The sequence below is a fragment of the Pseudoalteromonas sp. SR41-8 genome (genome assembly GCF_014163915.1).
Lineage (GTDB): Bacteria > Pseudomonadota > Gammaproteobacteria > Enterobacterales > Alteromonadaceae > Pseudoalteromonas > Pseudoalteromonas rhizosphaerae.
The window spans coordinates 111453-162933 of sequence record NZ_JACJEE010000008.1; the positions used below are offsets into that span (position 1 = coordinate 111453).

Here is a 51481-nt window from a genome sequence, read left to right on the forward strand (position 1 = left end):
ACATGTAATAAGCTTTTACGGGCACGATAACCATGGGCTTCGTAAGGTAACATCACTAAACGCGCTTCTTTACCTAAACCTTTTAGCGCAGCGTACATACGCTCGCTTTGCATTGGGAAGGTGCCAGAATTCGGGTCTTCTTGGCCGTGGATCATTAACATCGGCTCGTTAATTTTTTCAGCATGAAAAAACGGTGACATATTGGCGTATACATCCTGTGCTTGCCAAAAATCACGTTCTTCTCCTTGAAACCCAAACGGTGTCAAGGTCCTGTTATAGGCGCCACTGCGGGCAATACCGGTTTTGAATAAATCACTGTGAGCTAATAAGTTTGCTACCATAAAGGCGCCATATGAGTGGCCTGCAATGGCGATTTTATCTTTATCTGCAATGCCTTTTTCGACCAGCACATCTACCGCAGCTTTGGCACTTGCAACTAACTGCTTTCTAAATAAATCATTTGGCTCTTTACCATCAACACCGACGATTGGCATCTTCGGATCATCAAATACAGCAATACCTTTTGCGAGGTAAGGCATTGGCCCCCAATAACCTATGTAGGTAAATTCGTACGGCGATTCACGTACTTGCGATGCAACTGCTTTATCTTTATATTCCAGTGGGTATGCCCACATTAATACAGGTAATGGACCTTGCGTTTTATCGTAACCTGGAGGTAAATATAGCGTACCAGAGAGTTCAACACCGTCATCACGTTGGTAACGCACAAGTTCTTTAGTCACCCCTTTAAACGCCGGGTATGGATGCTCAAAGGTAGTGAGCTGAGTCAGAGTGTCGGCATCTAAATCGCGAATAAAGAAGTTAGGTTGTTCGGTCTTAGATTCACGAATAGTAATTAATCGCTCACCTTCATCATCAAGCATGGCACGAACTCGCTCGTAATATGGCGCTTTTGATTGCCATAAACGTTTGGTTGTATTGGTCTTAATGTCGTACTGATCTAAAAATGGCACATTCCCTTGCTCTGACGCACCATCACCGCGCAAAAATATATAACGTCCACCAACCACTTTAATAACGTTTACACCGAGATCATTTCGCTCATAAATAGCGTCGCCCGGATCTTTATAAGCATCGTTATAGCTGCGCTGTGAAAACAATACGCGGTTATTATCCGCATCGCGTGGTTGGATCACATAGGTACGTAACTGGCGATCACTAAAACGCCACTCGGTTAAAAACGCAACGTTTTCATTCGCCCACTCAATACCTGAAAAACGTCGTTCTAGTTTAGCAAATAGTTTTGGTTCACGTTTAAAAGGTGAGCGTAAACTATATAGATGATCATGATACGGCACATCGGTTTTCATATCGCCGCCATCTTGCGCCTGCGCCCAAATGAGTTCGGCACCTTGGTCATCACGCCACTGAAAATCACGACGACCCGTTCGCACACTGTCATAACCTTGTGGAATGTTGTCGGCCAGTGGCTGTTTAGACAATTGCGCTAACGTATAACCACGCATGCCAAGCACCTGCCACGTTGTCGCAAAGCGGCTATAGGGTACTTGATACGAAAATGGTTCGTCGATAGTGGCTACTAAAATATTGGTTGAATCAGGCGAGATCGAAAATGATTTAAATAATGCTGGTTTGCCAATCGATAACGCAACACCGCTCAGAGGAATATAAGTTAATTGACCTTGGCCGTAAAACTTAAACTGCAACTCATCAAACGGGCTGGTTAATAAATTTTGGTAAGTCCGTGCTGGCGCTTTTTGACCGCTACTTTGTTGAATAACCGGCACAACGCTATTTGCATCACTAACTAATTTCGGCTTGCCAAGGTTAACCGCTTGGTTAGCAACAATTGCCGTGCTATCTGGTAACCATTGATAAGGGGTAGCTGTTAGCACTGAATTAAGAGCCACAGTTGACAACTGACGTGCTTGTTTAGTTTCGGCGTTATACACCCACAATTGCGCCTGAGTTGGTTGCTCAACAATAAACGCTAAATATTCGCTATTACTTGACCATTTAGGTGAGCGGATCACCCCTTGAGGTAAATTATTAACGGTAATCACAGCGCCAGTCGCAATATGTTTAACTTGTAACGCACTAAATTTAGTGCGAGGACGTGAGCGTGAAAAGTTTGCCGGGTTTAACTTTATACCCGCCAATTTCAATTCTTCTTTTGCTAAATCATCTAATGTTTCAATACGTTTTCGCTCAAACAGCGCTAACCATTGACCATCAGCAGATAGGTAGCTACTCGGTGCTAATTTAGCATCAACCAGCGCGGCTAAATCACTTGATGGGGTTTGATACCCCTGCGCGCCATGGCTAAAATGACTAAAGCCAACACTCAATAAGAGGGCGAATAAAAGCAGCATGCTTTTCATAGTGTATCCTTGGTATTTTTTATTAATTCCTGTATATAAACATGTTTTGCAACATTCATAAAGTTTTTACGATTCTACCTTCAATAACGCCGATAGATGACTTATTAGCTCAAACTGCGTTAAACTGGATCCTTCGTTCAAGCAATTGCTGACGCATACATTAAAATGAAAAAAAAAACCGATAAAATAACTATTTTTGACGTTGCCAGAGAAGCACAAGTTTCTAAGTCAACGGTGTCGTTAGTGCTTACACACAGTGACAAAGTCAGTGATAAAAGCAAAGAAAAAGTATTGCATGCCATTGATAAGCTTGGCTATGTATATAATAGAGATGCGGCAGCACTAAGAAGTCGCCGCTCTAATTTAGTGGCGTTGGTTATTAATGACTTAACTAACCCTTACTCTGCGCAAATAGCGGTAGGACTTGAAAACCATATTCATACCCTTGGCATGCTGCCGATGTTAGTGAACACCGCCGAAAGTGTGGAGCGCCAAACACAAGTTGTTAAAACACTCAAAGAATATAATGTTGCCGCATTTATCATGTGCCCTGCCCCGGGAACTACCCAGCAGTGGGTTGATGAACTGATCAATAGTGGTTTCCCGGTCATTCACATTATGCGCGAAGTGCCTTTTTGTGCCGCCCCGACAATATTACCGGACAATAAAAAAGGCACTCATCTAGCCACTAGCCATATTTTACAACAAGGTATTGAGGATATTGCTTTTATAGGTGGAACTAATGATATTTCTGATCATCATGAACGTTTAAGTGGTTTTCACAGTGCCCTAAAGCAATTTAATATCCATCAAGACAAACCAACGATCACCGCCGCCACGAACCGTCAAGGCGGGCGCGATGCCTTTGCTACGTTGTATGCGCAATACCCTGCGACTAAAGCGATTATTTGTTTTAATGATGTTATTGCATACGGTGTCGTCGAAGCCATTCGCCAACATGGTTTGATCCCCGGTAAAGATATAAAAGTAGTCGGTTTTGATGATTTAGCTGATTCATGTTTAATGTCTCCATCATTAAGCAGCGTCACCATAAATGCAGACGATATTGGTAAACATACTTGCCAAGTACTGCAAGAATTACTTAATCAAGGCACCCCTGCGGTGCGCACTTTAGTCGATGTTCATCTGCAAGTAAGAGCTTCAAGTCAATGAAAAAAGTCTTAGTAATTGGCTATGTATGGCCAGAACCAAATTCATCAGCGGCCGGCACTCATATGATGTCGCTATTAAAAGCGTTTAAAAATGAAAATTGGGCGGTTGAATTTGCCAGTCCCGCACAAAAAACCGAGCATATGGTTAATCTGGATGACTACGGGATCAGCAGCGCAACTATTGCCCTTAATTGTGCAAGTTTTGATGAATATGTTATCAACTACGCCCCTGATATCGTCATGTTTGACCGTTTTATGATGGAAGAACAATTTGGCTGGCGAGTAGATAAACATTGCCCTAACGCAGTAAAAATCCTTGATACTGAAGATTTACAATGCTTACGCAATGCCCGCCATGAAGCGCATAAAGGCAACCGAGCATTTAATCATAGTGATTTACATTCTGACATCGCCAAACGAGAAATAGCCGCTATTTTACGCTGTGATTTAAGTTTGATTATCTCAAGTTTTGAAATGCAATTACTTGCTGATGTATTTAAAGTCGACAGTAACTTATTGCATCATCTGCCTTTTATGGTCGATTTAAGCTCACTCCCTGAACAAACTAAATCGTTTGAGCAACGCCAACACTTTATGACCATAGGTAATTTTCGCCACGCCCCAAACTGGGATGCAGTGTTGTACTTACAGCAAATTTGGCCGCTGATCCGTAAACAATTACCGCAGGCTGAGTTACATATTTATGGCTCTTACCCACCACCAAAAGCCACGGCACTCAATAACCCTAAAACTGGCTTTTTAATTAAAGGTTGGGCCACTGATGCTTATCAAGTAATGGAAAGTGCGCGTGTGTGTATCTCACCGCTGCGTTTTGGTGCTGGCATTAAAGGAAAGCTGTTAGAGGCGATGATCATGCAAACACCCAGTGTTACAACGACAATTGGTAGTGAGGGCATGCACCATGATTTACCTTGGAGTGGTGTGGTTGAAAATGAGCCACAGCAATTTGCCGATGCCGCTGTGGCACTGTATCAAAATAAAAGTTTATTTACGCAGGCACAAACAGCCGGTAATACGATATTAAAAACGCACTACGACAAACAGCTTTTATCTAATAATTTAATCATTAAAATTCAATCAATTAAAGAGCAATTGCAAGCTCACCGCGAAGCAAATTTCACAGGCCAAATGCTCAAACATCACACAATGCGCAGCACTCAATATATGGCACAGTGGATTGAAGCTAAAAACAAATAAAAAAAACTAGACAGGCGGTGATTAGTGTTTAAAATTCCCGCCAAACTAGGTAGGCAAATTTAGATGTATTGTCTATATTTTTTAACTGAATAATTTAAATTTTGGCTCAATACAAATTTGAAAACCGCAACGTTTACAGAAAAGCGCAAATTTATCGTTAAACTGGGTAAGATGCTTCATAAGTATGGTACCCCAGCTTATCGACTCGAAGCTCACTTAATGGAAGTGGCTACTTACCTTGATCTTAAATCTTCATTTGTAATGTCACCCACTTCCGTAACTTTTGTGATTTGGACAGATGGCCATGAAGATGAATATACTCACGTTGCCCGTGTTGATCCTGGTGATCACGATTTAGGGTCGTTAGCCGATACCGATGATCTGGTTAATAAAATGCTCAATGGCGAACTCACGCTACAAGAAGTTGACGTTCAACTCGACGCCATTTTTATTATGCCAAATCCGTATAATCGCTTTACCACAGGGGTTGCCTTTGCTACCTCTGGCGGCGCATTTGCAATGCTGATGGGCACCAGCTGGAATGACGTATTTTGGTCAGCGCTACTTACCTCTGTCGTTTACTTATTTGTACTGTGGTCAGCGCGTTCAAAACGCGTAGGCCATATGTTAGAGCCATTAGTGGCGATAGTCTCGGCTATTTTGGCCTGCGCTGTAAGCGTGCATTTAGACGTCGGGATTAATATTCGTTTAGTGGTATTGTCTGCGATTATTGTGTTTATACCCGGGCTTGCATTAGCACTGGGCCTAGCAGAACTTGCAGCGCGGCATTTAGTTTCTGGTACAGCGCGTGTGATGGATGCTTTTATGCTGTTGTTTAAACTGTATTTTGGTGCCTTCATCGGCATTGCGATTGGTTTTGCACTATTCGGCCAAGCCGATTTCGTACAACCTGACCCTTTACCTAAATGGACGGCTTGGTTGGCAATCTTTTTACTCTGTAGCAGCTTAATCGTTATTTTTAGAACCAAACTAAAACATGCTACATGGTCTATCGCCTCTGGCTTTATCGCTTATGGCAGCAGTATTGGCTCTGCGATGTATTTAGATTACACCTTAGGAACATTTGTAGGTGCATTTGCGGTGGGTGTATTTAGTAACCTATTTAACCGCGTAGCAAACGCTCCTGCCTCAATTGTTGCCATGCAAGGCTTGATTGTATTAGTTCCAGGTAGCAAAACTTACATAGGTCTAAACTCATTAATTGAAGGGCAAGACTTTGTGTATGCTGAGCACATCGGCCAACAAACCTTCCTAATATTTATGTCATTGGTGGCTGGATTAATCTTTGCCAACGTTGCACTCCCACCGAAAAAGAGTTTATAAAGCAATTAAGTGTCTAGCCTGCTAGGCGCTTAATTTAAAAGTAAACGTGAACCTATTGCTCTTAGTTACTTCCCTATCGTGAAATCTTAACTCGCCGTTAATGAGTTGCTAAAAAACTCTGCGATCAACTCTTCTTAAGTATCAAACCTTAAAGGGTTATAATACCAATCGACTTAAATATTTAACCATTCTAGCGAGCTAAATGGTCAGTAACTTAACACGATTGGTATAAGCACTTTCAATAAATCTAAGATAATCAGATCCGTCCTGCATCAATCTTTATAATTTTCCCACTCATTTTTAGCCACAAAAATACGCTCGTAATTAAACGTTCTAAATAAACGTCGGGTGTACTAATGCCAATAATCTTGTTCAATTACCTTTTTCCTTTCATTTTTTAATCCACTAGTTGTGAATTGTAAAAATTAAAATCAAAAAATAGATTGAGTAAACTTAATTTATTAAAAAACAAAAATAAATAATAAATTTAAACTATTGATATAAATAAATTAAAAAGCAAACTGCATCATTTTATTTTCAATTTTGTTACTTTCACAACTATTCATCCAAATTCAAGACTCTATTTTTAAAAAGGCGTTTAATAGAGGCACAAACAAAGCTGGTACAGGTTACTTTTACAAATAAAGGTAGCCATAAACTAATCTCCCTTAGTTGCCAGCTTAAGTTTGTAGACAGCGTCTTAAATGCAATTCGGATCTTAAAAGTGAATACATAGGTACGAATAACATATACACAATCTGATACAACAAAATAAAGTTTTGATTCAAGGGGAATCGAGGATGTTAAAAGTAAAAATAAATAAGCTATATTTAGCAGTTAGCGCATCACTTATTACATCGGCATTGAGCTTACCTATGGTAGCCCACGGCGCCGAGCTTAAAAGCACAGATGAAGTTGAAGTAATCCAAGTTCGTGGTATTCGTGGCAGCGTTGTTAAATCGCTAAATACTAAACGCTATTCAAATGCCATAGTCGATGCAGTAACTGCGGAAGATATCGGTAAATTCCCCGATCAAAATGTTGCAGAATCACTGCAACGCATAACTGGCGTATCAATTAGCCGTAACTTTGGTGAAGGAGAACGTGTTAGTATTCGTGGTACGAGCGAGAGCCAAAACCGCACATTATTGAATGGCCAAGCTGTTGGCTCTGCCGATTGGTGGACAAACTCTGCCGCAAGCCGTGGTTTTAACTACACGATGCTGCCCTCTGAAGTTGTATCTGGATTAGAAGTTTATAAATCACCTGAAGCCGACATCGATGAAGGTTCTATAGGTGGAACTGTTATAGTACGAACTCGTAAGCCGCTTGATTTAGAAGCGAATAAATTTGCCGGCTCAGTACTTGCTCAATACAGTGAAATTTCAGGCGAAACCGACCCACAACTCTCTGCAATGTACAACTTTAAAACTGAAGACGAAACCTTCGGTGCACTTATTTCATTGGTTCGCCAACAGCGTAATTTGCGCCGTGATGGTATTGAATCATGGAGCTGGGCAAAACGTGATATCACCTTAGAAGATGGTACTGAGTACAAAGACGTATACAGCCCAGGCGGTGGTGGTTCTGCCATGTTTTTACAAGAGCGTATCCGTACCGGTATCAATTTAGCTGTGCAGTATCGACCTACTGAGCAATTAGATTTAACCTTCAATGCCCTTGATTCGACCCTTGAAGCAAATAATGAAAATCAAAACTTTCTTTGGCTGCCTGGTTACGGTGGCTCACAATACACTGATGTCACATTAATAGAAAATGATCAAGTTGGTACTATGCTCGTTGGCGGGACTTTAGGGTTATCACCGACGGCTAATAATATTCTTGATGAGACCAAAGTACGTAACTCTGAAATCAACACTAAGTCATACGATTTAAAAGCGGATTACCAAGGTGATTTATGGTTGACCAGTGTACATGTTGGATATACCGAAGGCAGCGGCGGCTCGCAAGCTGATCGCAGTGTTGGTTGGGAAGGTAACTATATACATAGTTTCGACACCTCAAATGTAGAAGATGTGCGTACTAGCTATGGTGCAGATCCAGCTGATGGTAAAAACTGGGATCTAGGTTTTTTACGTTACGATAATAATAATGCCAAGGATGATGAAACTTACCTACAAGTTGATTTTACGCGCCCAATTGACATCGCTGTCTTTAGTAAAGTTAAGTTTGGCTTAAAGTACCGAGACCATTCACGTTTTAATACTAAACACACCACTGATAACCGCACCGATTTGGGCTGGAACTTAGCAGACTATTCGCTATCAATGCCATCAGATTATTTATCAGGCCTAGGCTCTGACGGTACACTGAGTAATTACGCAATCACCGACTCAGATAAAGTTCGCCGTGAAGGTGATGCTCTTGATTGGAACTACCGTGTACTCAAAGCGAGTACCTTTGAAGTTGAAGAAAAAATTACCGCAGGTTATATCAAAGCAGATATAGATGTTGAAGGTATGCGCGGTAACTTAGGTGTTCGTTTGGTGCAAACTCAGCAATCAACGGCAGCCTATGTAGGTGAAAGTGGCTCGGAAGTATGGACCAATGATGACCGTGACTATTTTGATATTTTACCGAGCATCAATTTAGCAATTGATTTAGATGACGATGTACTACTGCGCTTCAGTGCAGCACGTGTTATGTCGCGTCCAGATTATGCATCAATGACTCCTTCAACCTCTTATAACCTCGAAACACAGACAGGCAGCGGTGGTAACCCTGATATAGACCCATATCGTGCAACCCAGTTTGATACTGGGGTTGAATGGTATTTCAGTGACGCAGGTTTATTCTCAGCTGTTGTATTTTACAAAGATATTCAATCTTTCTTAGATGTTTCACCAAATCTTGAAATACATGAAGGTGTTGAGATCTTAGTAAACCGCCCGACTAACGGTCGATCGGGTCGTATCCAAGGTCTTGAACTTGGTTATCAACAAGAAATCCTTGATGGTTTTGGCTTAAATGCTAACTACACATTTGTCGATGGTGAAGCAAAAGATGCAGATGGCAATGATACGATTATTCCAGGTAACTCTGAACACACAGTCAATTTAAGTACTTACTATGAAACAGAAACCTTTAGTACCCGTATTTCATATAACTTCCGTACTGGTTACAACTCAGGCCAAGGCCATGGTTATGTTGATGATTATGGTCAGGTGGATGCGAACTTTACCTATAACGTAAACGATAATCTAGCGCTTGTGTTAGAGGCAATTAATTTAACAGACGAGCATACCTTTAGCTATCAAGAAAAAGGTGTGCAACAAGCACTGACCGGTGTTTACGCGGATGGTCGTCGTTTTGTAGCCGGAGTACGTTTTAACTTTTAATATCCATTTTTGTCGAACTCCAAGCTAACACAGGTATTCGACTCTCGCCAAGGACGGCATCGCCCCTATGCCCAGGGGTTTAAAGCAGGTAGTCATTTGACTGCCTGCTTTTTTTCATGCTTAGGAAATTACCATTATTAGTAGCACAAAGGCGCTAGTAATAATAAACAAAACAAGTACAATCAATAGGTAAAAAAGTTACTCGATCAACATCGGCGAAGCATAATACGTGTCAGAAAGCACAGTTAGTCATTACAATAAACAAACAACAAGATTTTGTCGTTACAAATTCTTAATTGTATTGCTTTGCCTATTTTTTGTGTTCCAGACTAAAGCTGACTTACTGAGTGCAACTCTCGATTACCATCAGGGAAACTTCAACGATGCGAAGCGCGAATTCCAACAATTAGCCTATTTGGGTAATGCCGATGCAATTTACAATATTGCTGTTATGCATTTACATGGCCAAGGGGTTGAAAAAAATAAAGCCCAAGCCTATGCCTGGTTTAGTTTAGCGGCAGATTTTGGCTTACTTGATGCACGCGATACTGCAATGCTGATAGCCAGACAGAGTAACAATCAACAACCTCTTGATGATGCCTATAATGCACTGCTAAAACAACTCAGCTTTCAGTGGTATGACCGACAATTACGGCCAGAATTAAACGCCAGTCCAGCCCCTCATGCGAGTCCACAACGTAGCTATACTGTAGAGCCAAAATACCCAGAACATGCCTATAAAAATGGTATCGAAGGCTGGGTCTGGTTAGAGTTTGATATTGATAAAAGCGGCGCAGTAACAGATGTTTCCTTAATTGATTCATACCCTGAAAAAACCTTTGATAAAGCCATTATCAACGCAGTTAAACGTTGGAAATATCAAGGTGATAGCCAAACATTGCCCTATTACAACCGTTCTCTACTGTATCACTTTACGACCTATAAAGGTAAACAGTATGAACAAAGCTTCAAAAGCCAACAACGTGAATACAATGAAAAAATTTCAGACTTAATTGATGCCGCCGAACAAGGTAACGCCTTAGTGCAATATTATATTGCCAATTGGCTAAGTTCTGACGACTACAACGCAACTAGATTATTGAAATATCACTGGCAACAAGCAAATGCTAACAGTGAATTACTACTGCGTTCAGCTGTCAATGGCTATGCTAATTCGCAGTATCGTATTGGCGCAAATATGCTTCGCGGCGAGTACGGTAAAGTTGATCGTGAAAAAGGATTGAATTGGATTGTGCTCGCAGCACAAAGTGGCTTTGCTAATGCGCAATACCGTTTAGGCCGAGAGTTACTCAATAGCCAATATGTGGATTATGCGCCTAATAAGGCCTTAAAATGGTTAAAAGCTGCAGCAGAGCAAGGCTTGTTTAGTGCCAAACGCGATCTCGCCTTATTGCTTTTTGAGTTAAAAAAGCCCGCCCAACAAGTAACTGCCGCATTAAATTCAGCACTGATAGATGATAGTGAACACCCACAATTATTATTACTAAAAGCGCGAATTCAAGCTGCTAGTAATAAACCGCAACACGCTAAAAAACTGGCTAATAGTGCTCTAAAAGAAGCGAATGCTCGTAACTGGGATCAAAGCCGAATCAAACAATTTATGGCGACACTACCTTAACTGCTTTGTGTAATAGAATATCAGTTTCAATGCCATCCACTTGACTAAATACCACTTGACGCCCGTCTGTTGAACTACTGATATTTAAATTAATATCAATGTCGTAACCATAAACACCAAGCTCTTTTATAAACACATTACGCTTTTGCTCTGTTAAATAACAATACAGCAATAATTGATGCCCTTGACGGAGTACATAATAAATACCATGTTTAAATACCGCAGGCTTAAATAACTCAAGTGATGGCAATAATTGCGCTAATGGTAATTGCTGCTCTAACACCGCTGATAGATAAGTTCGCACGTGTAAATCATGTTCTAAATACGAGCTATTAAGTTGCCACAATGGATGTTCTTCGTCTAAGGTTTCAAACTTAACGCTATCAGCAACCAATGAGTTACTCATCTGCTGAATATCATAACGCCAATCTTGCCATTGTGCCTGTTCATTCGTGCTTTGCTGCTTTTTAACTTGATAATAAATACTGTGACTATCTGGCGACCAATGCACTGCATTAAGCTGCTCAAAACCCGAAATTATTGGTACTAAGCGCCGCGAAAAAGTATTGATCAAATACACATTTTGTTGCTCGTCAGCCAATAATACGTTGTCACCATTAGGAGAAAAAAGCAGGTATTTTGGCGTAATATCACTGGGCAGAGTAGCGATCAAGTTCGCTGTTTTACGTTGTTTATGCTTAAGCCATACTTCTATATGAGTAAAGCCCGTGATCCCTCTGCGCTGTAATGAAATAAACGCGCTTTGCTGCCCGTCGGGGGATACCGCAGGTAAAATATCCATTCGTGCCGACGATGACAGTTGTACAGCATTACGGATCTGAGGCAAATCCTGAGTAAAATCGAGTTCAATTTGATACAAATTAACGCGCGCTTGTCCTTCAGCATGGGCAATATCGCCTGTTTGCGGGTTAACCGCTAAATCGGCAACAAAGCCTAGCGGTTGGTGAACTAGTTGTTCATTACCTTGATAGTCATAACGGCGTAATGCATCATCCCCGAGCCAATAATAATTGTCTTCACTGTCAAATAATAACGGCGCATGACTATGACGACTGCGCTTTATTTCAGTACGCTTAAGTGATTGTGTTAAATCAACTTCACTAACGCTAAACCAGCCTTGATCTTTTTCCAGTAACAGCATTTTATTATGCTTGTTAATATCAAAAGTGATTGGTTTAAAATCCCCTACGATTTGCTGCTCTAATAAAGTTGGCGTAGGTGTAAATGCTAAGGTATATTTTACTAGCCGTGGCTGCTCATCCTGCCAATGAGTGGTATAAATCGTATTCTCATCAACCCAATGTAGTTTGGTTGGGCCGTGGCGTTGTTGGCAGCGGGTCAATTTAAACTCGGGGCTCAAACGCCACGTTTCAATTGCGTTAGATACAGGGATCACCCGAATATCGCAGCTCAGTGGATCATATCTAAAATATGCCAGCCATTTACCATCCGGAGACCATACTGGCGCTTCTTCAGAATAACCTGAGTTTTTAATACTGTGGACAGTTTTACTTTGTTGATCATAAACCGCCAAATCAAACTGACTTTGCTGCTCGTTTGACTGGCTAAACGCTAAATATCTACCATTTGGGGAATAACGTAAAAATACTTCTGCACCAGGAGCTGAGGTGATCCGTGATTGATACTCATAATTTAAACTCGGCGCTTTAGGTGCAAGTAAATACTGACTAACAAGTGTAATGATGGTGCCAAAAATTAATCCAAGCGTAATAAATAAAACGGATGTACGTGGCGTTGCTGGTGTGACTTTGTCTAATAATGTCGGGGCATCGCTTACTTGTGCTATTAATTGATAGCCAACTCGCGGGACAGTTCGAATAAAGAGCGCGGTGTTTTTATCATCCTTTAAACTTTTACGCAGTTGGGTAACCAGCTGGCTCACCGAGTTATCACTGACCACCACTTCTGGCCAAATCTTATCCATAATTATATCACGAGGAACCGCTTGGCCTTGATGCTCAAGTAATAATTTTAGCAACATCAATTGCTTTGCTTCAACCGCGCACCAACGCCCTGCCACTTTCACTTTTAAGGCAGTAAAGTCAACGAGTACATCATTAAGTAATAACTGTTTTAGCTCGGGTGTTGGCATCGTTCGTTTTTTACACACGTTAATCTATGGTTAAATAAGCCAAGAAGGCGTATTATAAGCAAGTACAGTAAATCATAACATAGCCCGCAGCTAAGCACTTATCTTATAAGTACTTAGCTGCAGCATAATTTTTAATGTCGCTTCAACTGGGTCGAATATGCCGATAAAAGCAGTCAATTTTGTTAACATGACGATTCTCTTCACACTCTGCTCATTTATGAGTATGGCAAATCCCCCTGTTACCAGCGACGAAAAAAAATTAGAAACAATTCAAATTAGGGGCTTTCATGACAGCGCTATCAAAACACTGCAAGATAAACGTGATAGCCAATCAATCATAGAAGCAATTAGTGCACAAGATATTGGTAAGTTCCCAGATAAAAATGTTGCCGAAGCATTGCAACGTATTACCGGAATTTCACTATCGCGTGCACAAGGTGAAGGTGAGCGTGTCGGTGTCAGGGGCACAACACCTGAGCAAAATCGTACTTTTTTGAATGGCCAAGCCATTGCCTCGGCCGATTGGTGGATCTCAACTCAGCCAAACCGAGGTTTTAACTACACATTATTACCTGCTGATTTAGTATCTTCGCTTGAAGTTTATAAAACCCCGCAAGCAGACCATAACGAGGGGTCACTCGGTGGCTCTGTCAATATAAAAACTCAGCGTCCATTGCATACCGAACGTAATCATTTTGTTGCCAACGCACAAATACAATACAATGATTTATCTGGCGAGTTTGACCCACAACTGGCTGCATTTTATAACTGGACTAATCCAGATAAAAATTTTGGTGCTCTGATAACTTTCACGCGTAATCAACGTTCATTGCGTCGTGATGGTCTTGAATCTTGGGGTTGGCATGAGCAAAACTTCCAACAAAATACAGATGGTACGCTCACAGCAAGTGACGATAACACCGCAGATATAAAAAATATTTGGACACCTGGCGGAGGTGGCTCAGCTATTTTCCAGCAACAACGTATTTTGACTAGTGCAACTGCGAATTTTGAATATCAACCAAACTTAGATTGGAATATTCAACTTAATACCTTGTATTCAGTACTTAATGCCGATAACAGTAACCAAAACTTTTTATGGCAACCCAGTAGCGTGTTTGCCAGAGGTGGCCATATCAGTGATGCTCGTATAAGTGATAACACATTAACTTACGCCCGCTATTCACAAGTGCCTGAGCAAAATGCACAAAACCTGCCTTTTAGTACTGCAATGGAAGCTATTTGGCGAGAATCTGAAATAAATACCAGCAGTGTGCATTTAATTGTCAGTCAACAAGCACACCTTTGGCAGAACCAATACCAAATTGGTTTTACCAAAGGCGGTGGTGGCTCTAAGCAAGATCACACATCGCAATTTTCCGCCAATACTGCTTTTAGCGTAAACACCACTGAGCGTAAAAATATTATTGCCAATTATGATGTTTCTCCCCTTGATGCACAGGCTTGGCAACTGACAGAAGCACGTAACGACAGCCAAGATTCCAATGATCAAGAGCTCTATTTACAAGGTGATTTTGAACGCGCAGTTGATCATTCTATCATCAGCGCGATTAAAGTAGGTGCAAAATACCGCGACCATCAACGCGATTTTATTCGTTACCGTTCATTCAATGGCGCATTTGATGGTATAGCTCAACAGCTTGATTGGACGTTAGCGGATTACCCTGCTAGTTTTCCCCATGGCTTTTTGTCCGATATTGGTGATCAATATACCCTCAGAAATTATAGCTTCGCCAATATTAGTGCGTTATCAAAAGACTTCCAAACTATCGACTTTATAAAACAACAAGAAAAAGCTAGCAGATTTGATATTCAAGAACGCACCACCGCAGGTTATGTTAAATTGATGCTAGATGGTGATGACTACCGTGCTAACCTTGGCGTAAGGCTTGTAAATACTAGGCAAGACGCTGGTGCTTATAAACGTATTGGTTCACCAGTTGAACAACAAGAAAGTTTTGCATGGCAGCAACATAATAAAAATTATGTCGATATATTACCCAGCGCCAATATCAGTATTGATTTGAATGAGAACCTGATCGCCCGTATCAGCGCCGCACGCGTAATGTCACGTCCTCAGTATAATCATTTAATGCCTTCAACTAATTACAATGTCACTCAAGCACAGGGTCAAGGAGGCAATCCTGACTTAGACCCCTATCGAGCCAATCAATTTGATTTAAGCGTTGAGTGGTATTTTAATGATGCAGCCCTCCTTTCTGTGGCGTTATTTAATAAAGATGTCGAATCATTTGTTGAATTTAAACGTACCATTGAACAACATGAAGGCATTGAAATGACCATTGACAGACCAATCAATGGCAGTGGTGGTACTATTCGCGGTGTTGAGATTGGCTATCAACAAGAGCTTATCTATGGTTTTGGCTTGATCACCAACTATACGTTTGTTGATGGCGACCGAACAGATAGCACATCAGCGCGCGACGATTATGTACCCGGCACCTCAAAACACACTATTAATCTAACCAGTTATTATGAAAATGATTGGCTAAGCTCACGCTTGGCGTATAACTATCGCACACATTTTGCCACGGGTGTGGGAGAGACTATGATGGATGATTTTGGCCAACTTGATGGTAGCGTCACTTTTAAAATATCTGATAGCCTTGATTTTGTTATTGAAGCGATAAACCTCACCGATGAGATCACTTACCTTTATGAGCGTAATGAATATGCGCCAACGGGCATTTATCAAAATGGCCGTCGCTTTTATGTTGGTGTGCGCTACAGCCATTAGCCGACAATGTTTGCCTATTAATCGCATATTTTAGCATTTAAGGTACACCTTGTTATAATCCTTCGATAATTAAAACATGCGAAGGAAAATTCATGATAAAAACTAGCCTAGCACTGGCTCTTGGACTCTCAAGCTCACTGGCATTTGCAGCCACATCGCTTACTGTAGAAGATATCCCTAAAATTCAGTCAGTTATTCAAACCAGCATTAGTCCAGATGGTGACAATGTTGCATTTACCCGCTCAGTGCCACGTGAATTATACGTCGACGAGAATGGCGCCAATTACAGCGAACTCTATGTCGTCGATGATGAAGGTGTCGAGCGTCCTTTCATTACCGGCTCTGTAAGTATCAAGAGTATTCAATGGTCAAACGATAGCAAAACGATCTACTTTTTAGCAAAACTTAAAGACGACAAGTTTACCGCGTTATATCAAATTCCAGTGGATGGTGGTCAAGCGCAAAAAGTACTATCGCTTAAAGACACATCAATTTCTAGCTATCAGTTAAGCCCGAATAACAAACAACTCGCTATTTTAGCTATGCCAGCGGCTGATAAATCTGAAAAAGAGCTAAAAAAATTAGGCTTTATGGCTGAGGTGTATGAGCTAGGCTTAAAAGATAAACAACTATTTATTGTCGATTTAGCCAAAACAGATAAACCTCTGACACCAACAGCGCTTAACGTTGCGAACTATGTAAGTGATGTAAACTGGGCCGCAAAAGGCGATAAGTTATTAGTAAAAACCCAGCCTACAGCGCTAATTGACGACAAATACACTAAATCACAATGGCACTTATTTGATATTGCGACTAATCAAGTGACGATGTCGTTTGCTACTGAAGGTAAATTAGACAGTGCTGAACTGTCTCATGATGGTCGTTACATCGCAATTCTAGGTGCCGAAGATAAGCATGATCCAGCAGCTGGTCGTTTATTTTTAGCTGACACAAAAACAGGTGAAGTAAGTGATTGGTTACCTAATTTCATGGGTCATATCGTTGATTTTGAATGGTCACATAAACGCAACACGCTTAATTTTATTGCCAATGTAGGTACGCAAAGTTTTGTCGCAAGCATTAAAACCGGCTCTAATAAATACAAAAAAATTATTAATGAAGGCCAATTTATTGCATCAAATCTGAGTATTTCTGATTCAGATAAAACCTTAGCGCTACGTGCAAACACTGCAAAGCACCCAAATGAAGTATTCATTATTCGTGGCTCTAAAGCACAACGTTTAACGGATTCAAACAACTGGTTGAATGACAAACGTTTTGCTAAGCAAGAAACTATTTCACTTAAGGCCCGCGACGGTGTTGAGATTGATGGCATATTAGTCTACCCATTAGATTATGAAAAAGGCACGCGCTATCCATTGATCATGTCAGTGCACGGTGGCCCTGAAAGCCATGACAAAGACGGTTGGGTAACAAACTACTCGCGCCCAGGTCAAATGGGGGCTGCACGTGGTTATGCAGTCTTTTACCCAAATTACCGTGGCTCTACAGGTAAAGGCGTTGATTATTCAAAGCTTGGTCAAAACGACTATGCAGGTAAAGAGTTTGACGATTTAATTGACTTTAAACAGCATCTTGTTGAAATGGGCTTAGTTGATACTAAACGTGTTGGTATTACGGGTGGCTCTTATGGTGGTTATGCATCAGCATGGGCCGCAACAAAATTAACTGAACACTTTGCTGCGAGCGTAATGTTTGTAGGTGTTACCAACCAACTATCTAAATTTGGAACTACTGATATTTCCAACGAAATGAATCTTGTGCATGCACGTTCATACCCATGGGATAAATGGCAGTGGTATTTAGAGCGCAGCCCTATTTACTGGGCTGGCCAGTCTAAAACACCATTACTGATCATGCATGGTAAAGATGATCCTCGCGTACACCCTGCACAATCAATGGAACTATACCGTTATATGAAAGTACAAGGCAAAGATGTACGCCTTGTATACTATCCAGGCGAAGGTCATGGTAACCGTAAAGTAGCCGCGCAATATGATTACAGTTTACGTTTAATGCGTTGGATGGATAACTATTTAATTGACGGCAAAAAAGACATGCCAGCATTCGAGATTGACCATGCAGGCAAGTTAAAAGCGGTAAAAGACGCCAATAAATAACTCTCTTATTTTGTGTAAATATGCTTTTAGGCCAACATTCATGTTGGCCTTTTTGCTTTTGAATAACAATGTATATGGATGTAATATAAAGACCTAACTCGGTAATTTTTACAAGAAAACATCCTAACAAGCTAAAATATAAAAATTAAATCAATATATTACAACAACTTAAAAGTTGGCTTCTGTCTTGCAATATTCATTGTAATTAATGAGTAAAGCAAGGAAAACCCATGAATATTTTTGAAGCACTTCGTAATGATCACGATAAACAACGTTCGCTTGTCGATGCGCTGATAAAAACCCAGGGGGAGTCACCGAATAGACAGTCTCTTATGGATAATTTAAAACATGAGTTAGTAGAACATGCTAAATTTGAAGAGCGTTATTTCTACAATCCTTTGATGTTTGATGATTTAACCCATGAAAAAGCCCGTCATAGTATTGCAGAGCATCATGAACTTGATGAATTGATTGAGCAACTTGAAGAAACTGATATGAGCTCACCAGCGTGGCTTGTGACCGCTAAAAAATTACATCATCTTGTACATCATCATCTCGCTGAAGAAGAGCATGAAGTATTTCAACTAGCCGGTAAAGCGCTAACCGAAAGTCAAAAAGAAAGTCTAGCCGAAAAGTATAATGATGCGATGAGTTAACTGCTATATGTGCCCGCTTTAATTTATAAAGCTCTCTAAATAGCAACAACTCTATACCATTTGCATTTATTAGGCACCTCTAACACGGTCAATACTTGGCTAAGCAAATACTCTTAAATTAACTAAGCCCGGCATCAAACGCTGGGTTTTTTAATGCTCATGCTCCATCCCCCACCTTTATTTAATATGAAAATCATTCATTGAATGTAAATATTTCGCAATTGAATATACAACTGATAATTGTTATCATACCCACCTTGGTTACTTATTAGATTAATAATCTTTATTCTTGTCATGAAGGAAGTACAATGAAATCCCGCCCGCTTTATCTGGCCTCACTGATCAGTGCATTATTAACATCAACAACACTTATTGCTGATGATGACACAGCTGAAAATATGGAAGTGATGGTTGTCACCGCTTCTGGTTATGAGCAAAAATTAATAGATGCACCTGCAAGTGTCTCAGTTGTCTCTCGCGAAGATCTACAAAATAAGCCATTTACTAGCCTTGCTGATGCGCTTCGTGATATCGAAGGTATCGATGTTGGTGCCGGACAAGATAAAAACGGTAATATTAGTATTACCATGCGTGGTTTACCCGCAAGCTATACTCTAGTGCTTATTGATGGCCGCCGTCAAAGTGACGTAGGTAATATAGGCCCAAACAACTTTGGTAACAGCCAATTTATGTATATGCCGCCACTTGAGGCTATCGAGCGAATTGAAGTCGTTCGTGGCCCAATGTCCACTTTATATGGCGCTGATGCAATCGGTGGTGTAATCAATATTATCACTCGTAAAAATCTTGATAGCACCCATGGTAGCGTCACGGTAAGCAGTAATATCCAACAAGACGATCAATACGGTAACGATAATAAAGTCGATATATATTTGACCGGACCAAGCGGCGTTGAGGGATTAACTTACGGGATCCGTGGTAGTTTTTATGACCGTCAAGAAAGTGAGCCAACTTACAGCGAAAGTTTACCACTTCCAGATGGCAGCATGTGGGTTGATGATGGTAGCTTTGGCGATAAAAAAATCGTTGCAGCACGTAACTGGAATGCCGGCGCAACAATAAACTACCTGATCAATAATCAGAATGAAATCACCTTTGAGTACGACATAGCCAAACAGCGTTACGATAACACCGAAGGTCAAACAGGTACGTTAGATAGCCCAGTCAGTTTATGGCGTGTTAGCAAAGGCATTGTACAGCCACGCGTTGGTTATACTCCATATCAACGTGTTGAACGTGAGCAATTTGTATTTGCACATGTTGGTCGATACGATGTTGGTACGCTGACCAGCAGCATTACCCAAAGCAGCAGTGAAAACTTTGGTCGCTCATTACCTCTTAATGTACAAGAGCGTTTAGGTGTGCAGGCCATTTGGGACCAAGCAGTACAAGATCAAGGCATCGACAAGCCAGAACTAACGGATGCAATTTACGCTCAACTTGATGAGACTTTTTTACCACGCCCAATGCGTACACTAAAACTTGATAACTTAATTATTGATACTAAGTTTGAATCAAATATAGATAACCACTATTTTGTAGTAGGCGCACAATATTTTGATGCCGAAATGGAAGATGGTGTATTTGGTATGTACGGGGATGGCTTCCGTGAAGGTACGACTCAAGATCATCGTCAAACAGCTGTATTTGCTGAAGATAACTGGGAAATTACCACAAATCTAACTGCAACTTTCGGCGCTCGTTATGATCATCATAATATCTTTGGCTCACAAGTTAGTCCTCGCGCTTATTTAGCCTACTCTCCTGCTGATGAATGGACTTTCAAAGGTGGTATCAGCACAGGTTACAAAACCCCAGAGCCAAACCAACTATTCTCTGGTATTACAGGTTTTGGTGGCCAAGGTACTAAACCTTTTGTTGGCACGCCAGACTTACAACCAGAAACCAGTGTAAACTACGAAATGGCTGCTTACTTTAATGGCAGTGATAGTTTTAGTGGTAACGTAACGGTGTTTTACAATGATTTTAAAGACAAAATCATTAACCAAGATAACTTACCAAACTGTGAAGTGGCCATAGCTGATGAACCTTGTGTTGAAATTGGCGCAGGTTGGGCTGGCATCGGTAGCACCACCTTTACGCAAGCTGCTAACGTAGATAAATCAGCTACTCGTGGTGTTGAAATTGCTGCTAATTGGCAGATTATTGAACAGTTGTCACTACGTGGGAACTTTACTTACACCGATAGTGAAGTGAAAAGTGGCCGTGATGAAGGACTACCTTTAGTTAATACACCTAAAAATATGTATAACTTAACGCTTGCATGGCAACCATTGGATGATTTGAGTATTTCACTTATTTCTGAAATCCGCAGCGATCGTTACCGTGGTACGGCAAATGTGTCTGGTCCACAGGGCCCTGAAACACAAAAGCTCTACTACAAAGCCTATGATCTATATCATTTAGCAGCAAGTTATAAAATTAATGATAGCCTAGCATTAAATGCCCGTATTAATAATCTGTTAGATGACGACTTATCAAGCCGTACTTGCTTATTAGCAACCTCAGAGGAAGAGTACGAATGTACATCTGATTACAATACCACCCAAAAAGCACGCAGCTTGTGGGTATCAATGAGTTACAGTTTCTAGAATAAGAAGCTATAAAAATAAAGCCCAGCAACAATGCTGGGCTTTTTATTATTACGATTTAACCGTGCCTTTTATACTTCATCACCCAACACAGATTCGTGGCCTACGCAGATTAAAGCGTATACTCAATAAGGGTTACCGATGAATAAGCAAAGGAAGCCTTAACTTATAGTATTAAATTTTAGAGTTTATTCGCTTAGTATGTGAAGATATGTTTTGACAGATTTAATTTAAATCATTGAGGGATCTTATGTATAGAATATGGCTATTAAGTTTATGTTTTGTCTTCGGTATTGCAAATGCACAAGCGCCGCAACCACTGAGTTATGACGCATTATTAAGCAACTATAATTACGATTTCGACGTTGACTATTTTAACCTTGACTCACAAGGGCTGTCGTTAAAAATGGCGTATATTTACTTACCTGCAAAGGCTGGTAAACCCGTTATGACTTTAATGCATGGTAAAAACTTTAACGCTCATTACTGGACTGAAACTGCACTATTGCTACAAAAACTCGGTTATGGCGTGCTGATACCTGACCAAATTGGTTTTGGAAAATCATCTAAACCACGAGATTATCAGTTCTCTTTTGCAGCCTTAGCTAGTCACACCCATGCTTTAATGAGCCAACTTAATATAAATAAATCAATTGTATTGGGTCATTCTATGGGCGGTATGCTAGCAAGTCGCTTTGCGCTTATGTATCCACAAACAACCCAACAATTAATTTTACTCAACCCTATTGGCCTTGAAAATTACCTGCAATATGTTGATTACAAAGACACTAACTTTTTTTATAAAAATGAGTTAGCGAAAACACCTGCTGGGGTAAAAGCATACCAGCAAAAAAATTACTATGACGGAAAATGGAATAACCAATTTGCTGCTCTGACGAATTTTATCACCGGACAAATTCAAGGCCCAGATAAAGAGCTAGTAGCGTGGGTTAACGCAAAAACATACGACATGATTTTTACTCAACCCGTTATCACCGAGTTTAAAAACTTCACCATGCCTGTTTCACTAATTATAGGTACAAGAGACAGAACAGGACCTGGCCGTAACTGGAAGAAACAAGGAGTAGATTATGAACTTGGCCGCTACGATCAATTAGGTAAATCAGCCGCGGCATTAATTCCTCACAGCCAACTATTTGAACTGACTGATTTAGGTCATTTACCCCATATTGAAGATTTTAAGCGCTTTAAAGCTGTATTGTTAAAAGTCTTAGAAGCAGGCTCAAAGCCACTAGAGTAATATTTAGGCAGTTCAGCTGTTAAAGTTATTAACTGCTGGTTTGATTACTCAACGCTGACCTTTGAAAACCAATTAATAAACATAAATGCCTACTATTAGATACCTTTGAGCGATAACAGAAAAATATTGTTAATTAGCATGTGGATTCACTTTTAATATTTTGATGGCACTAAAAAATAACAACTCACTGATATTATTAGACTAAAACTCTATCTCCATTAATATATTGCTATTCTGAAGTTATTTAAAAATTAAATAACTTTTCAGTTTAAAACTAAAAAAGCAGGTAATGTAAACTTAAAGTTAAAAAAATAAGCAGTCTGTTGTTGACCAAATTACAACCTTAGCATACTCTATGTAAGCGCTTACAACACACACATTGATAAATGTAAGCGCTTACAACTTCGCTTGTAGACACAATAACAACCACAACGAAGTACTTTTAACTCTTTGTCGATACTGGGGTTCAACTAATGAACATGACAACAACCAAAGTAAGCCGCCTTGTTGCGGCAATATCCATGACCATGCTATTTGGCTGTGGTGGAAGTGCCGAGACAAAATCTGACTTCACAAAAGTCGATCCACAAGAGCCTGTTTCTGATTGGCAAATGGTTTGGAGTGACGAATTTGATGGCACTAGTATTGATACTAACAAGTGGAACTTTGAATTAAATTGTGCCGGTGGTGGTAACAACGAGAAACAATGTTACACCGACAGTGAACAAAATGCCTTCATTAAAGACGGTGTACTAAACATAGTCGCCTTACCTGCAGATGAAGGTGCAGAAAAACCATACACATCAGCCCGTTTAAACACCCGTTACAATGCAGATTTTACTTATGGTCGTTTTGAAATGCGTGCAAAATTACCTTCTGGACAAGGTAGCTGGCCTGCATTTTGGATGATGCCAACCGATGAAGAATATGGTACTTGGCCGCGCTCTGGTGAGATTGATATTTTAGAAGCGGTAAATTTAAAAACAGTTGCTGAAGATGGCACCGTTGAAGCTAATATTCATGGCACACTTCACTATGGTCGTGAATGGCCTAACAACTCGAACTCTGGTAAAGCGTATACATTCCCTGAAGGGATGAATCCTGCAGACGATTTTCATACTTACGCGATTGAATGGCAAGAAGGTGAGATTCGCTGGTACGTAGATGGCTATTTATACGCCACTCAACGTCGCTCTGAAGTTCGTTACAATTCAAAAGATGAAGCTGTTGGCTTAAAGCATAAAGGCTGGTTTGCTGAATACTTTGAACAAGGTAGCGGCGAGCTAACAACTCATTGGGATACAGCACCATTTGATAAAGATTTTTATCTTATTTTAAACAATGCTGTTGGTGGTGATTGGCCGGAAAACGTAAATAACTTAGGCGTTGACGCTGCAGCATTTGCAGAAGGTCAGAGCTTTGAGATTGATTACGTTCGTGTTTATGAATGTGCCTCTAACCCAGCCACAGGTAAGGGTTGTGAAACAGTACGCCCAGGTTACGATAACTTAGAAGATGCACTTGTTGAAGGTAAAGCCCCTGTACCTACTCCACCAAGTGATGGCGTTGCAAAAAACCTTGATATTTTCAATGGTAGCTTAAACGCAAACTGGATCGCTTGGGATTGCTGTGGCGGAACCACACCAGAAACCATTACCGACGCTGATAAAGGCGACGTTATTAAATTTAATATCAACGATAATAACGGTACCGTATTAGGTTTCTCTACCCGTGGTGGTCACTTTCCTGACGATTTTACAGGGACATCATCTCCGTTTGATGCTTCACCATTACTTGAATTTAATGGTCGTTTAACTTTTGATATGAAAGTAGTTACTCCTCCAACATCTTCAACTACTTGGTTATTAAAAGCCGAAGCGGGTGATGGTGGTCCTAATACAGGCGATGTAGCCCTTAGCGATAGTAATGAAGGCGTAACACCGGTTACAGGCCAATGGCAAACCTATACATTCCCACTTTCTTTACTACAAGAAAGAGGCTTAGATTTAAGTGCCATTGATGTATTAATGGTATTTCCAACATGGCAAACAGGTGAAGGCGCTGAGTACTTAATTACCAATGTTGCTATTGAAGGCGATGTCGGTGAATCACCATCTGTAGACCTATTCACAGACGGACAAAACTTAGATTGGCCAATGTGGGATTGTTGTGGCGGCTCTACGCCAATTGAAGCAATGGACGATGAAGAACACGGTTTAACCGCAGAGTTCAGCATTGGCGAAGCCCCTACTGTAATGGGTTTCAACACTCGCACCTCAGCCGGTGGTAGTGGTAAACCATTTGATGCAACAAGTATTTTAGAAAATGGTGTACTGCAGTTTGATGTAAAAGTGATGTCAAATCCAAATGATCCAGCGGCTGTTTGGACAATGAAAATAGAATCTAATGAAGGTGATACCGCAGTAGAAGTTCCACTGACAGATGCAGGCGATGCACCTGTTGCAGGTGAGTGGAAAACATACACCTTCACATTTGAAGAATTAGCCGGTGCGGGTTTAGATGTAAGTGCCATTGACGTTGTGATGATCTTCCCAGCATGGGGTACAGGCGAAGGTGCAGTTTACCGTGTAGATAACGCTAAAATGTATGATCCGAGCGCAGCATCAGCAGCAGGCAACGAAATTACCATCTTCCAAGTTACTGCCGCAGATATGTGGAGTATTTGGGACTGTTGTGGTGGCTCTACACCGACTGAAGAAACTGACGATGCTGATCATGGCACAGTGGCTGAGTTTGTCATTGGTGCTACACCAACAGTAATGGGCTTTTTAGCTGACGAAGGTGTTTCTTTTGATGCATCAGCAATATTAGCAAATGGTGTTGTGCAATTTGAAATGAAAATGGTGACACCACCAAATGATCCTGACTCAGTATGGACATTTAAAATCGAGTCAACAGGTGCAGCAACGGCGGTAGAACTTCAACTTGCACAAAGCGTTGAAGGTGAAGTACCGGTTATTGGGCAATGGCAAACATACACGTTTACAGTGCAATCATTATTTGATGCAGGTTTGGACATTAGCGATATCAATGTACTGATGGTTTTCCCAGCATGGGGAACAGGTGAAGGTGCAGTTTATCGTATCGACAATGTCGTTATCGCTAACCCATAAACCCTAATTCAGTGGTAGGTGCTAAATTATAAGCGCCTACTTACCGTAATAAATTAAGTAAAAGCAGAGCAATTATGAACACAAATAAGTTTAAAAAAAGCCAATTAGCGGCTTCTGTATCACTTATCATCGCTGCAAGCACATTTAACTTCGCTTATGCTGCGCAAGAAAATACTGCCGAACCTGAACTAGAAGTTATTGAAGTAAAAGGTATTCGCGGTTCATTAATCCGTTCAATGGATGTAAAACGTGACGCATCTGGCGTGGTCGATGCCATTTCTGCTGAAGAAATGGGTAAATTTCCAGATACTAACTTAGCTGAATCGCTACAGCGTATTACGGGTGTATCAGTAAGTCGTTCAAATGGTGAAGGTAGCCAAATTACAGTGCGTGGTTTTGGCCCATCATTTAACCTTGTAACACTTAACGGCCGTCAAATGGCGGGCACCGGTTTTACACGTTCATTTAACTTTGAGAACTTATCATCTGAAGGTGTTAGTTCACTTGAAGTTATGAAAACAGCGCGTGCAGATACACCAACAGGTGGCCTTGGTGCAACTGTAAATATTGTTACCGCTAAACCTCTACAAAAGCCGGGTCAGCGTTTTTCATTAATGGCTAAAGGCATTCACGATACATCGGTAGCAGAAGGTGATGAGGTAACACCTGAAATTGCAGGTATTTACAGCAATACTTTCGCTGACGAAATGTTTGGTTTTTCAGCTAACTTTTCATACCACCGCCGTGACTTTCAACGCCAGTCTGCGAATGTACGCTCTTGGTTAGTTAACCCTAACCTATCGGTTGATGCAGAAAATATTATTGATAATCGTCCAATGGATGCGGATGGCAACCCAGCGAAACAATTTTTCGAACCTATTTCAGGCGAATACATATCAGCAGCCTTCTTCCCACAAGAAGTAAGTTTTGCAAAAGATGATATTAAGCGTGAGCGTTTAAATGCCCAAGCAACATTCCAATTTGCGCCTACTGATAATTTAACCTTCACACTTGACCATACAATTTCGCAAGCCACAACGGGTAATAATTCGTTATCGTGGGGTATTTGGAACGGCTCATTTGGCGGTAATGCAAATGCATACGAGCTTGATGAAAATGGCACAGCCATTTACTACAACTCAGCTGGTGATGATGCCTCATTCACGGCATTTCGTGAAACTGCTGAAGTAGACTCAAAAGCAACTGGTATTAATGTTGAGTGGTTAGCAACAGAAAACCTAAGTTTTAATTTTGATGCGCATACTTCAAAAACCACCACTGATAACGGTAAAGATCCTGGCTTAAACTCTAATGCCCGTATTATTTTAGGCTCAGCAGATCTCTCTACTAAAGAATACTCTTTCCGCGAAGGGGATGTACCGGGTTTTAATATTAATTGGAACAACGGCACACAAGAAGTAAGCCCAAATCAAATTGGTTCTAACTTCAGTATTTTCACTAGAACGCCGGGGGAGTCAGAAGTTTCTCAAGTACAATTAGATGGTAAGTTATTCACCTATACCGATATTGGTCTTGAAACCGTTAAATTTGGCGCAGCCTATACCAAGCAAACACTCAGCGGTTGGGGCGGTTCTAATAACGCGAATTCACCCGGTTTTGGTAATGGTACTTTCGCTGAAATTTTCCCAGATGCGATGTTCGAAAGGGTTGATTTAAGCGGATTCCTTGACGAATTTTCATTTGGTCCTAATGGCGTAGCCCCAGGTTATGCTTATACCTATGATCTTGATGAAGCGTTTGCTCGTCAAAGTGCTTATTTAACTGAAGACGTAGTTGGCAGTGATGTATATCAAATTGGTAACTTTGATAACTTCCCTGTTAATGAGGTAGAAGAAGAAACCATTAGCGTTTATCTTTCTAGCAACTGGGCGTTTAACGTTAGCGACTACGACGTGTTTGTAAACTTAGGCCTTCGCTATGAAGAAACTGATATTGTAAGCCCAGCTAAAAGCCGAGTGGCTGAGCAAGTGTATTGGGCTGGCGGTGCAGAATGGATAACCCAGTTCGCAAGCGGTGGGGACTTTGTTGAAGTTGACTATGAAGGCCAATACGACTTACTACTCCCTATGATTGATATTAAAGTTGATCTTACTGATGACTTAGTGACTCGCGCCTCATGGGGTCAAACAATCACCAGACCAACACTCGGTGATATGCTTGGAAATTTAAGCTTAACCCCATCACCTAAATTAAACTCAAGAAGCGGTAGCCGTGGTAATCCGAATTTAAAGCCATTTAAATCAACTAATCTAGATTTAAGCCTTGAGTATTACTACAGCGAAGGCAGCTATGCTGCAATTGGCTTATTCTGGAAAGATGTGGATGACTGGATCGATAAAACTAATATAAAAACCACCTTTGAAGGCTTACACGATGTCTATTTAGGTCAGCGTTGGAACAACGCCGTAGCCGCCATTGAAGCTCGTGGAGATCAAGCAACTGATACTGCAATTCGTGATGAAATTGTAGCTAATGGTGTGGGCATTGGTGAAAACGACCGCATATTACCAGACCCAGCAACCGATCCATTGATTGAATGGACTATCGAGTCACCTGAAAACGTCGGAAAACGTAAAGTAAACGGTTTTGAATTTGCTGTTCAGCACTTGTTTGGCGACTCAGGCTTTGGTGCAGGCTTTAATGCCACCGTTGTTGATGGTGATGTAGAGTACGATAACTACTACCTTGCCTCTCAAGCAGTATTGGCTGGCCTAAGTGACTCTGCAAACCTACAAGGTTTTTATGAGAAAGATGGCCTATCAGTGAAAATAACTGGTGCATGGCGTGATGAGTACTTAATTGCGCAAGGTTTACCTGATTCAGGTGCTACGGCTCCTCCACAATACGCGGAAGAGTACTTGCAGTGGGATATTAGTGTGAACTACGAAGTTAACGAAAGCACAACGGTATTCTTTGAAGGTGTGAACTTAACCAACGAAACCGAGCGTTCATTCAGTCGTTTCGAAAGCCAGTTCTTGAGTGCGGCTCAATACGGCCCTCGTTATGCCTTTGGCGTTAGATACTCTATGGGCAATTAATACATTGACCAAACACAGTTTTTGATTACCCCTTATAGTTGAAAAGTCAAAGCCGCTCATTGAGCGGCTTTTTTATAACTGTTTAATTTTTTCTAATAGCTTATCGGTTGTCCAATCAATATCGTTGTAGGCAATATCGGGTTTATAGTAATCGCCCTTTCCTCTTGCTCTATCAACATACACTTTATTAGGGATAATCACTTTACCTAACCCTGAGGGTAACTCGGCTAGTCGAACATCCATATACAATGAGTCAGCACTGCTTGGCGCGCCAAATAACTGAGTGTTTGAAAACTGTTTAAATACATCAATGGCGTCAAGACAGGCACTTGCACACTGTGGCGGCACAATAACAAAAACCTGTGTTTTAAAGTCACTCACTGGCACTGTATTTTCGATTTGGTTTGATTTATTTTGCAGCTCTTCGATATAAAATAGCTTATTATTTTCAAATGACTGCGCCATACCTGCAGCTATTTCTTTAAACTCTTTTTGTGCTTTAGGTTGATCTTTCAACACTTCAATTAATGATTCAACATGGTTAGTATTATCTTTTGACGCTCTCCACCAAACCCGGCTATTTTGTGAGTAGTTATCCATTTTTTGTTCAACAATTTGCTCACCCCACAACGCTTTTGCAAGCTTTAAGCTCCAATACGACGAGCCACCTTGGTTATGACGAAGATCTAAAACCACCGTTTTTGCACTGAGTAACTTAGTACGTTGTTCAGTCACTTTTTTATACAGGTTGTTGTAATCATGAGTTTGCTTATCGTTATTTGCAAAACTGGGCATAGCAATCCACGCTATGTTTTGCGAAGGCCAAGTTAAATCGGTTGTAAGCTCATCCCCATTATAGGCATGTGTTAAATGCTTACTTACACTCTTTGGCCGAACAGACCAATCAAGGGTTTTACTGTAAGCTTGCCCATTAGCTTTAATAAATTGACATTCTTTTAGAGGTGTTAAAAATGGGTTGCCCTCATCAATTAGTAACCGCCAACCTTGCTGCCACCAATGCCCAGGTTGTGTAACCTGTCCATGAAATTTAAACACTCTTTGTCGCATTAACGTCTCGGTACTTTGCCCATCGCAACCACTTATCACATCACCTTTATTTATATTATCTGTTTCACTGTAATACACTTTTAATGCATCACCCCGCCAAACTGCACTAAAACCAGGCCAACGACGAGCAGGTCGTTCAACGCTTGAAAACACACCTGCATGACCATCTTGTAGCACAGTACTAAAACGCGCAATTGCCGCAACATGAACCTGCGGCCCGCTCGCTTTGGCAGAAAGTGCAAGTGCTTCTACTTTTGCTTGCTTTAATAGTTCAGGAAAGGCTGGGTTGTTAACATCAAACATGCCAGGGTGGTTTTTTGCCGATATGCTGTATGCAGCTTCAATATCACGCTCAGTAACACTGCGCCATTGCTCTGAGGTTTGAGGAGAAACTAGTAACTCGGCCATGCTCAAGGTAGGCGTAATTAATAAAGCGCTCAATAAAGTACGATTAACTATTGTTGTTTTTATTTTCATGAAAATCCTTTTTAATGCGATCAATTACTTTAGATCCACCAAGGGTGATCAACCCCCCGATCTCAAGCAAGTAAAAAACTACCAGTTTATTTTAAAGCAATAACTTATCAGAACACCTTAACCCGAAGCCAGTCGAAGTTCAACTAACTGCAGCCTAGGTCACTATTTCTTATCAATATTTACTAGTAAAGCAAACTAGCTTTGCTAGTATGAGGTAATTATTATTTTTATGTCTCACTTATGCGCAATACTACCGTGAAAATAAGGAATAGCTTCCTCTTCCCAAGCTCCCGCTTCCTCAGGTTCAACGGTATCATATTGGCTTTTATTACTCTGCTATTGAGCGGCGCAGCTTTCGCTGAAGATAACTGTTATTTAACAGCTATTGCAAACAATGTATCAACCCCCTTGTTGCAAGCTGTTGCATCAGACATAAGACTAGAAAAAGGGGTTAACAAATTTGAATTAGTATGTACCCTAAGCCAAAGTGGTGTATTCACTTTTACTCGTCCTGCACTTAAGAGTTTTTCGTGGCAACAAGATGGCGTATCAAAGACCCCCTTAAAAACGAATCAGATAGCCGTTTTAATGGAGCAAGGCAGCTTTAACGCGCAGCTCATTGTAACAGTAACAAATAACTACACTCCTCGTTTTACATGGCTAAATACACAACAGTTTATTGGCAGAGTTCAGTTATATAATTTAATTTTCGGAGTGTTTTATGGCTTGTGTGCCACACTTATTTTTTATGTACTAATAATAGGTTATGGTATTAAAGATGCTATTTTCAAACAGTATGGTGCATACCTTTTTTGTATTGCTAGCTTTATCTTTTTACAAGAAGGTCAACCCTATTTATTTGCTCAAAATCAGTTTTCTGAGTTTATCAGAAATCTTTATTCATTAAGCATTGGTTTAACCGTATTAAGTGCGACTTGGTTTATGTGCGCAATATTAGAATTGCCGCAATATTGGCCAAAAGTGAGTAAATTTTTAAAAATTGCCGCTTTATGTGTACTTACCTTGTGCTTACAAAAAGTAGCCTTAGATTTACCCGCTATTGCTGATATCACCTCAGCGATTACAGGCTACTTATCATTATTGATTGTAATGAGTATTTTTATACTCTCAGCCGTGCAAGCTAAGCAAGGTGTGAATGAGGCAGGCTTAGTTTTTATAGCCTTAAGCTGTGTATTTATTAGTATGACTTTTAGAATATTACTCACCGAATACAGCCCTTTTATTCAACGTTATGGGTTTGTGATTGCTTTTACTCTTGAGTCATTACTACTGGCCATCGCCGTCGCCAAGCGAATACAAAGACTCAGTTATGCAAAAAAACAGGCTGAACGACACGCTAATTACGACCCCCTTTGTCATATACATAATCGTCGCGGTTGGAGCTTAAAAGCAAACGACTTATTAACTCAACATGCTCAACAAGGCGGTATCCTGTGTTTTTTATATATAGACTTAGACCGCTTTAAAGTAATAAATGATAGTTATGGCCATGATGTTGGCGATAAAGTGTTAAGCAAAGTAGCGCAATTGATTAATAACCATATGCGCAGTGAAGATGCGGTTGGACGCTTAGGCGGGGATGAGTTTGTGGCTATGGCATTATTTACCAGCAAAGATAAAATTAACCAACGAGTTGCGACTCTTGAACAAAAGTTAAATGCGCTTAGCTTAGAGCACCAAGGTAACACCATCGCTATTTACGCAAGCGTAGGGCAAATCAACTATAGCGAAGCGCCTAAAAATTTAGATGAGGTTTTAAAAGCCGGTGATGAAGCAATGTATCAAAAAAAGTCATTACGAAAAGCGCAGGCTAAGCAAACCTACACAAGAGAAAACGCCTAAAGTAATCGTTTAGGCGCATAATCATTACTCGTCTTTTTTGAATAAGACTTCTGGGTTTACCATAGTTTTCATTTCTAAAACATTGCCGTTTGGATCTTCAATAAAAAACGTCTCTTGTTCAAATTCATTGCCAACAAAACGACGGTATGGTTTATCTAAATATTCGAGACCAGCAGCCGCAATGCGCGTTTTTAAAGCTTGAAATTGATCTTCTGATAGATGAATGCCAAAGTGAGGGACTGCCACCGCGCCCATATCAACATCATGACGTACCGTTGGTAAGCGCTCTTCGCTTTGGTGAAGCGTTAACTCGTTACCCCAAAAATCAATGTCTACCCATCGCCCTGCTTCACTATTGCCCGTTTTACAGCCAAGTACGTCACAATAAAATGTTTTCGCTTTTTCGAGATCACCTGCCGGTATTGCCAAGTGCAAACAGTTGGACATAAATTACCTTCATTAATAACTTTTAACATATGAAATATGCTGCATTATACATAAATTGCAATTTATATAACATTAACAACATCTGTTTTGTGCTATTAAATGCGAGGGCTATGGTTTGTGATGTGCGCGCTAAAAGTAAATTTTTATTATTAAAATTCGTCAATCCAAAATTATTAATTCCTATCATGGTATCAGCAGCTTTGATAGGCCTTATTGTCTAGTTTATGTCATTCCCGAAGAGTCATAGTAGCAATACTTATTTATCAATATACGCCTAGCCGACAGCTTTGCCATTGGCTTTCTTGCAAGCTCTGTCATCATATTTTATGGTTATTACATCGAGCACAGTGTTGATGACTTTACTGGCGCTTTAGGAATGTGTGTATTCTTCATCCGTGTATATCTGCAGCGTATTTATTTTTATTAGGGGCGCCAAATCCTTAGTAACCTGAATTTTTTCTAAATAGTCTAATAAAATCTTAACGATATCCCAAAACAAAAAATAACAGGCCTTTTTTTGATCAGTTATAGCTTCCCTTACGTAATGTTCACACAGCTATAACACTGTAACATTCAATTAAAGGAAAAATTATGAATAAAGTATTTAAGCTATGCGCAGTCATACTTCCCTTGTTACTGATCCAAGGCTGTAATGACGATGATAACGTACCTGTAAGTACTGACCCACAACCAATTACTACCATTTTTGATGCTGCACAAAGTTCTGATGATTTCACTACACTCGTTGCAGCTTTAGAAGCAACAGGTCTTGACGAGACTCTTGATGATGCAACGAATAGTTACACAGTATTTGCTCCCACCGATGCGGCTTTTGCATTACTAGGTGAAGACAAAATCAACGCTTTATTAGCTGATACTGACAAGCTTAGTTCAATATTAACCTATCATGTTTTATCAGGTAGTGTTGATGCACAAACAGCAATTAGCCTCGCAGGCACAACGGTTGCAACTGTCAATGGTCAAAATATTGCTCTATCTTTAAATGGCGATACGCTGTTAGTAAACACAAGCACCGTTACCATGACTGATATTGAAACTGATAACGGTATTATCCACGTCATTGATGCTGTTTTAATGCCTAAAGAAGTTTCTGAAACTGCGCCAACGAAAAATATTGTTGAAACAGCGCAACAAGCTGGTAATTTTAGTACGTTACTCACAGCGCTTGATGTTGCGGGTTTAACAGCTGCATTGTCTGATAATTCAAAGGAGTATACTGTATTTGCCCCAACAGACGCTGCATTTGAAGCTGTTGGTAGCAAAATGATAAACACCCTATTAGCTAATCCAGATGTACTCGGCAATATTCTAAAACAACATGTGTTAACTGGCTCTATTGATTCAGTAACCGCAATGTCTCTAAACGGTCAATCAGCTGAAACACTGCTTGGTAATACTTTACCTATTTCAATTAACGCAGACACCAACATCTTGATGTTTGGCGGCGCTAATGTGGTAATAACTGATATAAAAACAACTAATGGCATTGTTCACGTAATTGACTCTGTGATTGTTGCTGACGTTGCCCTACCAGAGAGTTTTGGCACAATTGCGGATGTTGCAAGTGAAAATGGCAGCTTTACTACATTACTCGCCGCACTCTCAGCAACAGGTTTAGACGCATTGGTTAGCGATCCAACCAGCACATTCACGGTATTTGCACCTACTGACGCAGCATTTGCTGCCCTTGGTCAAGACACTATTGACGCTTTATTGGCAGATACCGACACGCTTCGTGATATTTTACTTTACCATGTAGTAGCAGATGCAAATGTACTATCTGATGCAGCAGCCACCATTGCAAACAGCGAGAACAACAAAGTTGAAATGGCAAATGGTGATATGGCTGCTTTATCGTATGTAGACAGCTCACTGTTTATTAATGATGCGGCGGTAACTACAGCGAATGTAACTGCTGACAACGGCGTTATTCATGTATTAAACAAAGTGATTATGCCACCCGCTGAAGTAGGCACACCGACCAAAACTATTGCAACAGTTGCCACAGAAACATCTGCATTATCTACACTAGTAACTGCACTGCAAGCAGCAGGGTTAGTGGATACGTTTAACGATACCACTAAATCGTTTACGGTATTCGCACCAACAAATGCGGCATTTAGTAAAATTCCTACCGCTGATTTAAATGCTTTATTAGCTGACACTACTGCACTTACTGGCGTACTTACTCAACATGTATTAGCTGCCCAAGTAGGTAGTACTGATGCGTTTGCTGCTAACGGTAAAATGGTCACTACACTTGCTGAGAATATGCTAAGCGTAAACGTGGTAGATTTTACCAGTACCGAAAATACAGCAACAGACAGCGTAGCTTATGAAGTAACTAATAATCGTTTAGTAACGGGTATGGCCGATGCAATGCCAGGTAAAACGTTGTATGTATTTGATAACGACTTAGGTGAAGCAATGAGCGTATGTGAAGCAACTTGTGCAACAACGTGGCCACCCGTGTTAGGCACTGCGGCGTCTATCGAAAATATTCCGGGTTTATCCTTGATTGCTCGCTCAGATGACAGTATGCAAGTCGCTTACCTTGGCCGCCCTTTATATACCTTCTCAGGTGATACGGCAGCCGGTGAAAGTAATGGTCAAGCTGTGAACGATATTTGGTGGCAAGTAAGCTTACCGGCTACATCACTACAAGTAGCTGGCAGCAATGTAACAACCACTGATATTTACACTAGCAATGGCGTTGTACACTTAATTGATACAGTGATCACAACGGCCAAATAATTAAATTTTACTGTGAGATAAGCCAGGAGTGATACTATTTGCTCCTGGCTTTTTTATATAAAAAATAGGCTTACTCATTGCTACTTTTAGAACTTGTTGGGTAACCAAACAGCACGTTTAACTTGGCTTTCAACCCTTTAGCTTGGTAGGTACTTTTAAATAAATACTGCCACTGATGAAAGGTAATTTTGATTGGGTTATTACTGTTTAGTTGGCCAATAATGCCGTATTTACAAGGCTTGTTTTCATCTTCTTCGACGTAAGTGCCAAATAATTTATCCCAAATAATTAAAACGCCAGCGAAGTTTTTATCTAAGTAGCCATTATTTATAGCGTGGTGCACCCGATGATGCGATGGGGTATTAAATAATACTTCAAACCAACCGAGCTTTTTTACCACTTGCGTGTGTACAAAAAATTGATAAGCCAAATTAAGTGCCACCACAGCAAAAACAATCACAGGCTCAAAGCCTATTAATATCATCGGCAACCAAAATAGCCACATTCCCGCCAGCGGATACATTAAACTTTGCCTAAATGCCGTGGTAAAGTTCATTTTAGTAGAACTATGATGCACTACATGAGCGGCCCATAACCAATGAATATGGTGTGATGCACGATGAAACCAATAGTATAAAAAGTCTTGCAGTAAAAAAGCGCCTAATACAGTAAATACTGTCAATTCAATATCAAATAGTCGAAACTGATACAGCCAATAAAAAAACGGCATTAATAATAATAACGCAATGGCATCGGCTCCTTGATGTAATAAAGCAAGTAACGCGTTGGCTAAGCTGTCTTTTATATCGTAGTAACGTCTAAATTTTATAAACTCAAACCCTACAAACAGCAAAAAAATAGGGCTCAGTGCCAATAAAATAATTTCAATGCTCATGGCGTTTGCTCCTGAAAATAGCTGGCTATTTTTTTAAGTGCTTGGCTAACATCTTTTTTTATAAAAAAAGCCAGTATAAAATTGGGTAACCACAAAGGCGCAATGCAACGAATATGGTAGCTGATCTCGGTGAGTGATGGCTGAGCATTATTGGCTTTTAAGTAAATATCACCACGGTGCTGTGCAACGGGTTTATCTCCTAAAATACGGTAACTAATGTGGCTATTATCGGCCGTTATTATTTGCTCTTTAAATGTTGTACCTTGCATTTTTATTTGTCTAATGGTGCCTTTTCCGCCACTTATTTCACCCGAGTCTTGCGGTGTTAACACTTTAAACTGCGCATTAAAAAAGCGCCCCAAATCAGCATGCGCTAATAATAAGGTGCGTAATTGTTCAGGCGTTGCTGCCACACTATGTTTAACATTTATCTCAATCATTGTGTGCCCCCTATTATTTTTATAGATCTCTAGCATATAAAAATATTGCATGGCAAACTTGCGATTAGATGACTATTTTTTAGCTTTAGGCGACAAATGAAAACCTTAGCCGATCATTACTTTTCTAGCTGTTTGGATTATCTTCAAAGCAAAAAATTAGATAGCCAAGAGATACTAACTACCATTGAATTTGATGAATATACAAATAAGCAAACACAACAATTAGCACCACGTATTAGCTTAAAAAGCTACAATGCGCTGCTTAGTTATGCACAGCAAACGCTAAACGACTCCTTATTTGGGTTTGAGTTAGGAAAACAAATACGTACCGCTGATTTTGGTGTACTTGGGTATTTAATTGAATCGAGTACTAATCTAGCCAGTGCCATTACTGCATTACTGAGTTACGACAGTTTAGTGGCCAACATAGGGCGTGCTGAGTTTGAACAGCAACGAACACTTTGCAAGGTAACCTGGTTAGCAGACCCACAGTGCAGCCCACAGGCCGTATTACGAAATATGACCGCGTGGGTAAGTGTTATACGCCAACTACTTAATCCTCAGCTTTCGCCTAGTTGCGTTTATTTTACAGCACGTTTTTCAGATAGTGAGTTGCAACAATTAGCGCAATGGTTTAATTGCCCAGTAAAAGCTGGCGCTAACTTTAATCAAGTAGAGTTTCCAAGTAGTTACTTAACCCTGCCTTTTAAAACCGATAACTCCCAGATTAACGCTGTGCTTAAGCAAATGTCAGAGCAACAGCTATCCCAGTTTAAAAGTCAGCAATTATTAACAGAAAAAATTAATCATATTTTAATGGCTAAATACGATTTGCAGGACTGCTCACTGATCAGAACGGCTAGTGCTTTAAATATGACCCCGCGCACAGTGCAACGACACCTAAAGCAAGAAAACACCAATTTTGGTGATCTTCTTGAGCAAGAGCAAAAACGCCGTTTGTTAACTTATATTCCTCATTATTCGCTCAGCAGTATTGCAACTATGTTGGGGTTTAATGATCAAAGCTCTTTTAATCGTGCCTTTAGGCGCTGGTATCATTGCTCACCTCGCCAATTCATAAAAAACAATAATTAAACACTTTGCTTACTCAAAAAATACATTTGTCGTATACCTTCTTACTAACTTTCTTTACACTAACCTTATGGTGTTGCTTTAAAGACAATTATTTATGCGTTTGGTGTTAGCTGTTTTTGTATTGGTTTTTTATAGTGCGGTCTGTCACGCAAACCCGGTTACCTTCATCGCTGAAGATTTACCGCCTTATCATTTTATAAACCCTCAAGGTGAAACGCAGGGCGCCTTAGTAGATATCGCTAAAGCAGTATTAAAAGGTACGGCTTTAACTGCAAAATTTGAAATAATGCCGATGGCGCGTATGTTTCCACAACAACAAGCCAATCCTAATGCAATCATGCTGTCACTGTTAAAAACTCCAAACAGAAATAGCCAGTTTAAGTGGCTGGGGAAAGTGTATTTTGCAGATGCATACCTAGTAAGTTTACGTAGTCATAACGATGAAGTGATTCACTTAAACTTTGCCAAAAAATACAAAGTAGCCACTATTCGCGGTTATTCTGCACAGGCTTATCTAGAAGCTCAAGGCTTTACTGAAAATGAGAATCTAGTCTTAGTGAGTTACTACCAGCAGCTATGGAAAATGCTGTATAAAAATCGTATCGATTTTGTGGTGACTAACACCCTCACACTTGAAAACGAGTTAAAGCGAACAGGGCTCGACCCAAGCTTAATTACTAAGCGTATACATTTAGATGAGCTACCTTCTTCTCTTCACTTTGCAGCAAGTAAGCAGCTTAACCCGCAAACAGCGAAAATTATTACTGATAGATTAAACGCGATAAAAGAAAGCGGTGAATACCAACAAATTTTAAATAAATGGCAACTCCCTATTCCAACGCGCCTTTAGTATCGAGTAGGTAAAACACCCTGTGTTAAGTAATTTTTTAATGAAGTAAATAAAGGTGAAGGTAAGTTATTAATATCGCACCAACGCCACTGTAAACATTTGTTAGGCTCTTTATTTACAGGCTCGCCACCTTCATACTTTGCCTGTACATATAAGGTAATATAGTGCTTGTTCTCAGCGCTAAAAATATCGTTGGTAAAATCGAGTTTACGAATATTAGTAACAGTAAGCCCAGTCTCTTCAGCGACTTCACGCACTGCACATTGCTCTACCGTTTCACCAAATTCTAAATGCCCCCCAAGGGTTGCCCAGGTATTTGCACCATGTGCGCCTAACCGTTCACCGAGTAAAATTTTATTATCATGCATTACTATCACTGCAACGCCTACTCTGACAACTTGACTCATTATTACCACATTAAATAGTTCATCATTTTTATATGTTACCTCATTTAAATCATCAAACTAGTCGTTAGTTCGTTATAAACCATAGCGTTAGCTAAAAACCACACAATCCGTTTATTATTTAACCGACCATAGTCGAATATCACTCCTGATAAAAAGCGCTTAGTTTTAAGGTCTGTTGATCTTTCAAGCTTTAATTTGCAAAGGTCAACAGACCCTAAATAAAGTTATATTAAATTTTGCTCAGGAGCCTTTATGTCAGGTGAATACAAACAACATTACAACGAGTTTAAACAAAACCCGGCAGCGTTTTGGTTATCGCAAAGTAAACGCCTCCCTTGGTACCAGGCTCCCGAAACAGCTTACACACAAGATGAAAACGGTTTATATCACTGGTATGCCGATGGCCAACTTAATAGCTGCTTTTTAGCCGTAGATCAGCATGTTATTGCCGGCCATGGCGATGAAACAGCGTTAATTTATGACTCACCCGTAACCAATACCGCGCGCAGCTACAGCTACTTTGAACTGCAACAAGAAGTCGCTAAATTCGCAGGATTAATGCAGTCTTTAGGCGTAACAAAAGGCGACCGCGTGGTTATTTATATGCCCATGATCCCCGAGGCCGTAATTGGCATGTTAGCCTGCGCTCGCATCGGCGCTATTCATTCGGTCGTTTTTGGCGGGTTTGCAGCACATGAGCTTGCCGTAAGAATTGATGACGCCAAGCCTAAGTTAGTACTCAGTGCCTCTTGCGGTGTAGAAGTGAATACCGTAATTGAATACAAAGAGTTACTTGATAACGCCCTCGAATCAGCCTCGTATAAAGTAGAACATTGTATTATTTATCAGCGAGAGCAAGTAACTGCACCACTTATGCCTGAGCGTGATATTGACTGGGCTGTTGCAATGCAAACAGCTACTGGCGTTGATCCTGTTCCGGTAAGTGGCGATCACCCGCTTTATATTTTATACACTTCAGGTACAACGGGTACTCCCAAGGGGGTTGTTCGTGAAAATGGCGGCCATGCCGTTGCCATGCATTACAGCATGGAAACCGTATACGGAATGAAACCTGGTGACGTGTTTTGGGCCGCTTCGGATATTGGTTGGGTTGTAGGCCATTCGTACATAGTGTATGCCCCGCTTATGTACCGCTGCGCCACTATTTTATTTGAAGGTAAACCAATAAGAACCCCGGATGCCAGTGCATTTTGGCGTGTGGTTGAACAGTATAAAGTAACGGCTTTATTTAGCGCACCAACGGCCTTTAGAGCGATAAAAAAAGAAGACCCCAATGCCGATGGGTTTAAACAATACGATACTTCAAGTCTGAAACGCTTGTTTTTAGCAGGCGAGCGCTTAGATCCCCCCACCTACGATTGGCTCAAAGAAAAAACAGGCCTACCTGTACTTGATCATTGGTGGCAAACCGAAACTGGCTGGGCGATAGCCTGTAACCCTGTCGGCATTGAGCACCTGCCTACAAAAGCAGGCAGTTCAACGGTTGCTACTCCTGGGTTTGACGTACGTATTTTAGATATGAATGGTGACCAATGCGCCCCCAATAAACAAGGTGCAGTCGTTATTAAGCTGCCTTTACCACCAGGATGTTTACCCACTATTTGGCAAAATACCGAACGCTTTAAAGCCGGTTATTTAAGTGAATATGAAGGCTATTATCTTTCTGGCGACGGCGGTTATATTGATGATGATGGCTACCTATTTATTATGGGCCGCACCGATGATGTAATTAATGTCGCGGGGCATCGTTTATCAACTGGTGAAATGGAAGAAATTGTAGCCGCTCACCCAGCAGTTGCTGAGTGTGCCGTATTTGGTATTAATGATGCGCTCAAGGGTCAAAACCCCATGGCCATGGTAGTGTTAAAAAATGATTTTCATGGCTCGCATAAAGAAGTAGAACAGCAATTGGTGCAAACCGTGCGTAATCAAATCGGCGCTATTGCGTGTCTTAAAAATATTATGTGTGTAGATCGCTTACCAAAAACACGCTCAGGTAAAATTTTACGCAAAAACTTACGTCAACTTATTGATGGTGAAGAACTGCAAATTCCATCAACCATTGACGATCCGAGTATTTTTGAGGAATTAACTCTGCAACTTGCTGAAAATAAAATATAAATATTATTTCTAAAACGTCTATTTAAGCACGGCTTAAATAGACTTTTCTCGCCCCATCTGCTTAACTAGATTTCATTAAATAGATGAAACTCACGCAAATAAATCTCTTGGGAATATAAATGACTGAAATACGATCGCAGCTGCGAGAATTTTTACTGCAATGGTTTAGTCTTTATTTTCCTGGGAGTGCGTATTTATGGTACGACATATTAGTACTGTGCTGGGTTGGCTTATTTGCGCTCATATTGCACCTCATCTTAAGGTCAGTTTCAAAACGACTACTTAGAAGCCGCTTTAGTGATAAAGTTGTTCAAACCGATACCCACACGCCTGCCGACTTAGCGCTTAAATTAACACGTAATATTTCCTTTGTTTTACAAGGTGCTGTGGTTGCTATACAAGCAAGGCTCTGGGTTCCCGAAGGAACTGCTTTTTTACATATCATTGAGATGTTTACTGATCAGTGGATCATTTTATTTGCACTACTTTCGCTGTTCTCTTTGCTTAATATTTTTCAAGCGATATCTGACAGGCAACCCATTGCAGCTCACTTTCCATTACGTGGTTTTTTACAAACAATTAAACTGATCGCCAGCGTATTAACCGGTATTTTAGCGATTTCATTATTAATGAATAAATCCCCGTTAATATTACTCAGTGGTTTAGGTGCGCTATCGGCTGTACTGCTACTGGTGTTTAAAGACGCTATTTTAGGGTTGGTGGCCGGTATTCAGCTCTCAGCAAACAATATGCTTGCGGTTGGTGATTGGTTAGAAATGCCCAAATACGGCGCAGATGGCGATGTGATTGATATAGCGTTGACCACAGTTAAAGTAAGAAATTGGGATAAAACTATTACCACTATCCCAACCTATGCGCTAATTTCTGACTCATTTAAAAACTGGCGCGGTATGTCAGAATCCGGTGGCAGGCGCATAAAACGGAGTATTCACATAGAAATGAGCAGTGTGCGCTTTTTAGATGAACAAGAAATCACCGCGCTGAAAAAAGCAGATTTATTAAGTCACTACCTCGAAATTACCCTACCGGCTATTAACGAGCAAAATACCACGAAAAAAATAGATATGAGCTGTACTTTAAATGGTCGCCGGCTCACTAATGTTGGCACATTTCGTCATTATTTAGTCGCGCTATTAAAACATCACCCACATATTCATCAGGGAATGACACTGATGGTAAGGCAACTAGAGCCAACTAAAAATGGCTTACCCATTGAGATTTATGCATTTACCAATACAACTAATTGGGGTGAATATGAAAATATTCAGTCAGATATATTTGACCATATATTAGCGATATTACCCGCCTTTTCGTTACGTGCCCATGAGGCACCAACAGGGAACGATATTCGTCAACTAATTAAATAGTCACTAAATCCGTTTTAATTGCGCTATTAACCACTGGTGAATATCGCTGTTATTTGAACGTGGATGCCATGCAGCAATCACCTTAAATGGCGGTGGTAATAATTCAACCTCAAGCTGTTTCACTTTGGCGTTTGGCAGTAAACGCGATGGGTAAAAAGCAATTAAGTCTGTACTGCAAAGCAAATCGGGGACAAATGAAAAGCCAGGCACTGACATTACAATATTGCGCGCATAGCCCTTATCAGCAAACCATTGGTCGTGAGAGCCTCGTAAGTTAGCACGGGACGCCGAAACCACTAATTGAGGGTGTGCCGCCACTTCAGCAAGATTCAATGTCGATGAAGAAAACACCGTGTCTTTCCCTGCAATACAAATATGCTGTTCTTCAAATAATGTGTCATAGATTAAGTTTGCAGGGATAAATTCAGGAAAACTAATTAATAAATCCAGCTCTCCTGCACTTATTAATTGATTAACATTATCAGAGGCAAAGTCACGAATAATCAGCTTTAATCCTGGCGCTTTGCGTCTTGTTATTTCTAATAATTGTGGCAAAAGAGCTGCTATAGCGTAATCAGTCGCACTTATTGTAAATACGCCCTTGTAGCTACTTGGGGTAAATTGTTTAGGTATTAATAACGCTTCAACCTGAGTTAATATTTGATTAACGGGCTTCTCTAGTGCAATTGCCTTAGGTGTTGCAACCATTGTATTGCCTTGGCGAATAAAAAGCCGATCGTCAAATAAGTCACGCAATTTTCGCAGCTGCTCACTAATAGCCTGCTGGGTTAAGCCCATTTTGCGCGCCACATCCGACACATTTTTTAGTTTAAGTAATGCACTCAATATTCGTAATTGTTTTATATCAAGCCGAGATATACCATTCATAATTGTATCTTAAACAAAAAAGCATTGTTTCAAATTGTACCTTTTAATCCCTATGCTCACCAGCATTGTAATTGGCGCTAAACAGCATTATTAATTTAAAAGGTATTAAAATGAGTCAACCAAGTAAAAATATCGACAGTCTATTTTCATCAATCAATTTAGGCCCACACACGCTTAAAAACCGTATTGTAATGCCGCCACTTACACGCTCACGCAGCACGGTTCCTGGCAATATCCCCAACGAAGTGATGGCCACATATTATGCACAGCGTGCTAGTGCTGGCTTTATGGTTACCGAAGGCACTCAAATTGAACCAAGAGGACAAGGGTATGCCTGGACACCGGGCATTCATTCTAATCAACAAATAGCTGGTTGGAAAAAAGTAACTGATGCAGTACATGCAGAAGGTGGAATTATTTTTGCCCAACTTTGGCATGTTGGCCGCGTTTCACACACCAGCTTACAGCCTAATGAAGCCAAACCTATTGCTCCCTCAGCTCTAACAGCTGATAGCGTTAAAGTCTTTATTGAAACAGGACCGGCTCAAGGCGCTTTAGCCAACCCAAGTGAACCACAAGCTTTGACAACCGATGCAGTAAAAGAGCTTGTTGGCATGTATGCACAAGCTGCCCGTAATGCGCTAGAAGCGGGGTTTGATGGCGTAGAACTGCATTGTGCTAATGGGTATTTAGTAAATCAGTTTATTTCTGAGCACACCAATAAACGAGATGATGAATACGGCGGCTCTCTTACTAATCGCCTGCGCTTTTTAAAAGAAATTGTCGCGGCAGTAAGTGACGTAGTAGGCCCGGAGCGCTTAGGGGTTAGATTTGCGCCCTTATTTAGCAGTACTGATGAAACCCGTGTTTATTTAGGGTTAGTAGAATCAAACCCGCACCATACCTACATTGAAGCAATTAAAGTACTTGAACAAGCCGGTATTGCCTACCTCTCAATTGCAGAAGCTGACTGGGACAATGCCCCTGATTTACCAGAGCAATTTTATCAAGCAGTCAGAGCTGAATTTTCTGGGCGTATTATTTACGCTGGTAAGTACACCGTTGAAAAAGCGGTGGCAATGTTAGCTAAGGGCTACGGTGATTTATTTGCTTTTGGTCGCCCTTTTATCGCAAACCCTGATTTACCAGCGCGCATAAAAAATCAATGGCCATTAAATGAAGCCGATGCAGCCACCATGTATGGCGGCACTGAGCAAGGTTACAGTGACTACCCTTGCTATAAAAATGATTGATAAAAATAACGGAGTAAGAGGCAGCTTAAGTTAAAAATAAATGACCCAAACATGCAGCCCATGTTTGGGTCATTACAGGGTATTACTACTTTTTATCTATCACCATTTTTAGTTCATTTAATGCAGCAACCGAAAAACCCCGATCATAAAAGTAAATAATCTTACCGCTACCATCAATTAATACGATGCGGCTATTATTCGGATTTTCATTACCAGTGAACGCTTGTACTGCATCACCGTCTTTATAAATAGTGATCACCCCGCCCCACAGTTCTTTAGGAATGCCTTTTCTCATACCGCTATCAATAAAAGTACTAAACATACGCGGCACCATGCCTTGAATTGTGGGTAACTCATAAGCGGTGACGTTTATGCCACTCATATCCAAGCCAATAAGCCAGCGATCAATATCAAATTGACTATCTTGTTTATACCCAATTAACAGTAATGTCTGTGCGTTGTTAAAGTCTGTAGGGATAGTAAATTGCTGTTGCTCCAAGCTTTCACCACTGATAGTTGGAAACTGTTTACCGACTAAGTTCTGATTTGGGTATTGACTCGAACACCCACTTAAAAAAATAAAAAACATTAAACCAACAACTGATCGCAACATCTCTGTTCTCACTATTAATTAATAATTAGGAAAAATTCTTTTGAATACAACTTTTTGATACGAATAAACACATTATTAAGATCTAAATAACGACCAAAGAAGTCCATTCATACTGTTTTTATCATTGCTTAATTTAGCATTCATTATTAGCACCTTTAAATAGAAGCTCAACGGTTATATTTGTGTGCAATAGTATTTTTTATACTCAAATATTATTAGCACATATCAATTTGTTCTATAGCATATCAAAAGTGTATTTTCGTAACCCGATACAAAACGCTAAAGTGCCGCGCTTATTCACAGCTTTAAAGAGGATGTTATGTCGCTTGCTGTTTTATTAATGCTGGCATTATTTGTCGGTTTGCTGTTTGCGATTTATCTTTTTTCGCAAAAAAGTAAAACCTTATCTCGCACTGTTTTATTTGGCTTAGTTGTTGGTAGTGCTTTTGGTTTAGCCTTACAATTTTTATTTTCCCACTCCCCGGAGTCTATTAATGACGTTTTAAGTTGGGTAAGTGTTGTTGGTAAAGGCTATGTTGGGCTATTAAAAATGATCATCATGCCATTGGTATTGGTGTTTATGATTGCCGCCGTGGTGAAACTAGAAAACCAAGGCTCTTTGGGCAAAATATCGTTCATTAGTATTGCTGTTTTACTCTTTACTACGGCAATTGCAGCCTTAATTGGTATTGCCGTAACCTATGGCTTTAATTTAAGTATTGAAGGCTTAGTTTCGGGAACCCGTGAGGCAGCAAAAATGAGCACGCTAGAGGGTAAAGCAGCTAATGTAGCTGATTTAAGTGTGCCACAAATGCTATTGAGCTTTATTCCAGAAAATCCATTTGCTGATTTAAGTAACCAACGCTCAACCTCTATAATTGCCGTCGTTATTTTTGGTGTCCTTGTAGGGATTGCCGCACGCAAGGTGATGCTTGAACGTAGCGAACTAGCAGATCCAATTCGCAACGGTGTTAACGCCTTACAAGCCATAGTAATGAACTTAGTAAGAATGGTGATAGCGCTAACGCCTTATGGCGTCGCAGGGTTAATGGCAAGCGTTGTGGCAAACTCAAGTAGCAATGATATTGTTAATTTACTGGCGTTTATTGTGGCTTCCTATGTCGCTATATTATTAATGTTTATTGCTCATGGTTTATTACTTAGCCTAGTTGGTGTGAACCCTAAGAGTTACTTTGAAAAAATTTGGCCAGTACTGACCTTTGCATTTAGCTCGCGTAGTTCAGCAGCCTCTATTCCTATGAATGTGGATGTACAAATTAACCAGCTAAAAGTGCCGCCTGCTATAGCTAACTTATCGGCTTCTTTTGGCGCCACTATTGGCCAAAATGGCTGTGCCGGTATTTACCCAGCCATGCTGGCAATGATGGTAGCACCCAGCGTAGGAATTGATCCGCTGACATTCGAATTTATTTTACCGTTAATTGGCATTGTTGTTATAAGCTCTTTTGGTATTGCCGGAGTAGGTGGTGGCGCAACGTTTGCTGCATTGGTTGTATTACCGACCATGGGCTTACCAGTTGAGATAGTCGCGTTACTGATCTCAATTGAGCCATTAATAGACATGGCACGCACCGCATTAAACGTATCAGGGTCAATGACCTCAGGTGTTATAACGAGTAAATTAATTAAAGTGCACTAGATTTTTTGTAGTCGCCCAGCTTTGGCTGGGCTTTTTTATCTGTATTACTCTCTCCGCCTTAAGTAAAAACAATCCATTTATCTAATCACTACAACAAAATCAATCACATTTATAGATTGTAGTAATCGCTTTATTTCGCACACACATTTCAGCCCGATGCTATATTCTTTTCATTGCTTTGTTATTCAGGCTTGATTAAGCCTCACTTGAGCAAACAAATTTACAACTCAATAATTTTTAAAGCGATTGAGATCTCTGTTTAAAGTAGTAATACGCTTTGTATAACGAAATTCGTTAACTTTAAGGAAGCTGACAATGAAAAACCGTTCATTCAATAAAAAAGCGCTTGTTGGATTTATAAGTATGGCACTTATATCTGGCACCGCTGTTAGCCAAGAAAAACCACAAATGTCAAAGCCACAAGGTGCTGTTGGCATGGGTGAAGCTAAAATGGGCGCAACCAGAACAAACCAGTTTTGGTGGCCAGATCAACTTAACCTTTCACCTCTGCGTGATCATGATGAACGCTCAAACCCTTACGGTGCCGACTTTAATTATGCCAAGGCATTTAATAGCCTAGATTTAGACACAGTAAAAAGTGATATTGATGCCCTACTAACACAATCTCAAGATTGGTGGCCGGCGGATTTTGGTAACTATGGGCCATTTTTTATCCGTATGACATGGCACAGCGCAGGCACTTACCGTACGCTTGATGGCCGCGGTGGTGCTGGTGGCGGTCAACAACGTTTTGAACCACTCAACAGCTGGCCAGACAACGTAAGCCTAGATAAAGCGCGTCGCCTACTTTGGCCTATTAAACAAAAATATGGAGAAGCACTTTCATGGTCAGACTTAATCGTATTAGCCGGTAACGTTGCTCTAGAAAACATGGGATTTGAAACCTATGGTTTTGCCGGCGGCCGAACTGACGACTGGGAACCAGACATGGTTTACTGGGGTCCAGAAGTAGAAATGCTTGCCAGCGACCGTGAAGATGCCAGCGGCAAATTAGAACGCCCATTGGGTGCAACTCACATGGGTTTAATTTACGTAAATCCTGAAGGCCCTAAAGGGGTTCCTGATCCAATCGGTTCAGCTAAAAATATTCGTGTGGCGTTTTCTCGCATGGCCATGAACGACGAGGAAACTCTTGCACTTATCGCAGGTGGCCACACCTTTGGTAAAATGCATGGTGCGCACAAACCTAAAGATTGTGTGAGTGCAGAGCCCGCAGCAGCAGGCATTGAAGAACAAGGGTTAGGCTGGAAAAACAAATGTGGTAAAGGCCACTCTGAAGATACCGTATCAAGTGGTTTAGAAGGCGCATGGACACAAGCTCCTACTCGCTGGTCATCACTGTACCTTAGCAATCTACTTAACTTTGAGTGGAAACAAACTCGCAGCCCAGCGGGTGCCATTCAGTGGATCCCAACGGATGAATCGTTACATAACGTTGTACCTGACGCTCATATTAAAGGTAAGTTTAACGCACCAGTAATGACCACGGCCGACTTAGCGTTAAAATTTGATCCTGAATACCGCAAAATTGCTGAACGCTTTTTAAACGACCCTAAAGAGTATCAACTGGCATTTGCTAAAGCATGGTACAAATTGACTCACCGAGATATGGGGCCACCACGTAACTTCTTAGGTAAAGAAGTTCCTAAAGAAGACTTAATTTGGCAAGATCCTATTTCAGCAGAGACTCAATCAAACATTGATGCTGGCGCAGTAAAAGAGCTTAAAGCCAGCATTTTAGATTCAGGTCTTAGCGTATCAGAGCTAGTACGTGTTGCATGGGCATCTGCTGCAAGCTACCGTCATTCCGATATGCGCGGTGGTGCCAACGGTGCACGCATTGCGCTTGCTCCACAAAAGGATTGGGCGGTAAATAATCCGGCCGAAACTGCAAAAGTACTTAAAGTATTAAAAGCGATTCAAGCCGACTTTAATGATAGTTTCTTTAGTAAAAGCCAAGTATCACTGGCCGACCTGATTGTGTTAGCTGGTAATGCAGCGATTGAAAAAGCAGCGAAAGATGCAGGCTACACAGTAGACGTACCTTTTAATGCTGGCCGTGGCGATGCTACGCAAGCTCAAACTGACGTTAATGCATTTAGTTTATTAGAGCTGCCTGCCGATGGCTTTAGAAACTACTTTGATGCTGAACAAAGCTACAAATCGCCAACTGAAATGCTAATAGATAAAGCAGATCAACTTGATCTAACAGTGCCTGAAATGACGGTATTAGTAGGCGGATTACGTTCGCTTGATGCAAACTATAAAGGCACTGACTACGGCGTATTTACTGACAAGCCAGGCACTCTAAATAACGATTTCTTTGTTAATTTATTGGATATGTCTACGGTTTGGAAAAAGTCATCAGATGCGGGGATTTATCAAGGCTTTGATCGTCAATCAGGTGAGCAAAAGTACACAGCCACTTCAGTTGACCTTATCTTTGGTTCAAATTCAGAGCTGCGTGCAGTTGCAGAAGTATATGCCTTTGATACATCAAAGCAAAAGTTTGTAGAAGACTTTGTTGCGGCATGGACTAAAGTAATGAACTTAGACCGTTAATAACCATTAAGTAATGCAACCATAGCGCTGCAATTAATTGCAGCGCTTTTTATGTTGGTTAGTCATACTCTTTTATATATTACTGCATTGCTTTGCAGCTAAACATACTGCCCAAACCTTGCTGAGTGTAAGTGCCTATAAAGATAGTCAATAAGCTTCGTCATCACTAAAAACCGTCACTGAAAGCTCTTCATCTATATTTTCAAAAACCAAAAAATTAATAGGCTTACAACAGACTTGGCAGTCCTCAATATATTGTTGATCAACATCTGCCGGATCGAGTAGCACGTCAATATTTTCACCACAATAAGGACATGCTATCGTTTTTTCAGTTAATTGATTCATTGCTATAACCTCACATATTACTTGCTATACCCATTATCATTAGACATATAGTATCAAGGTGCATTTCTTTGTGCAGGCTCTTTGTTGAATTTCTTTGCTGGAGCAATCAGCATACTATATTCACTGCTAGCTGCCCCATCACCTCACCTGATTAAAGGTTTGGTAACAATAATCCAACCAAAGTGCTTAGCCTACCTTAGGTAATAAAATGATTGCTCATTTTATAAAGCTCCTAAGCAACGTTTAAACCTCCAGCAACCTGATGATCTTCATTTACAGTAATTTTCGATAATTTGATAATCTTTAACTTCTACTTTTTTGCTAAATTATTTAGTAGTTTTATAAGTTGATAGTTCTAAACGTGGTTTAGTATTTTTTAGATGACAGTAAGAGGTTGGTTTTGGTGGCTTTAAATAAGTTAATCAATGAGTTCAGGAGGCGTAAGATTAGTTCCTATAAAGGATAATCCTACGTTCTCCCCACATAAAAGGCGCTCTATCAGAGCTTGACGAGATCTTTTATGTGATTATTAGTGTATATTTATTGTGCAGACTCACTTAAAAGCATTAATGTGTTTGAAATTAATGAAAAATCACCTAGCTCACCATGACCTGGGACTACTATCTGTGCAGAGTTATACTCCTGGCTAATATGTTTCATTCCCTGAAGCCATGAACCAATATCACTATGTGCAGTATTGCCTAAAGAGGTTGCTCCTTTAGCGCGAACGGCACAACCACCAAACAGAATTTTTTCTTGTGGTAACCAAATCATCAAGTTGTCCATTGCATGACCTGGACCTGGGTAAATAACATCAATTTTTCCTAAACTAACCATGCTTCCAGGTGAAATAATTGCTTCTAAAGATTGATCTGGTACTGGCAAGCCATACTCAGTAGCAAATTTTTGCGTTAGAGGATGCGAATAAACTGGAATTCCTTTTGATTTTAAAGCATCCGTACCCGCAATCCGATCACCATGAGCATGAGTTACTATTGATGTTTTAATCGGTAGTTTAATCTTCGTTCTAATTTGCTCCATGAGTTCTAACGTAGCAAGCTCTCCCCAAGCAGTATCCACTAAAACAACGCCTTCCCCATCTTGAACTATTAATCCACTTGAAGGAAATTTTACTCCATTTGGGTATGTATAATATGAGGTATGAACCCACACTCCTGAAGCGATCTTTTTTATTTCAACATCAGCACTTGCAAACGCCGACATTGAGATCGTAGAAAATAAAATTATTAAAGTTAGATGTATGATTCTTCTCATACTTTTCCTCTGCTGTTCAAAAAATAGTAAAATAATCGCACATAGTACTGCCGATAACATACTTACCCTCAAAGTGTTTTAACAAACAACTTAATTCATTGCTATATTAAACTCATTAAACTCAT

At 40.5% G+C, this 51481-nt stretch carries 32 protein-coding genes; 21 read left to right on the forward strand and 11 right to left on the reverse strand.

What is annotated here, in order from left to right; all coding sequences use genetic code 11:
- Positions 1-2354, reverse strand: a 2354-nt coding sequence (locus tag H5162_RS07685) for a prolyl oligopeptidase family serine peptidase (protein ID WP_259398187.1), incomplete at its 3' end; no start/stop codon positions are given.
- A 174-nt stretch (positions 2355-2528) separates the two neighbouring features.
- Between H5162_RS07685 and H5162_RS07690 the strand changes: the two genes are divergently transcribed.
- The 5 genes from H5162_RS07690 (at position 2529) to H5162_RS07710 (ending at position 11095) form a co-directional block, all read left to right on the forward strand.
- Positions 2529-3536, forward strand: coding sequence for a LacI family DNA-binding transcriptional regulator (locus H5162_RS07690; protein WP_145234263.1), 1008 nt, complete (start codon positions 2529-2531; stop codon positions 3534-3536).
- A complete protein-coding gene (locus H5162_RS07695; RefSeq protein ID WP_182734026.1) occupies positions 3533-4753 on the forward strand; it encodes a glycosyltransferase in 1221 nt (406 codons plus the stop codon). Before H5162_RS07690 ends, H5162_RS07695 begins: the two co-directional genes overlap by 4 nt.
- Positions 4754-4870: 117 nt before the next feature.
- Entirely contained in the window at positions 4871-6097 is a 1227-nt protein-coding gene (locus H5162_RS07700) for a threonine/serine exporter ThrE family protein (protein WP_149980016.1), read from the forward strand.
- A gap of 800 nt (positions 6098-6897) precedes the next feature.
- Entirely contained in the window at positions 6898-9456 is a 2559-nt protein-coding gene (locus tag H5162_RS07705) for a TonB-dependent receptor (RefSeq protein ID WP_145234273.1), read from the forward strand.
- A 319-nt stretch (positions 9457-9775) separates the two neighbouring features.
- The gene (locus H5162_RS07710; protein WP_145234275.1) at positions 9776-11095 is read left to right on the forward strand and encodes a TonB family protein; all 1320 of its coding nucleotides are present in this window, start codon (positions 9776-9778) and stop codon (positions 11093-11095) included.
- Here H5162_RS07710 and H5162_RS07715 read toward each other — a convergent pair.
- Positions 11076-13247, reverse strand: a complete 2172-nt coding sequence (locus H5162_RS07715) for a winged helix-turn-helix domain-containing protein (protein WP_145234277.1) — start codon at positions 13245-13247, stop codon at positions 11076-11078. The two genes, H5162_RS07710 and H5162_RS07715, sit on opposite strands and share 20 nt — an antisense overlap.
- Positions 13248-13386: 139 nt before the next feature.
- On the opposite strand from H5162_RS07715, the gene H5162_RS07720 reads away from it, so the two are divergent.
- The 7 genes from H5162_RS07720 (at position 13387) to H5162_RS07750 (ending at position 28892) form a co-directional block, all read left to right on the forward strand.
- Positions 13387-16008, forward strand: coding sequence for a TonB-dependent receptor (locus H5162_RS07720; protein WP_182730910.1), 2622 nt, complete (start codon positions 13387-13389; stop codon positions 16006-16008).
- A gap of 92 nt (positions 16009-16100) precedes the next feature.
- Positions 16101-18149 carry a S9 family peptidase gene (locus H5162_RS07725; protein WP_182759438.1) on the forward strand — a complete coding sequence of 683 codons (2049 nt, stop codon included), beginning with the start codon at positions 16101-16103 and terminating at the stop codon, positions 18147-18149.
- 230 nt (positions 18150-18379) lie between these two features.
- A complete protein-coding gene (locus tag H5162_RS07730; protein ID WP_145234283.1) occupies positions 18380-18805 on the forward strand; it encodes a hemerythrin domain-containing protein in 426 nt (141 codons plus the stop codon).
- A gap of 308 nt (positions 18806-19113) precedes the next feature.
- Positions 19114-21438, forward strand: a complete 2325-nt coding sequence (locus tag H5162_RS07735) for a TonB-dependent receptor domain-containing protein (protein WP_182757424.1) — start codon at positions 19114-19116, stop codon at positions 21436-21438.
- Positions 21439-21688: 250 nt separating this feature from the next.
- Positions 21689-22699: an alpha/beta fold hydrolase gene (locus H5162_RS07740; RefSeq protein WP_145234287.1), complete on the forward strand. Its 1011-nt coding sequence runs from the start codon at positions 21689-21691 to the stop codon at positions 22697-22699.
- Between the two features lie 473 nt (positions 22700-23172).
- Positions 23173-25833: a glycoside hydrolase family 16 protein gene (locus tag H5162_RS07745; protein ID WP_182778155.1), complete on the forward strand. Its 2661-nt coding sequence runs from the start codon at positions 23173-23175 to the stop codon at positions 25831-25833.
- 74 nt (positions 25834-25907) lie between these two features.
- Positions 25908-28892, forward strand: coding sequence for a TonB-dependent receptor (locus H5162_RS07750; RefSeq protein ID WP_182778157.1), 2985 nt, complete (start codon positions 25908-25910; stop codon positions 28890-28892).
- 72 nt (positions 28893-28964) lie between these two features.
- On the opposite strand, the gene H5162_RS07755 is transcribed toward H5162_RS07750, so the two are convergent.
- Positions 28965-30437, reverse strand: coding sequence for a S41 family peptidase (locus H5162_RS07755; RefSeq protein WP_182778159.1), 1473 nt, complete (start codon positions 30435-30437; stop codon positions 28965-28967).
- A 318-nt stretch (positions 30438-30755) separates the two neighbouring features.
- Between H5162_RS07755 and H5162_RS07760 the strand changes: the two genes are divergently transcribed.
- Positions 30756-32300 (forward strand): diguanylate cyclase, encoded by a 1545-nt coding sequence (locus tag H5162_RS07760; protein WP_259398186.1) that lies wholly within the window; start codon positions 30756-30758, stop codon positions 32298-32300.
- A 24-nt stretch (positions 32301-32324) separates the two neighbouring features.
- Here the strand turns inward: H5162_RS07760 and H5162_RS07765 are convergent, their stop codons facing one another.
- Positions 32325-32747 (reverse strand): VOC family protein, encoded by a 423-nt coding sequence (locus tag H5162_RS07765; RefSeq protein WP_145234299.1) that lies wholly within the window; start codon positions 32745-32747, stop codon positions 32325-32327.
- A 591-nt stretch (positions 32748-33338) separates the two neighbouring features.
- On the opposite strand from H5162_RS07765, the gene H5162_RS07770 reads away from it, so the two are divergent.
- Entirely contained in the window at positions 33339-35522 is a 2184-nt protein-coding gene (locus H5162_RS07770) for a fasciclin domain-containing protein (protein ID WP_182778163.1), read from the forward strand.
- 70 nt (positions 35523-35592) lie between these two features.
- On the opposite strand, the gene H5162_RS07775 is transcribed toward H5162_RS07770, so the two are convergent.
- Entirely contained in the window at positions 35593-36417 is an 825-nt protein-coding gene (locus tag H5162_RS07775; RefSeq protein WP_182778165.1) for a sterol desaturase family protein, read from the reverse strand.
- Positions 36414-36857: an SRPBCC family protein gene (locus H5162_RS07780; RefSeq protein WP_182778167.1), complete on the reverse strand. Its 444-nt coding sequence runs from the start codon at positions 36855-36857 to the stop codon at positions 36414-36416. The genes H5162_RS07775 and H5162_RS07780 overlap by 4 nt, the downstream gene beginning before the upstream one ends.
- Positions 36858-36953: 96 nt before the next feature.
- Here H5162_RS07780 and H5162_RS07785 point away from each other — a divergent pair, with 96 nt between their 5' ends.
- Positions 36954-37952, forward strand: a complete 999-nt coding sequence (locus tag H5162_RS07785; RefSeq protein ID WP_182778169.1) for an AraC family transcriptional regulator — start codon at positions 36954-36956, stop codon at positions 37950-37952.
- Between the two features lie 94 nt (positions 37953-38046).
- On the forward strand, positions 38047-38802 hold the full coding sequence (locus H5162_RS07790; RefSeq protein ID WP_145234308.1) for an ABC transporter substrate-binding protein: 756 nt from the start codon (positions 38047-38049) through the stop codon (positions 38800-38802).
- Here the strand turns inward: H5162_RS07790 and H5162_RS07795 are convergent.
- Complete coding sequence (locus H5162_RS07795; protein WP_182778171.1) at positions 38799-39209, reverse strand: NUDIX hydrolase; 411 nt, start codon at positions 39207-39209, stop codon at positions 38799-38801. The genes H5162_RS07790 and H5162_RS07795 overlap by 4 nt on opposite strands.
- 252 nt (positions 39210-39461) lie before the next feature.
- Between H5162_RS07795 and H5162_RS07800 the strand changes: the two genes are divergently transcribed.
- Positions 39462-41351: an AMP-binding protein gene (locus tag H5162_RS07800; protein WP_182778173.1), complete on the forward strand. Its 1890-nt coding sequence runs from the start codon at positions 39462-39464 to the stop codon at positions 41349-41351.
- Positions 41352-41470: 119 nt separating this feature from the next.
- A complete protein-coding gene (locus H5162_RS07805; RefSeq protein WP_182778175.1) occupies positions 41471-42739 on the forward strand; it encodes a mechanosensitive ion channel family protein in 1269 nt (422 codons plus the stop codon).
- 3 nt (positions 42740-42742) lie between these two features.
- On the opposite strand, the gene H5162_RS07810 is transcribed toward H5162_RS07805, so the two are convergent.
- Positions 42743-43627 carry a LysR family transcriptional regulator gene (locus tag H5162_RS07810; protein WP_182759431.1) on the reverse strand — a complete coding sequence of 295 codons (885 nt, stop codon included), beginning with the start codon at positions 43625-43627 and terminating at the stop codon, positions 42743-42745.
- A 110-nt stretch (positions 43628-43737) separates the two neighbouring features.
- Between H5162_RS07810 and H5162_RS07815 the strand changes: the two genes are divergently transcribed.
- Positions 43738-44880, forward strand: coding sequence for an alkene reductase (locus H5162_RS07815; protein ID WP_182778177.1), 1143 nt, complete (start codon positions 43738-43740; stop codon positions 44878-44880).
- An 85-nt stretch (positions 44881-44965) separates the two neighbouring features.
- Here H5162_RS07815 and H5162_RS07820 read toward each other — a convergent pair whose 3' ends face one another.
- Positions 44966-45493 (reverse strand): hypothetical protein, encoded by a 528-nt coding sequence (locus H5162_RS07820; protein ID WP_182757438.1) that lies wholly within the window; start codon positions 45491-45493, stop codon positions 44966-44968.
- Between the two features lie 319 nt (positions 45494-45812).
- Between H5162_RS07820 and H5162_RS07825 the strand changes: the two genes are divergently transcribed.
- Both H5162_RS07825 and katG read left to right on the forward strand, forming a co-directional pair.
- Complete coding sequence (locus tag H5162_RS07825; protein WP_149979997.1) at positions 45813-47153, forward strand: L-cystine transporter; 1341 nt, start codon at positions 45813-45815, stop codon at positions 47151-47153.
- Between the two features lie 315 nt (positions 47154-47468).
- Positions 47469-49736 carry a catalase/peroxidase HPI gene (katG, locus tag H5162_RS07830; protein WP_182778179.1) on the forward strand — a complete coding sequence of 756 codons (2268 nt, stop codon included), beginning with the start codon at positions 47469-47471 and terminating at the stop codon, positions 49734-49736.
- Between the two features lie 147 nt (positions 49737-49883).
- Here katG and H5162_RS07835 read toward each other — a convergent pair whose 3' ends face one another.
- Positions 49884-50081 carry a CPXCG motif-containing cysteine-rich protein gene (locus tag H5162_RS07835; RefSeq protein WP_145234329.1) on the reverse strand — a complete coding sequence of 66 codons (198 nt, stop codon included), beginning with the start codon at positions 50079-50081 and terminating at the stop codon, positions 49884-49886.
- A gap of 540 nt (positions 50082-50621) precedes the next feature.
- Positions 50622-51416, reverse strand: a complete 795-nt coding sequence (bla, locus tag H5162_RS07840; RefSeq protein ID WP_220493553.1) for a subclass B1 metallo-beta-lactamase — start codon at positions 51414-51416, stop codon at positions 50622-50624.
- Positions 51417-51481 lie beyond the last annotated feature (65 nt).

Excerpts from the sequence above, each read along its gene's own strand:
- H5162_RS07720 (WP_182730910.1), top strand. The coding sequence starts at position 13,387 with ATGCCGATAAAAGCAGTCAATTTTGTTAACATGACGATTCTCTTCACA.
- H5162_RS07780 (WP_182778167.1), bottom strand. The coding sequence starts at position 36,857 with ATGATTGAGATAAATGTTAAACATAGTGTGGCAGCAACGCCTGAACAA.
- H5162_RS07730 (WP_145234283.1), top strand. The coding sequence starts at position 18,380 with ATGAATATTTTTGAAGCACTTCGTAATGATCACGATAAACAACGTTCG.
- H5162_RS07725 (WP_182759438.1), top strand. The coding sequence starts at position 16,101 with ATGATAAAAACTAGCCTAGCACTGGCTCTTGGACTCTCAAGCTCACTG.
- bla (WP_220493553.1), bottom strand. The coding sequence starts at position 51,416 with ATGTTATCGGCAGTACTATGTGCGATTATTTTACTATTTTTTGAACAG.
- katG (WP_182778179.1), top strand. The coding sequence starts at position 47,469 with ATGAAAAACCGTTCATTCAATAAAAAAGCGCTTGTTGGATTTATAAGT.
- H5162_RS07815 (WP_182778177.1), top strand. The coding sequence starts at position 43,738 with ATGAGTCAACCAAGTAAAAATATCGACAGTCTATTTTCATCAATCAAT.
- H5162_RS07820 (WP_182757438.1), bottom strand. The coding sequence starts at position 45,493 with ATGTTGCGATCAGTTGTTGGTTTAATGTTTTTTATTTTTTTAAGTGGG.
- H5162_RS07735 (WP_182757424.1), top strand. The coding sequence starts at position 19,114 with ATGAAATCCCGCCCGCTTTATCTGGCCTCACTGATCAGTGCATTATTA.
- H5162_RS07755 (WP_182778159.1), bottom strand. The coding sequence starts at position 30,437 with ATGAAAATAAAAACAACAATAGTTAATCGTACTTTATTGAGCGCTTTA.
- H5162_RS07765 (WP_145234299.1), bottom strand. The coding sequence starts at position 32,747 with ATGTCCAACTGTTTGCACTTGGCAATACCGGCAGGTGATCTCGAAAAA.
- H5162_RS07800 (WP_182778173.1), top strand. The coding sequence starts at position 39,462 with ATGTCAGGTGAATACAAACAACATTACAACGAGTTTAAACAAAACCCG.
- H5162_RS07770 (WP_182778163.1), top strand. The coding sequence starts at position 33,339 with ATGAATAAAGTATTTAAGCTATGCGCAGTCATACTTCCCTTGTTACTG.
- H5162_RS07795 (WP_182778171.1), bottom strand. The coding sequence starts at position 39,209 with ATGAGTCAAGTTGTCAGAGTAGGCGTTGCAGTGATAGTAATGCATGAT.
- H5162_RS07810 (WP_182759431.1), bottom strand. The coding sequence starts at position 43,627 with ATGAATGGTATATCTCGGCTTGATATAAAACAATTACGAATATTGAGT.
- H5162_RS07835 (WP_145234329.1), bottom strand. The coding sequence starts at position 50,081 with ATGAATCAATTAACTGAAAAAACGATAGCATGTCCTTATTGTGGTGAA.
- H5162_RS07785 (WP_182778169.1), top strand. The coding sequence starts at position 36,954 with ATGAAAACCTTAGCCGATCATTACTTTTCTAGCTGTTTGGATTATCTT.
- H5162_RS07775 (WP_182778165.1), bottom strand. The coding sequence starts at position 36,417 with ATGAGCATTGAAATTATTTTATTGGCACTGAGCCCTATTTTTTTGCTG.
- H5162_RS07705 (WP_145234273.1), top strand. The coding sequence starts at position 6,898 with ATGTTAAAAGTAAAAATAAATAAGCTATATTTAGCAGTTAGCGCATCA.
- H5162_RS07745 (WP_182778155.1), top strand. The coding sequence starts at position 23,173 with ATGAACATGACAACAACCAAAGTAAGCCGCCTTGTTGCGGCAATATCC.
- H5162_RS07750 (WP_182778157.1), top strand. The coding sequence starts at position 25,908 with ATGAACACAAATAAGTTTAAAAAAAGCCAATTAGCGGCTTCTGTATCA.
- H5162_RS07805 (WP_182778175.1), top strand. The coding sequence starts at position 41,471 with ATGACTGAAATACGATCGCAGCTGCGAGAATTTTTACTGCAATGGTTT.
- H5162_RS07695 (WP_182734026.1), top strand. The coding sequence starts at position 3,533 with ATGAAAAAAGTCTTAGTAATTGGCTATGTATGGCCAGAACCAAATTCA.
- H5162_RS07690 (WP_145234263.1), top strand. The coding sequence starts at position 2,529 with ATGAAAAAAAAAACCGATAAAATAACTATTTTTGACGTTGCCAGAGAA.
- H5162_RS07790 (WP_145234308.1), top strand. The coding sequence starts at position 38,047 with ATGCGTTTGGTGTTAGCTGTTTTTGTATTGGTTTTTTATAGTGCGGTC.
- H5162_RS07740 (WP_145234287.1), top strand. The coding sequence starts at position 21,689 with ATGTATAGAATATGGCTATTAAGTTTATGTTTTGTCTTCGGTATTGCA.
- H5162_RS07825 (WP_149979997.1), top strand. The coding sequence starts at position 45,813 with ATGTCGCTTGCTGTTTTATTAATGCTGGCATTATTTGTCGGTTTGCTG.